Genomic DNA, 50936 nt, shown 5'->3' on the forward strand with positions numbered 1-50936 from the left:
ACGAATCTCATCGACCATCAACGGCCACCCTCTCGTCAACCAGAGGATTGACCAACTGCACATATGTGGGGGTATCGCTGTCGCCCAACAGGATTGCCCGGCCGGCCGGCAACCGATCGAATCGCTGACCGCGGATCTTGCCCCCGTCAGCCGGATTACCCGACAGCATCAGTGTGGTCGCCTGCAGATCGTTGAGCCGGCGCATCAGCGGGCTAGTCATCAATGCGTGCGCCGACCCGGTGGCCCGGGCAGTGACGATCACTCGCAGACCCAGATCGCCGGCTTGGGCCAGCAGTCCGATCAGGTTGGTCCAGGGCCGCTGCCCGATGTAGGGCCCGGTCATCGCCGGGGTGTCCGGGATCTGGTCGACGTCGTCGATGATCAGGTAGTGGGTGTGCCCCTGATATGACCAACCGCTCAGTTCGGCTGCCGACATGCCCGCCGGCGGCCGGCGCTGCTCGATCAGCGCCGACAAGCCGAGCATCGCCGGGATGACGCGGTCGATGTTGGCGGTGTACTCGTTGTCCGGGAACAGCGGCTCGTCGACCAGGTGCAGTCGTCGGTCCAGCACGGTGAACGCAACCCGGTCGGGCGTGCTGTGCTCGCGGATCGTGCGGATGATGTGACGCAGCAGCGTGGTCTTGCCCGTCTTCGTGTCACCGAGGACCAACAGCAACGGGTTGTCGGCGAAGTCGAGTTCGACTGCGGCCAAGTCCTCTTCACGCTGGCCGATGACCACCCGATCCGGACCTCGAGAGGTGGCGCCGATCGCGGCCGGCGCGAGGTTGGTGGGCAGCAACCGCACCGGTGGCGCCGACGTACCGGGATGACGCGCGTTGATCTCGCCCACCTGGACCAGATTCGGGGCCGCGAACAGGAAATGCTCGGCAGCCATCGTCAGACCACGGCCGGGTTGGTCGGGCGGTACCGCCTCGGCCGGACGGCGCAGCGCGCCGATCACGCGGACGTTGCTGTCGCGTGGGTCGTGCAGCTTGAGCTCCAACCGCAACCCGAGCCCGTCCCGCATCGCCAGCGGCACCTCCAGCCAGCTCGGGGTGGTGATGATCACGTGGATGCCGTAGGCCAGGCCCACGTTGACCAGCTCGGTAACCTTGGTCAGCAACGGGTTTCGGGTGTTGAACTGATCGGTGTTGTCCCGGCTGAAGGCATAGAGGTTGTCGATCACCAAAAACACCTCGCCGAACCCGTCATCGGGGGCGGACTCGTGCCGGTTGCGGAACACCTCTCGCTGTTGCCGTAGCCGCAGCAACTGCTCGAGCTCACCGAAGGTACGACGGATGCGCTCTGGTTCCAGTGGCGAGGCCACACTGCCGACATGCGCGAGGTCCTCGAGGGCCCGCAGCTGCCCACCGCCGTAGTCCAGGCAGTAGAAACTCACCTCGGCGGGTGAGTGCAGGTTCGCGGCCGACAGGATAAACGTCTGCAGCGCGGTCGATTTGCCCGACTTCGCGCCGCCGTGAATCACCATGTTGCCCGCGGCCGAACGGGCGTCGAACACCAGCGGGTCCCGGCGCATCTCGAACGGCTTGTCGATTTCACCCAGCGGCCAGCGCCACTGCCGTTGCGGCACACCTGCGCGTGCCAGCACGGTGCCCAGTGGGATCGGGTCGTCGAGCGGCGGCAACCACAACTCTGGCGCGCGCGGCCCGTAGCGCGCCAACTGGTCGCCGATGGTGGCGATCAGCTTGCGCGGCGGCCCGGTCTGCTCCTCGTCGTCACTACTGGCGATCACCGTGTTCTGATCCGGCTCCACCCGGCCCGCCGGGAACAGCTTAGGCTCGGGAACAGCATGCACCACAAGGGTTTTCGCAGCTCGCGGCGGATCGTAGATGCCGTCGACGTAGGTGCTGCGGAACTTGATCGGTGCGGCCCCCGGCGCAGGCACCAAAAAGCCGACGCCTTTGTGCTCCTTGCCGGATTCGATGTGATACGCGTCCTCCACACCGATGATCTGGCGGGACACGGCTGGGCTGGCCACCTTCAGCCCGATCCGGTAGGAGGTGTTCTTGTCGATGTCCTTGATCTTGCCGATGTCCAGGGTCTGCGAGGCGAACAGGATGTGGATTCGGAAGGAGCGACCTTTACGGGCCACGTAGTCGAACAGTTCGGCGTACTCGGGATGGTCGGCCAGCATCAAGGTGAACTCGTCGGCGACCACGAACAGTGTCGGGATCGGAGCCAGGTCGTGTCCGGCCGCAATCGCGTTCTCGTATTCGGTCACCGAGTTGAAGGCGCTGCCCTGGACCGCTCGCCCCGCCTCGCGCAGCAGCATTTCCCGACGGGCGACTTCGCCGCGCAGCGTGTCGGCGAATCGGTCGGCCAGCGCCTTTTTCTCGGCCATGTTGGAGATGACCGCGACCACCTGCGGGAAGTGCCGGAAGATGTCAGCGCCGGCCTCACCCTTGAAGTCGGCGTAGATCACGATCAGCCGATCGGCTGAGTGAGTCGTCAACAGCGACAACAAGATCGACATCAAGGTCTGGGATTTCCCGGCGCCTGTCATGCCGATCATCAGGCCGTGCGGGCCCATCCCGCCTTCGGCTTCGTCCTTGAGGTCGAAGATCAGCGGTTCACCGGTAGCGGTGACCCCGACCGGGACCCGCAACTCGTCGTCGCGGCGACGGGGCGCCCACAACGTCGGCACGTCGAGCCGTGACGCATCCGGAATTCCCAGCAGCGTCGTGAACGCCGCACCGCGGGTGGCGGCCGACTGCAGGCCGCTGTGGGTCGGGTTGGAATCCCACCGGGACAGCCGCCGAGCCAGATGGCCGGCGTCGTCGGCACCGAAGCCGTCGGCGGTGTCGATGTAGTGCTGCCAACCACCGGTCTGCCAACGCTCGACGACACCGTTGGCGATCCGCAGGATCGGCCGTTCGGGATCGGAATACTGCTCGCGGTGCGGTGCCTTGCTCGATCGGTGCACCACCGTGACGCCGACGCGGCCGAAGGCCAACGGCGAGGCGTTCAGGTCGTAATCGGGATCGTCGACGACAATCAGCAAGTGCCGCAACGTGTCAGCTGGTGTGCCGGTGAACGCCGGACGATCCGCCAGTGCTGGAGCCAGTAGTGCGATCAGTTCCTCCGGCCGCGCCGACAGGTAGCGGGCGGGACCGACGCCGTCGAGCTCGCCGGGAACGTCGGCGTGCGGCAGCCACTTCAGCCACGACCAGTGCGGCGCCTCCAGTTCGGGTGTAGCCACCGCGATCCCGAGCACTGTCGGGTCATGCCAGGTCACCGCCTGAGCAATCCACGCGCGCAGCGCGGCGTGCACCTCCTCCTCGTCCCCGAGCACGGTGATCCGCGCGACCTTGGTCAGGTCGATACCGGCTGGAATGTCGGAGACGGTCCGCTGGGTGTCCAGCAGGCTGCGTAACGCGCTGTGCGACACCGGTTCCAGATCGATTTCGTCGGCGGTGTCGTTGACGCGCAGTGCCGTGTCCAGCGGTGCCGAGTGCAGTCCGGCCCGCACCACCAGGAAGTCGGCGTCGTGGGGGTCGCGTTCCCACTGGCGTCGCGAGCCGGGGATCGCGGCCAGTTCGGCAGGGTCGGGGTGCGACCACTCGGCAGCCGCCCGCTGCTCAGCGGCCTGCGCCCGGATGTTGTCGCGGACCACCGAAAGGTAGCGCAGGTAGTCAGCCCGCTCGGCGTCGACTTCCTCGGTGCGCATCTTGTTGTCGGTGCCGCGGTATAGCGCGGTTGCGGCCAGCAACAGTACAAACGGAAAGAACAGGGTCTGCGGGGAGATCACCCGCATCCCGGTGGCGACCATCGCGACGATCATTCCCACGATCAGGATCACGATGACCACCGGCAACGCCCGCCGCAGCATCGACGGCGGAATGGCACGCTGCAGTTCGGGCGGCGCCTCGATGTTGATGGCGCCCTTACGGGTTGCCGGCGGTGGCAGCCGACGGCGGGCCTCGAAGATCAGTCGGCTCATCGTGTCTCCAGCTCGGCTTTGGTGGTCCGACCTGGCTTGGCGTCGGGCGCCAAGCCGTCGTGGGCCAGCAGCGCATCGGCCCGCGACAGTGTCGGGCCGGGCGCAAACAATGACAGCACCGACCACGGGATGGGGGTTGGCGGCGGGTTCAAACCAAGTGCTTCAACGGTTTTCGCGCGTCCTGTGGCATCGGTGGCTTCGTTGTCGATGCCGTAGCGCACACCGGTGTCGGCGATCCAAAACAGTGATCCGGCAGCCGGTGACGCCGCATCTTGGCCGACGGTCTGGGTGAAATAGCCGCTGCCGGGCGCCAACGCGACGCGGGTGGCGATGCCGTTCGTCCCGGCGCCGACCAGATCCCCGGTGTGCATCGCCTCGGGTATCGGAAGTGCCGAACCCGACAACAACGTCAGCGAATTGGTGGCGGCCCCGGCGGCCTTGCTCCAATTCACGCAGGACACCGGGTCACGGGCGGCGTCGACCAGACTGATCCGCTGGTTGGGGTAGCGGTCGGTGTCGAGCATCCGCGACACCGGCAGCCTGGCGACCTCGTCGGCGCCCAGTCGCGGCGGCTGGTCCAGGCCGTAGGAGTTCGCGTTGCGCAGCACCGCAGCCAGTACCGGCGAAATCGGCTGCAGCCCATCGGGCAATACCGCGTAGTACAACACGGAGTTGTCCGCCGCGTAGGCGACGACGACGGCACCGATCGGCGCTGGGGCGGACAGCCCGAACGCCGGTGGGTTGCCTGCCTCCGGGATCGCCGGAGCAGTCAGCGCCGGCGCTTCGGGAATCGCATTGAACAGGCCCGCGGCGATCGGCCGTGGTTTGGGCACCTCCGCGCCGAAGCCCAGCGCGCCGGTGACGGCCCGGTCGGCCAGATCGATTCGGCTGCGTCGGCCCTCCCAAAGCAGCCAGGTGCCGGTCGGATTGGCAGCCAGGATCGCCCGCCCCGCCGGCAGCAGTCCGGCGCGTGCGCCGCTGGTTTCCAGGGTTCCTGCGATCACTGTGACGCCGGTGGCCGGACCGCCGACGGCGTCGCACACCGTCCAGTCGGCGTCCTTGGCGGTGTTTTGCACCATCCGCTCGGGGGCGCCCGGGATGCCGATCAGGTTGCCACGCGGAAACTGGTCCAGCTCAGTGCTTTTCACCGTGGTGGGGTTGACAGGCCGACCGGCGATGAGTCGGGCCGAAGTCAAGTTGAGCACTGGGTGCAACCGGTCACCGACCCGTACATAAAGCGCGGCGGTGGACCGGTCGGCCAGTACGGCGTTGTTGGCCGCCGACCCGTTGGGCCGGATCAGCGAGAACACGAAACAGCCCACCAGCAGGGTGACCACGATCAGCACGCCCATCATCACCGCACGGGTCTGGGTGCGCAGTGGGTCGACGAGCATCCGGGTGTCGTGCAGGGCAACACCGGAGGCGATCCGGCGCATCACGAACCGCCAGCCGGTCACCTGGTGGCGGGTGACAAAGCCGCGCCGGTAATCCACCTTGTCGGGGTTGTCGTTGACCGGGGTGCGCGACGCGAACGAGCGCCGCTCGTCGTCTGATGGGGTCGTCATGCCGACTCCCACAGGTTCAGGCCACGCAGCAGCGGCTCCACCGAGTTCCTGACGTCAGGGGCAGTAATGGTCATCAATTCCTCGTCGGTGAACTCACCGCTTTCGGCTTTCTCTGAATGGTCCAATCGGAATTCGCGTTCCTCTTCCGATCTTTCGACGGTGTTACGAACGAAGCGGCCGTTACCGGCGATGTCGAGGCTGCGCCGTTGGACGCCCGCAGCGTCGGGTCTCGTCGAGTTGGCCAACCGGTCGAACAGTGCCTCGAGATCGTCGAGGGCGGGTTGTTCGAAGACACTGTCGCGCTTGCCCGCCATGTGGTTGGCGATTTCGACCAGTTCCGACGCCGAGTAGGACGGGAAGTCGATATTGCGGGTAAACCGTGATCGCAGACCTTCGTTGGTGTCGAGGAACCGATCCAGGTCGGCCCGGTAACCGGCGACGATGACGACCAGGCGATCGCGGTCGTTTTCCATCCTGGCCAGCAGCGTGTCGATCGCGACCAGACCGAAATCGTTCTTGGCGCCGGTGGCCACCAGCGCGTAGGCCTCGTCGAGGAACAGCACCCCGTCCAAAGCGCTGTCGATGATCGCGTTGGTCTTGGCTTCGGTCTCACCGATGTGCTGGCCGATCAAGTCGGCGCGGTGCACCTCTTTGATGTTCTCTTTCTTCAAAAGCCCCAGGCCGCAATAGATTTTGGCCACCACGCGAGCGATGGTGGTCTTGCCGGTTCCGGGCGGCCCGGTGAAGACCAGGTGGTAGGTGCGTTGTGCCACCTCCAGCCCGCGTTGCTCGCGCAGCAGCCCCATGGACACCGAGCTCTTGAGTCGCTGCACCTGGTTTTTGACCTGGTCCAGACCGATGAACTCGCTGAGCTCGTGTTCGGCTTCCGCCAGCAGTGCGGCCTTGCGCTCGTGGGCTTCGGGGTCGATGAAATCTTCGGCACCGGGTTCGGTGTGGGGATCCCACGGGTCGGTGCGGGCGTCGATGCGGGCCCCGGTGGTGGTAACGATGCCGAACGTGGGATCGGACAGGGCGTGCTCGACCTGGTCGTTCTCCGGGTTGGCCGCGTAGAGATCCTGCAGCACCTCTCGGGCGGTGTCCTCATCCTCGTCGGCGCGCAGCGTCAGCGCTTTGGCCAGCGCACCATCGACCGAGGCGACCGGGACCGGGCCATCGGGCTCTTCGAGGTACGACAATGCCGGGGCGAACATGCCCAGCCGGGCCAACGCGATCCCCAGGGTGATCTTGGCGGCGTGCGCGTAGGTCTCGTCCAAGCCGACGTCGTTGACGATCGGGGTCAGTAACTTGACGACATCCGACCACCGCTCGGCGCGGTATTGGATGGCGACGGCAACCCACCGGGCATCAAGCCAGCTCGGCCGGCGTTCGGTGACTTCGGTGACCACCTGGTGCGCCTCGGCGTATTTCCCGTCGGCTGCCAGCGCCGCGGCGTAGGCAAGGTGGAAACCGTCGGGCTCGGTGGCGCGGAACTGTAAATACAGTCCGGTGTCGTAGCGGAAGCCCAGGGCGCCCGGCGTCAGCTCGACCTGCCGCTGCAGGACGCCAGCAGTGGCCGCGGTCCGTGAAACCGCTTCCAGCACATGGGCTGACACGTCCCCGGCGGCGGCCAGCCCGGTCCAGGCGTCGCACTGGTCGTACGCGACGCGGGTCAGCGCGGTGAACCCGGATTTGGCGGCAGTCAAGTCGGCGGGGCGACGCCGGTCGTACACGGTGAGGCCCAGCGCCCGACAGCAGGTGGCGAACCGGCTGATGACGTCATCGTCGACGCGGACCGCTGTGGGCCGGGTCGCGAGCGTGCCGGTGTCAGCGCTTTCCACGACCCCGTCGCCTCCCCTCGGTAATAGCATTGCCTAAGCTAACTTCGCTGAAGTTAGCATTGGATAAGCTAAGTGTCGAGATGGCCCCTTGGGGCCAGGGCGTGGCCTCGGTCACCCGCAGGCGGGGACGTTCCTGCCGCACATCAGCAGACATGGCAGCCTCCTTTCGAGGTGCGTCGGGGTTGCAGGTCGACGCTCGTCCGGGAAGGTCCCGACCCTCGTTCGGGACGGCACGTTACTCCGCCACGAGCGTTAATGAAAATGAGTGTCATTAGCGACGAGGCGCGCGGCAAAGCGGGCACAGTGGTCGGCGTCCTCAGAGTCGGTGGGGCATCGGGAATCACCCGGAGGTTAGGGGCAGTCATCGGCCGGTTCCAAGCCGTCGCGGACCGGCCGAACAGGTAGTCGGCTGCGGGGACCCCTCGGTTCCATCGCGTTCCTATTCCTTCTCCGGCTTCGCACTGGCCGGCGCAGTGGTCGGCGACCTGAGGGTAGGCACCGCCGCCGGGGAAACCCCGGATCGGTATCGCGGCGAGAATCTGAGCGGCAAGAGCGGCCAGAATCGCCATTTAGAACTGCAACTAGCGGATCATATACCGCTTGCACGCCGCATCTACGGAGATGGGCCCGATCCGCAGCAACCGCCAAGGGATCGACGGCTTATGCCTTGACGGCGCTGACCAGCGTGTTGCGAGCGATCATGGGTCCAGCCTCGGAATCGGGCTCGGGCACCCGACGGCCCACCTCACGCAGGTAATCGGCCAACGGGGTCGGCGTCGCGGTCCAACCGCGCTCGCCGAACCACTGCTCAGCGGGTGCGCACTGCTCGTTGTAGACAAGCTGGAAGAACAGACGCTGGTCACCTTCGGCCCTCGCGGCCTTCTCTTCTTCGACGGCGGCGGCGAAATCATCGGCCGGCAGCGGAGCACCGTCCTCGACGGCGAGGTGCGAACCTGGCGCGGCCAATGCGTCGATCCCGCTGAACAACTGGTGCTGCGCGGCGGCCGGAAGGTAGATCAGCAGACCCTCAGCAATCCAGGCGGACGGCTTGCCCGGATCAAACCCGCTGTCCTGCAATGCGTGCGGCCAGTCTTCACGCAGGTCGACGGCGACCTCGCGGCGCTCGGCACGCGGACTGGCGCCGTGCTCGTCGAGCACGTCACGCTTGAATTCGAGAACCTCGGGACGGTCCAGCTCGAAGATCGTCGTTCCGTCGGGCCAGGGCAGTCGGTAGGCGCGGGAATCCAGTCCGGCCGCCAGGATGACCCCCTGGCGGACACCGGCATCGGCCGCGTGCCGGAAATAGTCGTCGAAGTACCTCGTTCGCGCGCCCTGGAAGTTGACGAAATGCTCACCGAACTCGGGCGTTTTCAGTTGATGGTCGGGGACATGACCGTCGAGCACACCGGCCCAGTCACCACCCGCCGCGCGGCAGAAGACCTCCGCGAACGGGTCGACGACCAGGGGATCGGGCTTTTGCGCCTCCAAAGCTCGAGCGGTGGCCACGAATAAAGCGGTCGAACCGACACTCGTTGTGATGTCCCAGCTGTCGCCTTCAGTACGCACTCAACCGACCCTACGCTCGTGCGCGAGGCGTCAGTCCCGCTGGGACTCAAGCGCAATCGTCAGACCAGTGGGCGGCCGGACTTGATCCGCCGGTCCAAGTCCCAGAGCAACACGTTGAACGGGAACCGCCGGATGAAGCCAGGCAGCAGTTTGTTGACAGTGCGCAGCACGGCCATCAAGCGGTCGAACCGCCGCTGCTTGGCGGCGTCCCACGGTAGCTGCATCTCGTCGCGGAAGCGTTGTGGCAAGAAGCCGGTGGTGATCAGCAGTGCGGGCTTCTCGGCCCATCGTTGCAGCGGACCGGGCAACGTCATCCCGCGCATCCTGGATGCGGCGATCGGGTACAGGTAGTCGCGCACGGTGTCGTCGATGTGCACCTTGTCCACCGACTCCTGCCAGTACTTGTCGAACGCGGCGCGGTCGGCCGGCCACATCTCCGGCGGCACTTGCAGCGTGGTACCGAGCACCATGCCTTCGCGGTAGTGCTGTTCAGCATCGTCTTCGTCGATCTCGCCGATGAAGGTGCGATAGAAATCGACACCACCCTTGTAGAGGCAGGCCGCCACCCACATCTGCAGCTCCGGGTCGAAGGCGTTGTATTTGACCGGACTCTCGGCGGTCGAGTAGACCTCGGCGTGGGCACGGTTCACCGCGCGACGAAACGCCGCTTTCTGGTCGTCACTGCCAGCCATCGCCACTGCGAGGTACGTGAACGTGGTGCGGGCCCGCTTGATCGGGTGCAAGTCGACCCGGCCGCTTTCCACCCGGCTTTCCACGACGCCGTAGCCGACGCCGGGCCGGGCCAATTGCATGATCACGTTGGCCGGGCCGAGCAGCAGTGCCATGCCCATCAACTGGTCGTCAATACGGGCGGCGCGCTTGGGTCGGCGGCGCGCCAATGCTGGTATCGGCGGATCGCTGACCGCTCGTTCAACGTGATCGGTTGTCATTGCCTTACCTGCTCCGCTAATTCTGATAACACTTGTTTCCTGATATTGCCGCGCAGCTCCCTGCGATGTCAAGATGGGACGTATGGCTGCGACGGAGACGACGAGCGTGCGCCCTTACCGCGGGGTCGAGCCAGCCGACCGGCTGGCCGAGCGGCGGGGCCGGCTGCTTGCGGCCGGCTTGGACTTGCTCGGGGCCAGCGAGCGGGATTGGTCCGAGTTGACGGTGCGCGCTATCTGCGGGCGGGCCGGGGTGACCGCCCGCTACTTCTACGAGAGCTTCGCCGACAAGGATGCGTTCGTCTGTGCGGTCTTCGACTGGGTGGTGGCCGATCTCGCGGCGGCGACGCAGGCTTCCGTCGACGCGGTGCCACCCGACCAGCAATCGCGTGCCGGGATGGCCAATATCGTGCAGACCATCTCCGGCGATCCGCGCGTCGGGCGCCTGCTGTTCAGCGCGCACTTGACCGACCCGGTGCTGATGCGCAAACGCGTGGAGTCCACTGCGCTGTTCGCCACCCTGCTGGGCAGGCACGCCGGTCAGCTCTCGCGGATCCCGGAGAACGACCGCATTGCCGCCGCCGCGCACTTCGTGGTCGGCGGCGTCGGGCAAACCATCAGCGCCTGGTTGGCCGGTGCGGTGTCGCTGACCCCCGACGAACTGGTCGAGCAACTCACCACGACCCTCGACCGGCTGGCCGATCCGGCGTTGTATCGCGACTAAGCCGCGGCAGCGCCGGCTAGTTGCCCACCGGCACCCGTCGGTCAGCGGCCGTCTTGGGTTCTGCCCGCGCATCGCTCTCAGTGAATTCTTTCGTCCAACAAGCGAACTCGAGCGTGATGCCGTCGGGATCCTGAAAGTAGAACGAGCGCACGTACACACCCGGGTGCACGGTGGCCGAGACCTGCATCTCGCTCTCGTCGTGGTTGAGCACCGGCCCGACCCGCACGCCCTTCTCCTTGAGTCGCTTCCGGTAGTCGTCGAACTTCTCGGCCGGCACGTGGAAGGCCAGATGGTTCATCGTGCTGACCGCGCTGGTGATCTCGCCGATCCCCGGGATCGCGGCCGGCGACGAGACGCCGGGCACCCGGTCGGCGGCTTCGGCGAACCAGAAGAAGGCGACGCAATCGCCGTTGCCGGCGTCGAAGAAGAAGTGCTGGCCCTGGCCACCCGGTAGATCCAGCGATTTGATCAACGGCATGCCCAGCACATTGCTGTAGAAGTCCACCGTGCGCGCCATGTCCGAACACACCAACGCGACGTGATTGATGCCGCCGAGTTCGAATTCGGTGTTGGTGTTGTGCGGCTTGATCATCTTCCGACTCCCGTTCGTCGGCGGGTGGATTGCCGATCCGTGGCGAATACCCGAAACTGAATCTAACATCAGATTCAGTTCTCTTCCAGGGGTCGCAGGGTCGCAGGGAAAGGAGCCGTCCGGTGTCAGCCGTGTCCGAGCAACCCGGCCAACGCGTCGAATTGCCGACACATCGCGGCCGGCGGACCCAGGCGGCCATTGACGCCGCGGCCCGGGCCGTCATCGCCCGCAAGGGAATCCTGGCTGCGACCATCGCCGACATCGCTACCGAAGCGGGCCGATCGACGGCGTCGTTCTACAACTACTACGACTCCAAAGAGGCAATGGTCCGCCAGTGGGCGTTGCGTTTCCGCGACGAAGCCAATGACCGCGCGAAAACCATCACCCGGCATGGTCTTTCGAACCGCGAACGCGCCCAGCAGGCCGCGGCCGCGCACTGGCACACCTACCGCCATCGGCTCGCGGAGATGATCGGGGTGTCACAGCTGGCGATCATCAACGACGACTTCGCGCAGTACTGGGCCGAAATCTGCGCGGGCCCCATCGCCTTCATCGCCCAAACCGTGCGACGTGCACAGAGCGAAGGCTACTGCCCCGACGATGACCCCCAGCTGGTCGCGGTGGCGATCGTGGCGATGTTCAACCAGTTCTGCTACTTGCAGCTGAGCGGCGCTCGTTCGGATGAGGTCGGTGAACCCGACGACGAGGCCTGCATCAACACGCTGGCCAACATCTTCTATCGAGCCATCTACTCCAAGGAGGTCGACTGACGTGACTCGCAATACCGGAGCAGCGGGCGTTCTCCGCGAATTCGTCGGACTACCGTCACCGACCGCCCGGCGCGCCGGCGCCGGCGGGCACCCCTGCCAAGGCCTGTATCACCGCGGTGTGGGCCGCAAGCCCAAAGTGGCGATGATCGCCACCCACTACCAGATCGACTTCTCCGAGCACTATCTCGCCGACTACATGGCCACCCGCGGCATCGGATTTCTGGGCTGGAACACCCGGTTCCGCGGTTTTGAGAGCAGCTTTCTCCTCGACCATGCTCTCGTCGACATCGGCGTCGGCGTCCGCTGGCTTCGTGAAGTGCAGGCTGTGGAAACCGTTGTGTTGCTGGGTAACTCCGGGGGCGGCTCGTTGATGGCCGCCTACCAGTCCCAAGCGGTCGACCCGAATGTGACTCCGCTGCCGGGTATGCGGCCCGCGGCCGGGCTGACCGAGTTGCTGCCCGCCGACGGATACATCGCCAGCGCTGCCCATCCCGGCCGCCCCGACGTATTGACCGCATGGATGGACGGCGCCGTCGTCGACGAGAACGACCCTGTCGCCACCGATCCAGACCTCGACCTGTTCAACGAAAACAACGGCCCACCTTATTCACCGGAGTTCCTCACCCGCTACCGCTCCGCGCAGGTCGCACGCAACCGCGCGATCACCGATTGGGCCGAGAAGGAGCTGAAACGTGTTCAGGCCGCGGGTTTTTCCGACATCCCTTTCACCGTTATGCGAACCTGGGCCGACCCCCGGATGGTCGATCCGAGCATCGAGCCCACCAAACGGCAGCCCAACATGTGCTATGCCGGCATCCCGGCCAAGGCGAATCGTTCCGCGCACGGCATCGCCGCGGCATGCACGCTGCGCAACTGGCTGGGCATGTGGAGCTTGCGAACCGCGCAGACCCGGGCCGAGCCGCATCTGAGGCGCATCACCTGCCCCGGGCTGGTCATCAACGCCGAAGCCGACACGGGCGTCTTCCCGTCGGACGCTCAACGCATCTGCGACGCGCTGGCCGGCACCGACAAGATGCTGTGCACCATCGATACCGATCACTACTTCACCACTCCCGGGGCGCGCAGCGAGCAGGCCGACGTGATCGCCAAGTGGATTGCCAAGCGGTGGCGCTGAGAGTCCTCGCCCACTTCGTGCCCGGTGACGAGGTGTTGGATTTCGTTGCGCCGGAGGCGGACTGGCTCGATATCCGATGGTGTGCCGAGGACGACGACGACACCTTCTACCGTGAGCTGCCCGAAGCCGAGGTCCTTTGGCATGTGCTGCGGCCTCTCTCTGGGCCCGATCTGCGGCGCGGACCGCGGCTGCGCCTGGTGCACAAGCTGGGGGCCGGAGTCAACACCATCGACGTCGAGGCCGCTACCGAGAGCGGCATCGCGGTGGCCAACATGCCGGGCGCCAACGCGCCCTCGGTGGCCGAAGGAGCGGTGCTGCTGATGCTGGCCGCCCTGCGTCGGCTGCCGGTGCTGGATTGCGCCACCCGCGACGGTCGCGGCTGGCCGGCCGATCCGCGGCTGGGCGAAGCCGTGCGCGATATCGGCGGCTGCACCGTCGGCCTCATCGGATACGGCAACATCGCCAAACGGGTCGAGAAGGTCGTGGCCGCGATGGGCGCGCGTGTGCTGCACACCAGTACCCGCGACGACGGACGGCCGGGCTGGCGGCCGCTGGACGAGCTGTTGGCCGTCAGCGAGATCGTCTCGCTGCACCTGCCGTTGACGGCCGACACCCGTGGTCTGCTCGACCGCGACCGGCTGGCCCGGCTGAAGCCGGAAGCGGTGCTGGTCAACACCTCCCGCGGCGAGATCGTCGACGAAGATGCCCTGGTCGAGGCGTTGCGCGGCGGCGGGCTGGCCGCCGCGGGCCTGGACGTCTTCGCCGTCGAACCGCTCCCACCCGACAGCCCATTGTTGAGCCTGGCCAACGTCGTACTGACACCGCACGTCAGCTGGTACACCGCCGACACCATGCGTCGCTATCTGGTCGAGGCGGTCGCCAATTGCCGGCGGCTGCGGGACGGGCAACAACCCGCGCATGTAGTCAATCAACCAACCGGTTATTAAATTGAGGGGACGAAGGTCCCGAAGGAAGGCGAGCAATGCCGATCGCGATAACTCCTGAGCATCAAGACCTGGCCGACTCGGTGCGGTCCCTGGTAGCGCGGGTAGCGCCGTCGGAGGTGCTGCATGCCGCGCTGGAAACACCGATCGACAACCCGCCGCCCTACTGGCAGTCCGCCGCCGACCAAGGCTTGCAGGGCGTGCACTTGGCCGAGGCTGTCGGCGGTCAGGGTTTCGGCATCCTCGAGCTTGCCGTCGTGCTCGCTGAGTTCGGCTACGGCGCGGTGCCCGGCCCGTTTGTGCCGTCGGCGATTGCCAGTGCGCTGATCTCGGCACACGATCCCGACGCCAAAGTGCTGGGCGAGCTGACAACGGGCGCCGCCGTCGCCGCCTACGCGCTGGATTCCGGGCTGACCGCCACCCGCCACGGCGACGGATTGGTGATCCGCGGGGAAGTGCGGGCGGTGCCGGCCGCGGCTCAGGCGTCGGTCCTGGTGCTACCGGTGGCGATCGACAGCGGCGAGGAATGGGTGGTGCTGCGCGCCGATCAACTCGAGATCGAACCGGTGCAGAGCGTGGACCCGCTGCGCCCGATCGCCCACGTCCGCGCCAATGCCGTCGAGGTGGGTGACGACGCCGTGCTGAGCAACCTCAGCATGACGCTCGCGCACGCGCTGATGTCGACTTTGTTGTCGGCCGAGGCCGTCGGGGTCGCGCGGTGGGCCACCGACACGGCGTCGGAGTACGCCAAGATCCGCGAACAGTTCGGCAGGCCGATCGGTCAATTCCAGGCCATCAAACACAAGTGTGCCGAGATGATCGCCGACACCGAGCGGGCCACCGCCGCCGTCTGGGACGCCGCCCGCGCGATCGACGAAGCACGCCAAAACAATTGGGATGTGCAAGCATCCGCGGTCGAGTTCGCCGCCGCGGTGGCGGCGACGCTGGCGCCTGCCGCCGCCCAGCACTGTACGCAGGATTGCATTCAGGTGCATGGCGGCATCGGCTTCACCTGGGAACACGACACCAACGTCTACTACCGGCGCGCGTTGATGCTGGCCGCATCCTTCGGCCGCACCTCCGACTACCCGCAGCGGGTGGTCGACACCGCCACCGGCACCGGTATGCGCAAAGTCGACATCGACCTGGATCCCGACACCGAGAAACTGCGAGCTGAAATCCGGGACGAGGTGGCTGCGCTCAAGGCGATCCCGCGCGAGGAACGCAACGCCGCGATCGCCGAAGGCGGATGGGTGCTGCCGTATCTGCCGACGCCGTGGGGCCGCGCGTCCAGCCCGGTCGAGCAGATCATCGTGGCCCAGGAGTTCAGCACCGGCCGGGTCAAGCGGCCACAGATCGGTATCGCGTCGTGGATCGTCCCGTCGATCGTCGCGTTCGGCACCGAGGAGCAGAAGCTCCGGTTCCTGCCGCCGACCTTCCGCGGCGAAATGATCTGGTGTCAGCTATTTTCCGAGCCCGGTGCCGGTTCTGACCTGGCCGGGCTGACCACCAAGGCAACTCGGGCCGACGGCGGCTGGCGCATCACCGGCCAGAAGATCTGGACCACCGCTGCGCAGTTCTCGCAGTGGGGGGCGTTGCTGGCCAGGACCGACCCCGACGTTCCGAAACACAATGGGATCACCTACTTCCTGCTGGACATGAACAGTGAAGGCGTGGAGGTCAAACCGCTTCGCGAGCTCACCGGCGGCGCGATGTTCAACACGGTGTTCATCGACGATGTGTTTGTGCCGGACGAGTTGGTGCTCGGCGAGGTCGACCGCGGCTGGGAGGTGAGTCGCAATACTCTGACCGCAGAACGGGTTTCGATCGGCGGCAGCGAGGCGCCGTTCTTGGCCAACCTCGACCAGTTGGTCGATTTCGTTCGCGACGGTCAGTTCGACCAGGTCGCGCAGAACCGGGCGGGCCAGTTGATCGCCGAGGGGCACGCCGCCAAGCTGCTCAACATGCGCTCGACGCTGCTGACGCTGGCCGGGGGCGACGCGATGCCCTCGGCGGCCATCTCCAAGCTGCTGTCGATGCGCACCGGCCAGGGCTATGCCGAGTTCGCGGTGTCCACCTTCGGCGCCGACGCCGCGATCGGCGACCCGGAGCAGCTGCCCGGCAAGTGGGCCGAATACCTGCTGGCCAGCCGAGCCACCACGATCTACGGCGGCACGTCGGAGGTGCAGCTCAATATCATCGCCGAGCGCCTGCTGGGGCTCCCCCGCGACCCGTAAGGCTTACTTCTCGGCGCGAGCGTGCGTGTCCCCTTGCTGCGCCCCTCCCCTCTGGGCCGAGCGTGCGTGTCCCCGGTTGACACGCCGAGGTTTTCACCGTTTCTGCGCACGCTCGCGCGGAGCCGAAATCCCGTCGCGCGCCAGCGTCCTGATCCCTGCTAAGTTCGCCGGCATGACCGAAGAGCCGCCCACTCGCCGCGACCGCGCGGATGGCGGCGAGCGCGAAACCCTGGAGTCGTTCCTTGACGACTACCGAGACATCGTGGTGCGCAAGGCTTCCGGCCTGTCTGACACCGACGCCCGTCGCCGCCTGGTTTCCTCGCCGACGACGGTGGGCGGGCTGGTCAAGCACCTGCGCTGGGCGGAATACGGCTGGTTCGATCAGCTGCTTGAGGAGCGAATCAGCGACAACCGCCGCACACATGACCGTGCTTGGGAATTCGAGTTTCTTCCTCAGGAATCATTGGCCACGTTGATCGCGGAATACCGAACGCAATGCGACGAGTCACGACGGATAGCGGCGCGCTATCCGCTGGATCACGCGGTGCCGCATGTCCGGCTCGGGCAGGTGTCACTGCGCTGGATCTACGTGCACATGATCGAAGAGACGGCACGTCACACTGGGCAACTGGATATTGTGCGCGAACAACTTGACGGCGCAACGGGTTTCGACGGCTAGGCTCCTATCACGAGCGTGCGCAGAAACGGGATTTCACCCGGCGTGTCGACCGGGGGCACGCACGCTCGCGCCAAAGGTGACCCGGCTAGACGTCCATCTCGCGCAGCTCGCGCTTGAGGATCTTGCCGGTTGGGTTACGGGGCAGCTCGTCGAGGAAGACCACTTCGCGCGGCACCTTGTAGCGGGCCAGCTGGTCTTTCACGTACTTCTTGATGGTGTCCTCGTCGACGTCGGCGCCCTCCTTCTTCACGACGAAGGCGCGCAGCCGGTGGCCCCACTCCTTGTCCTCGACGCCGATCGCGGTGGCCTCCGTGACGTCGGGATGGCCGGTGATGCAATCCTCGACTTCGGCGGGGAAGACGTTTTCGCCGCCGGAGACGATCATCTCGTCGTCGCGACCGCTGATGAAGAGCAGGTTGTGCTCGTCGAAATAACCGACGTCCCCGGATGACAGCAGCCCATCGATGATCTGCTTGTTGCCGCCGCCGGTATAGCCCTCGAACGGGAAGGCGTTGCCCACGAAGATCCGCCCGACCTCGCCCTGCGGCAACTCCTTGCCATTGTCGTCGTAAATCTTGACCTTGACGCCTTTGACAACCGGCCCCACCGTCGACGAATTGAATTCCAGATGGTCCGGTCCCGCGATGGTGGCGAACGCGATCTCAGTCGAGCCGTACATGTTGTAGACGACGGGCCCGAGGTCCTTGAGCGCACGCTCGGCCAAGTCGGCGCCCAGCGCCGAGCCGGAGATGAACACGATCCGCAAGCTGGACAGATCGGGCTTCTTGTCCATCTTCTCCACGGCCTCGAGCATCCGCGACAACATCACCGGGACGACGACGATCGCCGATACGTTGTGCTTCTCGACGTCTTCCAGCACCACCGCCGGCTTGAACTTGCGGTGCAGCACCAGCGTCGATCCCAGGAATGTCCCGATCGTGGCGTGCAGGAAGCCCAGCGCGTGGAACATCGGCGCCGGCAGCGATGTCACCTCGCCGGCCTTGAACGGCACGTGCGACAAGATGCCGCCGATCGGCGCGAGCGTCGGCGGGGTGCTGCGGTTCGCGCCCTTCGGGGTGCCGGTGGTGCCGCTGGTCAGAATGATGATCGAGGAGTGCTTGCCGGCCTTGGGCGCGGGCTCGCCGCTGCTGCCTTCGATCAGGTCGGCAAGCGTCTCGTCCTCGCTGCCCGACGGCTCGTCCGAGTCGGGGTTGGTGCCCAGAGCGCGCAGCTTGCCCAGCGGCGGCTCGGCCTTGCTGACGTCCTTGGCGTATTCGTCGTCGTAGATGATCAGTTTGGCGTCTTCGCGCTCGGACACTTCCTTGATCTGCGGGCCGGAAAACGAGCTGTTGAGCAGGATGATGCGGGCTCCGACCCGCGCGCAACCGAACTCCGCGATGGCAAACCAGCGGCTGTTGCGTGCCAGGATGGCGACGCCGTCGCCGCCCTTGACACCTTTGTCCAGCAGCCCGTGGGCCACGGCGTTGGCGGCGTCGTCGAGTTCCTTCCAGGTGAACTCGCCCTCGTCGTCGATGATCGCCACCTTGTCCGGGGTGCGGCGCGCGTGCAGCGCGGGCAGCATGCCGATCTCGCCCCACTTGCGGATGTCGTTCGCCATCGCCGCCACGTTCTGTGGCCGCTCGATCGGGAACCCGCCTGCTTCGAAGATTTTGCGCACATAGTGCAGTTCGGCCAGGCCGCGCTCGGCGTATTGCTGGACTTTGGCCGTGGCCCCGAACGGGTCAGGAAGGTTAGGCATAGCCCCACCATATGTGAGCCAGGTCGCACCGCGACGGGCAAATTACGATGAAGTGCATGGTCCGTCCGCTGTCATTGGAAGTGGGCGGCCGCCACGTTGAGATCACCCACCCCGACAAGGTGGTATTCCCAGAACACGGCTACACCAAGCTCGACCTGATCCGCTACTACCTCGCCGTCGCCGAGGGCGCGCTGCGGGGCGTGGCCGGACGTCCGATGATCCTCAAACGCTTCGTCAAGGGCATCGAGCAGGAAGCCATCTTCCAGAAGCGGGCGCCCACGAAACGGCCGGACTGGATCGGGGTGGCCGAACTGCGCTATGCGTCGGGAACTTCGGCCAAGGAGGCCGTCATCGATGACGCCGCCGGCCTGGTGTGGGCGATCAATCTGGGCTGCGTCGACCTCAACCCGCACCCGGTGCTCGCTGGCGATCTCGACCATCCCGACGAGCTGCGCGTCGACCTGGACCCGATGCCCGGCGTGGGATGGCCGCAGATCGTGGATGTCGCCGCCGTCGCACGAGAAGTGCTCGAGGACTACGGCCTGACCCCGTGGCCGAAGACATCAGGGTCGCGCGGCATCCACATCTATGCGCGCATCGCGCCGGACTGGCCGTTCCGGCAGGTCCGGCTGGCCGCCCAGACGGTGGCACGCGAGGTCGAGCGCCGCGCGCCTGACCTGGCGACCAGCCGGTGGTGGAAGGAAGAACGTCAGGGCGTGTTCGTCGACTTCAATCAGAACGCCAAAGACCGCACGGTCGCCTCGGCGTATTCGGTGCGGGCCACGCCGGATGCCCGGGTGTCCACGCCGCTGCGCTGGGATGAGGCCGCGGACTGCGACCCGGCGGCGTTCACGATGGCGACCGTGCCGGATCGGTTCGCCGACATCGGCGACCCGTGGGCGGGGATGGACGACGCCACCGGAACGCTGGACCGGCTGCTCGCGCTGGCCGAGGAGCTCGGCCCCGCCGAGAAGGCACCGAAAGGGGCGCACAAGACCCGGGACGGCCGGCGGGCCTCGACGATGCCGCTGATCGAGATCGCCCGCACCAAGACCAAGGACGAGGCGATGGCTGCGCTGGACACCTGGCGTGACCGCTATCCCGACGTGGCCCAGCGACTCCAGCCGGTCGATGTGCTCGTCGACGGCATGCGCGGACCGAGTTCGATCTGGTACCGAATCCGGATCAACCTGCAGCACGTGCCGGCCGATCAACGGCCGCCGCAGGAGGAGCTGATCGCCGACTACAGCCCTTGGCCCAGCCGTTAACGGCCCACCACCGCGGTACATACGCGACAATCGCTGGATGCAGGCGGCGGAGGACTGACGCGATGGACCGACGATGGAACCGGCGCGCATTCCTGGGTCTTGCCGGCGGGGCCGGACTGCTCGCCACGGCCGCCTGCTCGTCGCACAAGACCACCGCCGGCGCCCCGGGCGGCGGCGCGGTAACGATTCCACACGCGTTCGGCGAGACGACAATCCCCGCGCCACCCACGCGGGTGGTCAGCGCCGGCTTCACCGGGCAAGACGATCTGCTCGCGGTGGGGATCGTGCCGATCGCGGTGACCAACTGGTTCGGCGATCAGCCGTTCGCGGTGTGGCCGTGGGCGCAGCCGAAACTCGGCGACGCCAAACCCGTTGTCTTGAACCTGGACAACGGAATTCAGGTCGACCAGATCGCCGGCCTGAAACCCGATTTGATCGTGGCCACCAACGCCGGAGTAGACGCCGACACCTACCAGAAGCTGGCCGCGATCGCCCCGACCCTCCCGCAGTCCGGCGGCGACGCGTTCTTCGAGCCGTGGAAGGACCAGGCGACCGCGATCGGCCAAGCGGTTTTCCAGTCCGATCAGATGAAGTCGCTGGTCGACGGCGTCGACCAGAAGTTCACCACGATCGGTGAGCAGCATCCGCAATTCAAGGACAAGAAGGCGCTGCTGCTGCAGGGCACGTTCTACCAGGACAATGTGGTGGCGACGATGGCGGGCTGGCGCACCGAGTTTCTGACCCGGATGGGTCTGGTGGTCGCCGAGGGCATCAGCCAGTTCGCCGTCGATCAGCAGCGGGCGTTCATTCCCCGCGACAAGGTCAAGTCAGCGCTCGACGCCACCGACGTGCTGATCTGGACAACGGACAGCGAAGACGACCAGCGGGTGCTGCTGGCCGATCCGGGCGTGGCGGACCTTCGGCCGCGCAGTGTCTTCACCACCAAGGACCTAGCCGGGGCGCTTACCTTCGCCTCACCCCTGAGCTACCCGGTGGTGGCCGACCAGCTGCCGTCGCTGATCACCAAAATCCTGGGCTGAGCTCGCCGAAAACAGCGGCCCTCTGAGCGTTCGCTAAGGCACCTCTGGCAGAGCACCACAATTACTGGCAGCCGCCGGAAGCCGAGGTTACCGTCGAGTAATGAGCGTGGCAATGGACCTGAAGGTAACCGACACCGTTCTGGATTACGGTGATCAGGCACTGCTTTTGCAATTCGACAGCAGCGCCGAGGTCTTGGCGTGGACAGCTGCCCTGCGCGAGGCGGCGCTGCCCGGTGTGCTCGACATCGTCGCCGCGTCCCGCACGATTTTGGTCAAACTCGACGGGCCGCGCTATCAGGGCGTCACCCGGCACCGGTTACGCCGCCTGCAGGTGACATCCGAGGCGGCGCAGACTGCCCCGCCCGACGGACACGTCGACGTGGTGATCGACGTCGTCTACGACGGTGCCGATCTTGCCGAGGTTGCCGACCGCACCGGGCTGAGCACCGCACAGGTCATCAACGCCCACACCTCCACGCCCTGGCAGGTCGGATTCGGCGGATTCTCTCCGGGATTCGCCTACCTCGTCGGCGGCGACCCGCGGCTGGCGGTGCCGCGGCGCTCGGAGCCGCGGCAATCGGTGCCGGCCGGTGCGGTGGGCCTGGCCGGAGAGTTCAGCGGAATCTATCCGCGGCGCTCCCCCGGCGGTTGGCAGCTGATCGGCCACACCACTGCGGTCCTGTGGGATATCGACCGGCCCGACCCGGCGCTGCTCACGCCGGGCAAGTGGGTTCAATTTCGAGCCGGCTAGGAGAGCACCGATGACCACGCTGGAAATCCTGCGCACCGGGCCGCTGGCACTCGTCCAGGACCTCGGACGGGTCGGTCTGGCTCACCTCGGAGTCACCCGGTCGGGAGCGGCGGATCGCGGTTCGCACACGCTGGCCAACCGGCTGGTGGCCAACCCCGACGACCGCGCCACCATCGAAGTGACCTTCGGCGGCCTCTCGGCTCGAGTCCGCGGCGGTGACGTCGACGTCGTCGTGACCGGTGCCGACACGGACCCAGCCGTCAATGGAATCGTGTTCGGCACCAACAGTGTTCAGCATGTCCGCGACGGGGACGTGATTTCGCTGGGTGCCCCGTTGGCGGGCTTGCGCAGTTATCTGGGAGTGCGCGGCGGTATCGACGTGACACCGGTGCTCGGCTCGCGGAGTTACGACGTGATGTCGGGAATCGGCCCGCTGCCGCTGCAGCCTGGCGACGTGCTGCCGATCGGCGAGCGCACCGATGACTATCCCGAACTCGATCAGGCCCCGGTAGCGGCGATCGACGAGCACCTGGTGGAACTGCTGGTGGTGCCGGGCCCGCGCGACGAGTGGCTCGCCGATCCCGATGCGCTCGTGCGCACCATCTGGATGGTCTCCGACCGCAGCGACAGGGTGGGGATGCGGCTGGAGGGCCGTCCGATGCAGTACCGCTGGCCGGACCGACAGTTGCCCAGCGAAGGAGCGGCTCGCGGCGCAATTCAGGTGCCGCCCAACGGTTTGCCGGTCATCTTGGGGCCGGATCATCCGATCACCGGCGGCTACCCGGTGATCGGCGTGCTCGCCGAGGACGACATCGACAAGGTTGCCCAGGTGCGGCCCGGCCAGTATGTGCGGTTGCACTGGTCGCGGCCGCGGACGCCGCTGACTGCTGCTGCCGCGAGCCAGTCAGCCTGGTAAACCGGTAGGTGTGTACACCCAGGTCCACACCGCTCGCCTGGTCCACACCGCCGATCTCGATTGCGAGACCCGGCACAGCGCTCGCCAGATGGTCATCGACGCGTTCGGCGGCGGTTTCACCGACTGCGACTGGGACCACGCGCTAGGCGGGATGCATGCCCTGATCTGGCATCGTGGCGTGATCATCGCCCATGCTGCAGTGGTCCAGCGGCGGCTCATTCACCGCGGCAGCGCGCTGCGCTGCGGCTACATCGAAGCTGTGGCGGTGGCCGAGGAGTGGCGCGGCCAAGGACTGGCGATCGCGGTGCTCGACGCTTGCGAGCAGGTCATCCGCGGCGGCTACCACATTGGTGCGCTGAGCGCTTCCGAGCGCGGACGGCGACTCTTCGTCGTGCGCGGCTGGCTGCCGTGGTGCGGGCAGACGTCGGTGCTGGCTCCCGCCGGGACGCTGCGCACCCCGGACGACGACGGCTCGGTGTTCGTGCTTCCGGTCGCGGCCACGGTGGACACCTCCGCGGAGTTGACCTGCGATTGGCGCGACGGCGACGTTTGGTGACCGGCCGCGGCCGCTGTGATCGACCGCACATTTCCTGCGTCGCAAGGCGGTTTTGACTGTTATAGACGAAGCCTATTGTGGCGCAACCTAACTGCGAAACAATGATTTAACAATCTTTGCAGCGTCCTTTCAGCTAACCGGAACACAATCTTAAGCCGGAATGCCCGGATCTGACTTGACCCGGTTCGAATCCTCATGTGTGATTGCCGAATACAGCGTTGTATGCCTCGATAGCGGCACCTGTACCCGCACAGCTACCGCACAGCAAGCGAAATAACTTGCGGCTCGGGATAACTCGGGGCCGTAGGGCGCCGACCACTCTGCCAGTGCAACGGTGTTGGCGCACCTGAAAGCCGAAAGGTTATGTCTGCATGGCCCGCTCGCATCGCATCTCCGACTGGAATCCCGAGGACACCGTCGCCTGGGAGGCCGGCAACAAAGCCATCGCTCGACGTAACCTGATTTGCACGGTGGCCGGCGACCACGTCGCGTTTTCGATCTGGTCATTGTGGTCGGTGATGGTGCTGTTCATGCCGGAATCGGTCTACGGCTTTTCGCCGAGCGACAAACTGCTGCTCGGCGCAATCGCAACGTTGGTCGGAGGGTGCGTACGCATCCCCTACACATTGGGTATCGCGAAATTCGGTGGCCGCAACTGGACGACGTTCTCGGCGCTGGTGCTGCTGGTGCCCACCGTGGGAACGATCGTGCTGCTGGCCAATCCCGGACTGCCGTTGTGGCCGTACGTGTTGTGTGCCGCGGCCACCGGTTTGGGCGGCGGCAATTATTCCGCCTCGCTGGCCAACGTCAATGCTTTTTATCCCCAGCGGCTCAAGGGCTGGGCGTTGGCGGTCAACGCCGGCGGCGGCAACCTGGGGGTGGCGGTCGTTCAGCTGGTGGGACTGCTGGTACTGGCCACCGCGGGCAGCCGGCAGCCCTACTGGGTGTGCGCGTTTTATCTTGTGCTGCTGGCGATTGTCGGCATCGCGGCGGCGGTGTTCATGGACAATTTGGACCACAGCATCGAGGTCGGCAATTTGCGGTCGATCCTGTTCGTGCGGCACACCTGGGTGATCTCACTGCTCTACATCGGTACGTTCGGGTCGTTCATCGGATTCTCGTTCGCGTTCGGCCGGGTGCTCTACATCAACTTCATGACCAGCGGACAGACTGCCGCGCAAGCATCGCTGCACGTCGCCCAAATCGCCTTCCTGGGGCCACTATTGGGATCACTCTCGCGAATCTACGGCGGCCGGTTGGCCGACCGCATCGGAGGAAGTCGTATCACGCTGGCGGTGTTCGGCGGGATGATCCTGGCTACCGGGCTATTGGTCGGCGTCAGCAGCTACGACGAATACAGTCACGGCTCTGCACCGGGCGCAACGCTGGTCGGATACGTCATCGGGTTCATTGCGCTGTTCATCCTGTCGGGGGTCGGCAACGGGTCGGTATTCAAGATGATCCCGTCGATCTTCGAGGCGCGCAGTCGTGCGCTGGACGTCAATGAAGCCGAGCGCCGGCACTGGTCCCGCGCGATGTCGGGGGCGTTGATCGGGTTCGCGGGAGCCGTCGGAGCACTCGGTGGTGTGGCGATCAACCTGGCGTTACGGCAGTCCTACGAGAGCACCGGCACCGAGACCTCGGCGTTCTGGATTTTCCTGATCTTCTACCTTGTCGCTTCGTTGCTGACCTGGGCCATGTACGTGCGCCCTCCTGTTTCGGCCACCGCCGTGCCCGACGCGGAAAGCGAGCCGGCGCGCGCCCGCGTGTGACCGATTACCCCGCCGGTGTGACGACGGGGCAACTCGGCGGAAATTGCCAGGTAATGCGGCGGCAATCTATCAGGCATACACACTTCATATGGACCAGCCAGACTCGCCGCCGCTGGTCGGCTACCGGGTCGCGGTGACGTCCGCGCACCGTGCCGACGAGCTGTGTGCGCTGCTGCGCCGCTCCGGTGCCACGGTCTACAGCGCCCCGGCCATCACCAAAGTCGGCCTGTTCGACGACGACGAGCTGCGCCGTCACACCGAAGCTCTGATCGCCCGTCCGCCAGACATCCTGGTCGCTACCACCGGCATCGGCCTGCGCGGCTGGCTGGCCGCCGCCGACGGTTGGCGGCTGGCGACCAAGTTGACCGCAGTGCTGAGAGACGCCCGGATCGTGTCGCGCGGACCGAAAGCGACCGGCGCGTTGCGCGGAGCCGGCCTGTATGAGGAGTGGAGCCCTGGATCTGAGTCGTCGCGCGAGGTGCTGCAGTACCTGCTCGGCGGCGGTGTACACGGACAGCGGGTCGCGTTGCAGCTGCACGGCGCCAGCGACCACTGGGATCCGTTCCCGGAGTTCGTTGATGAGCTGCGCGCTGCGGGCGCCGAGGTGGTGCCGGTGCGGGTGTATCGCTGGCTGCCGGCACCGGCAGGGGGGTTCGACCAGCTGGTGACCCTGATCGCCCAACGCCAGGTTGACGCCGTCAGCTTCACCTCGGCGCCGGCCGCGGCGGCGACACTACTGCGGGCTCGCCAGCTGGGCATCGGCGACCAGTTGCTCGCCGCGTTGGGCGCCGACGTGCACGCGATGTGCGTCGGCCCGGTGACGTCCCAACCGCTACTGGCGGCCGGTATTCCGACCTCGGCGCCGAAACGAATGCGGCTGGCGGCGCTGGCCCGCCATATCGCCGACGAGTTGCCGTCACGACGATCCCGCATCGTGCGCGCCGCCGGTCATCTGATCGAGATCCGCGGCTCCTGTGTGGTGGTCGACGGGACCATCAAATCACTCTCCCCGGCGGGAATGGCCACCTTGCGGGTGTTGGCTCAACGGCCCGGAGACGTCGTCGCCCGCGCCGCACTGTTGCGGGCTCTTCCCGGCAACGGCTCCGACACCCATGCCGTCGATACGGCGGTCCTTCGGTTGCGAACGGCGCTGGGCGACAAGAGCATCGTGGCAACGGTGGTCAAACGTGGGTACCGGCTCGCCATCGACGAACAGTCGGGAGTGGCATGAGCCTGATCTTGGTGGCGCATGGCACCCGCAGATCGGCAGGGATCGCCATCGTCGGCGGCCTTGCCGAGCAGGTGAGCGCGGTCGTGGGCCAAACCGTGCAGGTGGGATTCGTCGACGTGCTGGGACCCTCGCCGAGCGCATTGCTGTCCGACGCGGCGGCGGCCACCGACCCCGCGATCGTGGTGCCTGCGTTCTTGTCTCGCGGATATCACGTTCGCACCGATCTGCCCGCGCATGTCGCGGCCAGCGGACACCCCGACGTCACCGTCACGCCGGCGCTGGGACCGAGCCCTGACGTGGCAGCGATCGTTGCCCGCCAATTGGTTCGCATCGGTTGGCGTTCAGGCGATTCGGTGATCCTGGCGGCGGCCGGCACATCGGATCCCGCGGCCCATAGCGATCTGCGTACCACCGCGGCGATGGTGTCCGCGCTGATCGACTCACCCGTGGAACCGGCGTTGGCTGCCACCGAGCGCAGCATCACCGGTGCCGTGGCCAGGGCGCGTGCCCGGTCCTCGCGTCGGGTTGTGGTGGCGTCCTATCTGTTGGCCGATGGCCTTTTCCAGGGACGGTTGCGACGCAGCGGCGCCGATCTGGTCACCGAGCCGCTGGGTACCCACCCGGCGTTGGTGCGGCTGATCGCCGGCCGATTTCAGGCGGCCGCGATGTGCGTGGCTGCTTGACCGGCAGACTTACCGCGGCCCACCTGCACGACACCGTCCACCACTCGCGTCGGGTAGACGGGCACCGCGACAGCGGGATCGTCAAGGCAGCGGCCGTGATCAAAAGCAAAGGCCTGCTTGGCAATCGGTGATTGCACAACCGGCTGCCCGTCCCGATCCCCGGCGATACCGCGAGACAGCACCGCGGCGCCCGAGAACGGGTCGATGTTGCCGATGGCATGCAGCGAGCCGTCGTCGAGCCGGAACAGCGCCACTTGCGATCCATCGTCGAGCAGCACGCCGACACCGCGGCCGGGAATGAGGTAGTCGTAGGCGCAGGCCGCCGTCCAGGTCTGGTCATCGAAGTTCGACAGGGGGGTGATGTCGTCCAGTAATGTCATGAGAACTCCTTGGTGCCTTGGTTATTCACGCCCGCGGCATCGAGGGCATACCGATGGAAACTGAGCTGTCGTTGCGGACCGGTACCGGTACCTTGCGGCCGGCGTGTTCGGTGAATGTCACGGTGGCGTCGACGGCGCCGGGAGCGTTGACGAAGGACACGAACCGCGACAGCTTGTCGGGATCCTCCAGCACGCCCTTCCACTCACACTGGTAGGTGGCCACGTGCCGCTCCATCGCGGCCTCCAACTCGTCGGCCAGGCCCAGCGAGTCGTCGCACACCACGCTGCGCACGTGATCCAGTCCGCCTTCGATCGACTCGATCCACGGCGCCGTACGCTGTAACCGGTCGGCGGTGCGGATGTAGAACATCAGGAACCGGTCGATGTAGCGGACCAGCGTCTTTTCGTCGAGGTCGCTGGCCAACAGCTGGGCATGTTTGGGTGTCATACCGCCGTTGCCGCCGACGTAGAGGTTCCAGCCCTTTTCGGTCGCGATCACGCCGACGTCCTTGCCGCGCGCCTCGGCGCACTCCCGCGCGCAGCCCGAGACGCCCAACTTGATCTTGTGCGGTGCCCGCAGTCCGCGGTAGCGCATCTCCAAGTCGATGGCCAGTTGGACCGAATCCTGTTGGCCATAGCGGCACCAGTCGCTGCCGACGCAGCTTTTCACCGTGCGCACCGCCTTGCCGTAGGCGTGCCCCGATTCCATTCCTGCATCGACCAGCCGCTTCCAGATCGCCGGCAGTTGATCGACGCGGGCGCCGAACATATCGATGCGCTGACCGCCGGTGATCTTGGTGTACAGACCGAAGTCCTGGGCGATCTGGCCGATAAGAATCAGGTGTTCGGGTTTGATGTCGCCGCCGGGAACCCGCGGCACCACCGAGTAGCTGCCGTTGCGCTGAATGTTGGCCAGGAAATGGTCGTTGGAGTCCTGCAGGGACGCCTGCTCGCCGTCGAGGATGTGCTCCGAGCCGGTTGACGCCAGGATCGATGCGACAACGGGTTTGCAGATGTCGCAGCCCTTTCCGGTGCCGAAGCGGTCCAGCAACGCCGAGAAGGTGCGGATCGAGGTGGCGCTGACGATCTCGAACAGCTCGGCACGTGACTGGCTGAAGTGCTCGCACAACGCCTTGGACTGCTCGACACCCTCGGCTTCCAAGAGCTGCTTGAGTAGCGGCACGCAGGAGCCGCACGAGGTGCCGGCGCCGGTGCATGATTTCAGACCCGCCACGTCGGTGCAGCCGGCGGCGATCGCGTCGGTCAGTTGGGCCTTGCTGACGTTGTTGCACGAGCAGATCTGGGCCGAGCCGGGCAGCGCGCCGACCCCCAACACCGCTGCCCCATCACCGGATTGCGGTGAAATCAACGCCAGCGGATCACCGGGCAGCTCCGAACCGACCATCGGCCGCAGCACGCCATACGAGGAGGCATCGCCGACCAGGATGCCGCCCAACAGCGTTTTGGCGTCGTCGGACAGCACCACCTTGGCGTAGGTCTGCTTGACCGCGTCGTTGACCACGACCTGAAGGCAGTTCTCGGTGGTGCCCATCGCGTCGCCGAAGCTGGCAACGTCGACGCCGAGCAGTTTCAGCTTGGTCGACATGTCGGCCTCACCGAACTCGGCCGCGCCGTCCAGCAACCGGTCGGCGACGACTTCGGCGCTGGCGTAACCCGGGCCGACCAACCCATAACAGCGGCCTTCGATGGCGGCCACCTCGCCTACCGCGTACACGTCGGGGTCGGTTGTCCGACAAGACAAGTCGGTGAGCACACCGCCCCGGCCCGCGATCGCCAGGCCCGCCGCAGCAGCCAACTCGTCGCGCGGTCGGATACCCGCGGCGAAAATCACCAATCCGGCGTCGATGACGCCACCGTCCGACAGGTGCACTCGCACCGACGGCGGGCCCTGCGAATGCTCAACGGTTTCAATCGAATCCGTGGACATGTCGACGTGCACCGCCAGGCCCAGCTCGGTGATCATCCTTGCCAGCAGCGCGCCACCGGCCTCGTCGATCTGCTGTGCCATCAACCGCGGCGCCATCTCGACGACATGCGTCTGCAGGCCGAACTGACGCAGGGCATTGGCGGCTTCGAGCCCCAGTAGCCCGCCACCGATCACCACACCGGCGCTGACGTTGCCCGCGTCCAGCGTGCGCTGGACATCGGCGCGGATGCCGTCGAGGTCGTCGAGCGTGCGATAAACGTGGCAACCGGGCAGGTCATGACCCGGAACTGGCGGGACGAACGGGTAGGAGCCCGTCGCCAACACCAGGGTGTCGTAGCCATACCGCTGGCCATCCGCGGTCAGCACCGATTTGGCGGTCCGGTCGATCTCGGTGACCCGAGTGTTCAGCAGCAGTCGGACCCGCTCGTCGCCGGCGTAGTCGTTACCCGGGAGCGCCAGGAGGTCCCGGTCCCATCGCTCGGTGTAGGCAGTCAGCCCCACCCGGTCGTAAGCCGCATCGGGCTCCTCGGCCAGCACGGTGATTTCACAGGCCCCGTTGGCATCCCGGGCACACAGTGCCTCGACAAACCGGTGCCCCACCATGCCGTGGCCGACGACCACGATCTGGCGCGGGGTCTCGAGTGGAGCCATGCCACGAGGCTAGGAACGCGATATTGCCAACATGTTTCGTCCGATGTGCCATCTCCGTGACGCTGATCTCACAGGCCGCTGTGAGGCTGGTGAGAAGAATTCGCTCAGGGCGAACGCCCAGGTGGAACTTAAGCGTGGGTGACTCATGTTTACCGGATAGCAGGCCGATACGGTGTCGGCCGCATCACGACGAGGAGACAACAATGAGCAACGTCACACTGTGGTCGCGTCCGGCCCGGAACACCGACCGTTGGCTGCGTGAATTCTTCGGTCCCGCAGCGGCTTCCGACTGGTTCAAGCCGGTAGTCACCGACGGCGGCTTCAGTCCCGCCGCGGAGATCGTCAAAGAGGGCGACGACGCGGTGGTCCGCCTGGAGCTGGCCGGTGTAGACGTCGAGAAGGACGTCAACGTCGAACTGGACGCAGGTCGGTTGGTCATCCACGGCGAGCGCCGCGACGAGCACGCCGAGGAGAAGGACGGCCGCACCTTGCGGGAGGTTCGCTACGGATCGTTCCGCCGGTCGTTCCAACTGCCCGCCCACATCACCAGCGAGGCGATTTCGGCCTCGTACGACGCCGGCGTACTGACCGTCCGGGTCGCCGGTGCTTACGCGGGAACCGGCACGCAGCGCATCGCGATCACCAAATAACGGCGCGAGCAGACGCAGAATCGCACGTTCGAGCATCGAATAATGCGATTCTGTGTCTGTTCGCCGCGCTAACCCCAGCGGGCCAGGATCTCCTTGGCCCGGGCCCCCAGCGCGGCCTGGAAGAACGGCCCGAAGCTGATCCGCCCCACACCCAGCGGACCGAACGATGCCGGATCGTCCTGGTCGGGCAGTGCGATCGCATTGACCGGAAGCGGCAGCTCAGCAGTCAAGCGCCGCAGCGTCGCCGGATCATGGCGGCCGACCGGGTAGAGCACATCGGCACCGGCCGCCGCGGCCTCTTTCAGCCGCGCCACCGCCCGCTCGACGCGATCCGATTCGTCACCGTCTTGCCGCAGGAACAGATCGGTGCGGGCGTTGATCACCACATGCACCCCGGCCGCATCGGCAGCCGCGCGCAGTGCACCGACCAGCTCGGCGTGTTCACCGGCGGACCGCAGCCGCTTGCCCTCGCTGTGTACGGAGTCCTCGATGTTCAGGCCCACCCCACCCGCACTGAGCAGCCCTTCGATGAGCCGCGATGACGACAGCCCGTAACCCGACTCGATATCCACCGAAACCGGGACGTCCACCGCAGCGGTGATCTGCGCGACCCGGCCGAGCAGGTCGTCGAACGACATGCCTTCGTTGTCCGATTTGCCGACCGAATCGGCGACGGGATGGCTGCCGATGGTCAGCGCAGCGAATCCTGCTTCGGTGGCCAGCCGCGCCGACCAGGCATCCCACACCGTCGGCAGAATCACTGGGTTGCCGGGCTGGTGCAGTGCCAGTAACGCGTTCGCCCGATCGACTGGTGTGCTGTCTGCTGGCATCTGTGCTGAGCCTCTCCTCGAGGACGTGACCTGTCTCACGCCGGCTGTGTGCGGTGGATAGTATCGAGGCACGTACTGTGATCCATGACACCTCGGCCCAGGGAGATCCGTTGTCGACCACTACTGAACTCGCCGAATTGCACGACCTGATCGGTGGCCTGCGCCGGTGTGTGACGTCGTTGCGGTCGCGATACGCCGACACCCCGGCGATGCGGCGCATTGTCAACGACGCCGAGCGAATCCTCAACGATGTCGAGTTGCTCGACATCGACGCCGGCGAACTGGAACTGGCCGGTCCGCTGCCGCATCCGGGCGAGAAGATCTCCATCCCCGACACCCAATACGACGCCGAGTTCTGGCGTGACGTGGACGACGAGGGTGTCGGCGGCCATAGTCGGTCCTGACCACCCCGCGGTCCGGGTGCAGCTGTGTGACTTAGTACTCTCCAACGAGCCCCACGCGAAGAGGATCACATCAGATGAGCGCACCCACGGCGAACCGTCCTGCCACCGGCGTCTTCTCAGCCACCCGCGCCAACGTGCCGCAGTCGAACCTGCGCACCGACAAGTGGTGGTTCCCGCCACTGATGACCGACATCGGTTTGGCCGCGTTCATCATCTACGCGACCATCCGGGCGTTCTGGGGTAGCGCCTACTGGGTGGACAAATACCACTACCTGACGCCGTTCTACTCGCCGTGCATCAGTAAGTCATGTGTCCCGCACTCCAGCCATCTGGGCGTCTGGCTGCCGGAATTCCCCCGCTGGATTCCGCTGGGAATGCTGGTATTACCGTTCCTGCTCGCGTTCCGCATCACCTGCTACTACTACCGCAAGGCCTACTACCGCTCGGTGTGGTTGTCGCCGGCGGGCTGCGCGGTGCCCGAGCCGCGCGCCGGATACACCGGTGAGACACGGCTGCCGCTGATCTTTCAGAACAGCCACCGTTACTTCTTCTACGCCGCGTCGCTGCTGGCGCTGCTCAACACCTACGACGCCATCGTCGCCTTCCATTCCCCGTCCGGGTTCGGATTCGGTTTGGGCAACATCATTTTGGTGGTCAACGTGATCTTGCTGTGGGCCTACACCGGCGGATGCCACTCCTGCCGGCACGTCACCGGCGGACGGCTCAAGCACTTCTCCAAGCACCCGGTGCGGTACTGGATCTGGACCCAGGTCACGAGGCTGAACACCAGGCACATGCAGTTCGCGTGGATCACGCTGGCCAGCCTGGCGCTCACCGACTTCTACGTCATGCTGGTGGCCAGCGGCACTATTACCGACCTGAGATTCATCGGCAACTGACAAGCAGAATCAGTCGGGACAATCAGCAAGAGTTGAGTGAGGTTTCATGGTTGAGGTCGAACGGCACGCGTACGACGTCGTCGTAATCGGTGCCGGCGGCGCGGGGCTGCGCGCGGTCATCGAGGCACGCGAGCGTGGCCTGAAAGTTGCGGTGGTATCTAAATCCCTGTTCGGCAAGGCCCACACGGTGATGGCCGAAGGTGGCTGCGCAGCGTCGATGGGCAACGCCAATCCGAAAGACAACTGGCAGGTCCACTACCGCGACACCATGCGCGGCGGGAAGTTCCTGAACAACTGGCGCATGGCTGAACTGCACGCCAAAGAGGCGCCCGACCGGGTCTGGGAATTGGAGACCTACGGCGCACTGTTCGACCGCACCAAAGACGGCAAGATCAGCCAGCGCAACTTCGGTGGCCACACCTACGCGCGGCTGGCGCACGTCGGTGACCGCACCGGCCTCGAATTGATCCGCACCATGCAGCAGAAGATCGTCTCGCTGCAGCAGGAGGATTACGCCGAATCCGGCGACTACGAAGCGCGGATCAAGGTGTTTGCCGAGTGCACGATCACCGAGCTGCTCAAGGACGGCGACGCGATCGCCGGCGCGTTCGGGTACTGGCGGGAGAGCGGCCGGTTCGTGCTGTTCGAGGCCCCCGCGGTGGTGATGGCCACCGGCGGCATCGGCAAGTCGTTCAAGGTGACCTCCAACTCGTGGGAGTACACCGGCGACGGCCATGCGCTGGCGCTGCGGGCTGGGGCGACGCTGATCAACATGGAGTTCGTCCAGTTCCACCCGACGGGCATGGTGTGGCCGCCCAGCGTGAAGGGGATCCTGGTCACCGAGGGTGTCCGCGGGGACGGCGGTGTGTTAAAGAATTCGGAAGACTCTCGTTTCATGTTCGACTACATCCCACCGGTGTTCAAAGGGCAGTACGCCGAGACCGCGCAAGAAGCCGACCAGTGGCTCAAAGACAACGACTCGGCCCGTCGCACCCCTGACCTGCTGCCCCGCGACGAGGTGGCTCGCGCGATCAACTCGGAGGTCAAGGCCGGCCGCGGCACTCCGCACGGCGGGGTCTACCTGGATATCGCGTCGCGGCTGACGCCTGCGGAGATCAAGCGGCGGCTGCCGTCGATGTATCACCAGTTCATGGAGCTGGCCGGAGTCGACATCACCAAGGAGCCAATGGAAGTCGGGCCGACCTGTCACTACGTGATGGGCGGTATCGAGGTCGACCCGGACACCGGTGCGGCAACGGTACCGGGACTCTTCGCCGCCGGCGAGTGCTCCGGCGGAATGCACGGTTCCAACCGGCTGGGCGGCAACTCGCTGTCGGATCTGCTGGTGTTCGGCAGGCGCGCCGGTCTCGGCGCTGCGGATTACGTGCGGGCCCTCCCCAGCCGTCCGGCGGTTTCCCAGGAGGCCGTCGACGCCGCGGCGAAGCTGGCGCTGGCGCCGTTCGACGGGCCCGAAGACGGTTCGGCAGCGGAGAATCCGTACAAACTGCAGATCGACTTGCAGGACGCGATGAACGAGCTGGTCGGGATCATCCGCAAGTCCGACGAGATCTCCGAGGCGCTGTCGCGCTTGGAGGACCTTCGGGCCCGGTTCACCAAGGTGCAAGTCGAAGGACACCGCCAGTACAACCCGGGGTGGAACCTCGCCATCGACCTGCGCAACATGCTGATGGTCAGCGAATGCGTGGCCCGGGCGGCGTTGGAGCGCACCGAGAGCCGCGGCGGCCATACCCGCGACGACCATCCCGCCATGGAAGCCGATTGGCGGAATACGTTGTTGGTGTGCCGGGCCGACAGTGGGGCCGGGCACGTCAACGTTCCGCACATCAGTGTCAGCCGCCAGGAGCAGGTCCCGATGCGAGCCGACTTGCTGGAGCTCTTCGAGATCTCCGAGCTGGAGAAGTACTACACCGACGGAGAGCTGGCCGACCACCCAGGACGGAGAAGCTAGATGACGTACAACGGCACCATGCGGGTGTGGCGCGGCGACACCGACGGCGGCGGCCTGGAAGACTTCACCGTCGAGGTCAATGAGGGTGAGGTGGTCCTCGACGTCATCCACCGAATGCAGCAGACCCAGACGCCCGACCTCGCGGTGCGGTGGAACTGCAAGGCCGGCAAGTGCGGATCGTGTTCGGCGGAGATCAACGGCCGGCCCCGGCTGATGTGCATGACCCGGATGTCGACCTTCGCCGAGGACGAGGTCGTCACCGTGACACCACTGCGGACGTTCCCGGTGATCCGCGACCTGGTCACCGACGTGTCGTTCAACTACGAAAAAGCGCGTGAAATCCCGTCGTTCACTCCACCCAAGGATCTGCAGCCCGGCGAATACCGGATGGCGCAGGTCGACGTTGCGCGCTCACAGGAATTCCGCAAGTGCATCGAATGCTTTTTGTGCCAAAACGTCTGCCACGTGATTCGCGACCACGAAGAAAACAAGGAGGCGTTCGCCGGTCCGCGCTTTTTCATCCGCCTCGCCGAGCTGGAAATGCATCCACTCGACACCGCTGACCGGCGCGACCTCGCCCAAGAGGAGGCCGGCCTCGGGCTGTGCAACATCACCAAGTGCTGCACCGAAGTCTGTCCCGAAGGCATCAAGATCACCGACAACGCCATCATCCCGATGAAGGAGCGTGTCGCCGGTCGTAAATACGACCCGGTGGTCTGGCTGGGCAACAAGCTGTTCCGGCGGTAAATCAGCCGGGAGCTTTTTAGCTCACGTCCGGCGCGGGTACTCCCTGCAGAGCCCGACCGGAAAGGCGGTAGCGATGGCAATCCGAGAACCTGCCAGCCCCAACGACATTCGAACCGCGATCCGCGAGTTGTCCACGCGTGCCGACATCGCCCACAAGGAGGGCAGGCACGACGAGGCCACCGAGATTGAGCAACGTATCCAGAAGTACCGCGACGAGCTCGGCGAACGTCCGTAAGCCGGAGGGTTAATCAGACGCCGAGGCGACGGAAAACGCTGCGGTGAAACACGATCGGGGCCACTGCGGGATCCACCTGGACGTCGATCACGCGCAGCACGACGATGGTGTGGTCCCCCGCCGCGACCAGTTGCTCGACGGCGCTTTCCAACCAGACGCTGGTGCCCTTGATGAAGACGGCTCCGCTGCCGTTGGATACCGTTTCGAGGCCGGCGAACCTATCGCCAGTCTTGGCGGCCAGGGTACGAACTGCCTCGTCGTGAGCCTCTCCCAGCACGCTGATGCCCAGCGATGGCACATCCTTGAGTTTCGGCCAGGTCGCCGACGTGTTCTGCACGCAGAACGAGACCAACGGCGGATCCAGCGACACCGGGACAAAGGTGCTGGCCGCCAGCCCCTCCCGGACACCGCCGACTTCAGCGGCAATGGCGATGACGCCGGACGGGAAATGCCCGAAGGCTTCGCGCAGAGACGACGGCGTCAGCTTGTCGGGAGAGTTCACCGGGCTTCATTCGGATCGACGGATTTTCGCAACTCTGACCCTACTCGGCGGACAGGCTGACCTCGGCGGTGCCTAAATATCCGTGCTGTGTGCCCGCCAAAGAACCGGCTTCGCCGGCGTGCAGATGCTCGCGGAGGGCGACCAGCGAAGCTCGGTGACGCTTGCCACACGACGTACGTATCCGCCATCGCCGCAGGTCACAGCGCTGAGAACGTGTGGCCCAACCGGTTGGTTGCTTAGGTTATGAAATTTAGCTCACAGTCGCTTGCGTTGCAGTTACCGAACCGTTAAGTTTGGCGCTGTTACTGGTGGGTAACTTAGCCCTAGTACCCAACCACGAGTGGCATTCTCATCGAGGAGGAGCACGTGAGCCACTACAAGAGCAATGTCCGCGACCAGGTATTCAACCTTTTCGAGGTCTTAGGCGTGGACAAGGCGTTCGGGGAAGGCGACTTCAGCGATCTGGACGCCGACACCGCCCGTGAGATGTTGGAAGAGATCAGCAGGTTGGCCGCGGGGCCTGTCGCTGACTCGTTCGTCGAAGGTGACCGCAATCCGCCCACCTTCGACCCGGAAACGCATACGGTGACGCTGCCTGAGTCGTTCAAGAAGTCGGTGCGCGCGGTTACCGAGGCCGGTTGGGACCGGGTTGGACTCGACGAGGCACTGGGCGGTATGCCAATGCCCAAGGCGATGATGTGGGCGCTGCACGAGCACCTGCTGGGCGCCAACCCGGCGGTGTGGATGTACGCAGGCGGCGCAGGTTTCGCCAACATCCTCTACCACCTGGGCACCGAGGAGCAGAAGAAGTGGGCCGTGCTGGCCGCCGAGCGCGGCTGGGGCTCGACCATGGTGTTGACCGAGCCGGACGCCGGCTCAGATGTGGGTGCTGCCCGCACCAAGGCCGTGCAGCAGGACGACGGCTCCTGGCACATCGACGGGGTCAAGCGGTTCATCACCTCCGCCGACTCCGGTGACCTGTTCGAGAACATCTTCCACCTGGTGCTGGCCCGCCCCGAGGGCGCCGGCCCCGGCACCAAGGGCCTGTCGCTGTTCTTCGTGCCGAAGTTCCACTTCGACCCGGAGACGGGTGAACCGGGCGAGCGCAACGGCGTGTTCGTGACCAACGTCGAGCACAAGATGGGCCTGAAGGTCTCGGCGACCTGTGAGCTGTCCTTCGGTCAGCACGACGTGCCGGCCAAGGGCTGGCTGGTCGGCGAGGTGCACAACGGCATTGCGCAGATGTTCGACGTCATCGAGCAGGCGCGGATGATGGTCGGCACCAAGGCCATTGCGACGCTGTCGACTGGTTACCTGAACGCGCTGGCGTACGCCAAGGAGCGGGTGCAGGGCGCCGATCTGACCCAGATGACTGACAAGACCGCACCGCGGGTGTCGATCACTCACCACCCCGATGTGCGTCGTTCCCTGATGACCCAGAAGGCCTACGCCGAGGGTCTGCGTGCGCTGTACCTCTACACCGCGACCTACCAGGACGCCGGGGTGGCCAAGGCGGTGCACGATGTGGACGCCGATCTGGCAGTCAAGGTCAACGACCTGATGCTGCCGGTGGTCAAAGGAGTGGGCTCTGAGCAGGCCTACGCCAAGCTCACCGAGAGCCTGCAGACCCTCGGTGGGTCCGGCTTCCTGCAGGACTACCCGATCGAGCAATACATCCGCGACGCCAAGATCGATTCGCTGTACGAAGGCACCACCGCCATCCAGGCGCAGGACTTCTTCTTCCGCAAGATCGTCCGGGACAAGGGTGTGGCGCTGGCCCACGTGGCAGGGCAGATCGAGCAATTCGTCAAGAACGAGTCCGGCAACGGCAGGCTGAAGGCCGAGCGCGCGCTGCTGGCCACCGCGTTGACCGACGTGCAGGCCATGGCAGCCGCGCTGACCGGCTACCTGATGGCCGCGCAGGAGGACATCTCCAGCATCTACCGGGTGGGCCTGGGTTCGGTGCGCTTCCTGATGAGCGTCGGCGACTTGGTGATCGGCTGGTTGTTGCTGCGTCAGGCCGCGGTGGCCGTCGAGGCGCTCGACGCCGGGGCCAGCGACAGCGATCGGGCCTTCTACGAGGGCAAGATCGCGGTGGCGTCGTTCTTCGCGAAGAATCTCCTGCCGCTGCTGACCAGCACTCGCCAGGTGGTCGAAACGATCGACAACGACATCATGGAGCTTGACGAAGCCGCCTTCTGATGATCAGGCGTTAAGACGCAACAGTCCCCCGTTTCGCTGCTACGAAACGGGGGACTTTGCGACTGCGAGCCACCCCGAACTGAAATGACCGCCGCTAAGTCCCCTCATCCCAACGGCGTGCCAGTTAATTCAGGGAAGCTCCGCATTGCCATCGGGTCGGGGGGTCGGACGACAACGCGGAGCTATCCGGCACGTCGCATACCCGCGGCCCGGTGTTACAAAACAATCTGAGGCGGAAATTCTCCGCCGGTCCGATCAAGCCTCCAGAATGGCGGCGACGCCTTGGCCGCCGGCCGCGCAGATCGAGATCAGGGCGCGCAGTGGCTTGCCGTCACTCCCCTTCTGCTCGGCCTTCTTTTCCGCCAGCTGCTTGGCGGTCTGTGCGAGGATCCGTCCGCCGGTGGCGGCGAAGGGATGACCGGCAGCCAGCGACGAGCCATTGACATTGAGCTTGGACCGGTCGATCGGTCCCAGCGCGGCATCCAGGCCAAGCCGTTCCTTGCAGTACTCCTCGGACTCCAAGGCCTGCAGATGGGCGAGCACCACCGACGCGAAGGCCTCGTGGATCTCGTAGAAGTCGAAGTCCTGCAGGCTCAACCCGTTGCGGGCCAACAGCCGCGGTATCGCATACGTCGGCGCCATCAGCAGGCCGTCGGCACCGTTGACGTAGTCCACGGCGGCGGTCTCGGCGTCGACGAAGTAGGCCAACGGTGTCAGCGAATGTTCGGAAGCCCATTCTTCACTGGACAGCAGCGCGACCGAGGCGCCGTCGGTCAGGGGCGTCGAATTGCCCGCCGTCATCGTGGCGTCGCCGGCTTTGACGCCGAACACCGGCTTGAGCTTGGCCAGCTTCTCCACCGACGCGTCCGGCCGCAGGTTGTCGTCACGGTACAGCCCCAGAAATGGCGTGACCAGGTCGTCGAAGAAGCCCCGGTCGTAGGCGGCCGCCATGTTGCGGTGGCTGGCCACGGCCAACTCGTCCTGGTCGACCCGCTTGATGCCCATCTGTTTGGCAGTGATGGCCTGGTGTTCGCCCATCGACAGTCCGGTGCGCGGTTCGCTGTTCACCGGGATCTCCACGCCGAGGCTGGCGGGCAGTTTGCCCACCAGCTTCAGCCGCTGCACATTGGACTTCGACCGGCGCAGCCCGAGCAACGTGCGGCGCAAATTGTCGCCCAGGCCGATCGGCGCATCGGACGTGGTGTCCACCCCGCCGGCGGCGGCAACCGCGTAGCGGCCCGCGGCGATGCCGTCGGCTGCCGCGATCGCCGCCTGCAGCCCGGTGCCACAGGCTTGCTGCATGTCGAAGGCCGGCGTGTAGGACGACAGCGCCGACCCCAGCACGCATTCACGCATCAGGTTGAAGTCGCGGCTGTGCTTGAGCACGGCACCGCCGATCACCGCGCCCAGCCGCTCACCGGACAGGCCGAACCGGTCGACCAAGCCGGCCAGGGCTGCGGTGAACATGTCCTGGTTGGACGCCTCGGCGTACGCGCGGTCGGAACGCCCGAACGGGATACGGTTGCCGCCCAACACAGCGACACGCCGCCGGGACTGCGTCGCCGCCTTCGAGGGCTGGTCACCGATCTTGGAACTTGCAGAGGAATTGGCAGGGGCCACGTTTGTCTCCGTCAGTAGGGGTTATCCGCGGTTAAGGTCATAGTACCCACGGTTCTTACTCTGGAGTAAGTTCGGTCTCGTTACGGTTGTCGATAGATGGCACGCTCGATATGGAAGGCAACTTCAGTGGCCCCCACGGATCTATTCTCTCAGGTCGTCAACTCCGGCCCCGGGTCGTTTCTGGCCAAACAACTCGGCATCCCCCAACCCGAGCCGCTGCGCCGCTACCGCGCCAGCGATCCGCCGCTGGCCGGGTCGCTCTTGATCGGCGGCGAGGGCCGGGTGGTCGAACCGCTACGTGCAGCATTGGACAAGGACTACGACGTGGTCGGGGCCAACCTCGGCGGTCGATGGGTCGACTCGTTCGGCGGATTGGTCTTCGACGCCACCGCAATCACCGGCCCGGCCGGCCTGACGGCACTGCATGAATTCTTCACTCCACTGCTACGCAACGTCGGTCCCTCCGGCCGCATCGTCGTGGTGGGAACTACTCCCGAGGCAGCCGGCAGCACCGACGAGCGGATTGCCCAGCGCGCGCTGGAGGGCTTCACCCGCTCACTGGGCAAGGAGTTGCGCCGGGGAGCCACCGTCGCGCTGGTCTACCTGGCCCCCGACGCCAAACCCGCGGCCACCGGACTGGAGTCGACGATGCGATTCATCCTGTCGGCCAAATCCGCCTATGTCGATGGCCAGGTGTTTCATGTCGGCGCCGAGGATTCCACCCCGCCCGCCGATTGGGACCGGCCGCTGGACGGCAAGGTCGCGATCGTGACCGGCGCCGCGCGGGGTATCGGCGCGACCATCGCCGAGGTATTCGCCCGTGACGGGGCCCGGGTGGTGGCGATCGACGTCGAAGGCGCCCGCGAAGCACTCGAAAAGACTGCCACCAAGGTCGGCGGCACCGCGCTCACCCTCGATGTCACCGCCGACGACGCCGTCGACAAGATCACCGAGCACCTGCGTGAGCACTACAACGGGCGGGCCGACGTGCTGGTCAACAACGCGGGCATCACTCGCGACAAGCTGCTGGCCAACATGGACGACGACCGTTGGAACGCCGTCCTCGCTGTCAATCTGCTTGCGCCGAAACGTCTTACCGAAGGGCTGGTGGGTAACGGCAGCATCGGCGAAGGCGGCCGGGTGATTGGCCTCTCCTCGATGGCCGGTATCGCCGGCAACCGCGGGCAGACTAATTACGCCGCGACCAAAGCGGGCATGATCGGGCTGACCCAGGCGCTGGCGCCGGAACTGGCCGAGAAGGGCGTCACGATCAACGCGGTCGCGCCGGGATTCATCGAAACCCAGATGACGGCCGCGATTCCGCTGGCCACCCGCGAGGTGGGCCGGCGGCTGAACTCGCTGTATCAAGGCGGCCAGCCGGTCGATGTGGCCGAGACCATCGCCTACTTCGCCAGCCCCGCGTCGAACGCCGTGACGGGCAACGTGATTCGCGTCTGCGGCCAAGCAATGTTAGGGGCGTAACCGGTGACCCAGCCCAGTGGCCTGAAGAACCTGGTCCGCGCCGCAGCCGGGGCGTTGCCGTTCGTACCGCGCAGCGATCATCTGTCCAACCGGACGGTGACGGTGCAGGACGTGCCCATCGACCGTACGAACGTCGCCGCTTACGCCGGGGTCACCGGACTGATCTACGGCGACAACGTGCCGCTGACCTACCCGTTCGCGCTGACCTTCCCGACCATGATGTCGTTGGTGACCGCCTTCGACTTTCCTTTTCCCGCAATGGGTTCGGTTCACATCGAAAACCACATCACGCAGTACCGGCCGATCAAGGTGACTGATACCGTGGACATCGCGGTGCACGCAGAAAACATCCGCGAACACCGTAAGGGTCTGCTGGTAGACCTGGTGACCGATGTCAGCGTCGGCAACGACACCGCGTGGCATCAAGTGACGACCTTCCTGCATCAGCAGCGCACCAGTCTGTCGGACGAGCCCAAGCCACCGCCGCAGAAGCAGCCCAAGCTGCCTCCCCCGAATGCTGTCTTGCCGATCAACGCCGGGCAGATTCGCCGCTACGCCGCCATCGGCGGCGACCACAACCCGATTCACACCAATCCCATCGGCGCCAAGTTGTTCGGGTTCCCGACCGTCATTGCACATGGGATGTTCAGCGCGGCAGCGGTATTGGTCAACCTCGAGGGCCGCCTGCCCGACGCGGTGAAGTATTCGGTGCGGTTCGGCAAGCCACTGGTACTGCCCGCCAAGGCCGGGCTCTACGTCGATCAGGTCAATGACGGCTGGGATCTGAGTCTGCGCAATATCGCCAAGGGCTACCCGTACCTCACCGGCACGCTACGGGCGCTGTAGGACGTTCGACTGTGCATCGTTGGATTTCAGTGTGAATCCTGGGCGGGAAAGTCGCCGGAATCCCGCCCGGTGTTCACACTCGAAGCCATGGAGTCACGCTCGAAAGTCGTGACAGTGGGGGCCGCGTCGCTGGGCGCGCCTTTCAGACCGCGCCAGAACAGGTTGATCATCAGCCCGGCGGCTTCGTCGACGTCGGTGTCGCCGGTGCTCAGTCGAGTGGCCACCGCCTCGCCCGCACCCACCAGGGCCACGGCCATCATGTCGAAGTCGGTGCCGGGGTCGGGATTTCGGGTCCCCGACCGAAGCAGGCGCGCCACCAGTTCGATGATTCGCTCGCGGCCCTCACGCACAGTATGAGCAAACGCCTGCGAGCTGGTCGCCTGGGTGTACATCACGATCCACGACGACCGGTTCGTATCGATGTAGCGCAGGAAGGAGACGATGGTGTTGCGCAGCAAGTCCTTCGGGCTCTGCTGAAGCTCGATGTCTTCACGTACGCCGTCGATGAAACGGGACAGCTCACGGTTCAGGCACGCGCCGAAGAGTTCTTCCTTCGAGCCGTAGTACAGGTACAGCATCGGTTTGGAGATCTCTGCTTTGGCTGCGATCGCATCCATCGAGGTTTCGTGGTAGCCGTTGATCGAGAACATCTCGACGGCGGCGTCGAGCATCTGCTGTTCGCGGACGGCACGCGGTAGCCGCTTGGTACCACCTGCCATCGTCTGCCCTTCGTCTGCAGCCGGATATCTGACTCCAGAGTAAGCAATGTGCGATTAGCGCACACCCGCTATCGGCCGCACCCCGCTGGCCGGCCCTTCACCGCTGCCATCCGCAGCACCGAAGCATCCACCGCCGGCTGCGCCAACTCCCCTGCGGCCAGCGCCTTCTCCAGCCGGTCGAGCACCGCGGGCACCTCGTCGGTGGTGACCCACAGCGCGATGTCGCTGCCCGCCTGCAGCGCGCGTAGCACCGCCTCAGGCACCCCGTAGCGCTCGTTGATCGCGGCCATGCTGGACAGGTCGTCGCTGAACACCGGGCCGTCGAACGGCGGCCCGCCGTAGCCGTCGCCGGTGCGCAGCAAGTGCACAGCCGCCGGGCTCAGGCTGGCCGGCTGGTCGTTCGTCAGGCCGGGAACCTGCAAATGACCGATCATCACCCCGACCGGCGTCGCACTCACCAGCGTCCGGTAGGGCACTAAGTCATCGTGCTGCAACTGGTCCAGCGGTGGCGTGGCCACACCGCCGGTGTGTGAGTCGCCCGAACCGTGTCCGTGGCCGGGGAAATGCTTGAGCACCGGCAGCAGCCCGGCATCACGCAGGCCGCGGGCATAGGCTCCGGCGTATTCGGTGACCACCTTGGGATCCGCGCCGAACGAGCGGTCGCCGATGACCGTGTCGTCGGCGGCGTCGGTGACATCGACGACCGGTGCAAAGTCGACGGTGATACCCAGCCCGCGCATCTTGTGGCCACGGTCCAGCGCAGTCGCGTAAACGTCGTCGACACTGAGGGTCTGCGCCAGCATCCGCGCCGACGGCGCCGATCCGATCAGCGACGAAAGCCGCGATACCCGGCCGCCCTCCTCATCGACGCTGACTGCCAGCGGCAGCGGTCCCGCGCTACCGGCGATGCCGCGCAGTGAACCATCGGTCAACATCGATAGCTCGGTCCAGCTGCCGATGAAGATGCCACCGACGTGGTGGTCGGCCACGACCGCTCGCGCGTCGTCGGCATTGCGCACTCCCACCATCAGCAACTGAGCCAGCTTGTCGCGGCCCGACATTGCCGTCAGCATGGCCGTCCCTTCACCGCAGGCCGGCTGACGGGGTGCGGGCGACGATGCGCTCGGAGACTCCGGCGGCTTTGCAGTGGTGCCACATGACGCGATCAGCGCTGACACCGCAGCAAGGGTGGCCAAGACGCGTAAGAGAGCCATCGGCCCATGCTGTCACGGGACGCATCGGCGACGGCGCCGCCCCGCCCGGCCATAGTGCTAGGTTGGGCGACTAGGTCCGGCGATCACCAGTCCGCACTCTCAAGGAGCCCCCGATGAACCGGTTCGTTGCGCCAGCTGCAGCCAGCATCGTGGTCGGTCTGCTGCTGGGTGCCGCCGCCATCTTCGGGATCACCTTGATGGTGCAGCAGGACACCAAGCCGCCGCTGCCCGGCGGCGACCCGCAGTCCTCGGTACTCAACCGGGTTGAGTACGGCAACCGCACCTGAGCTGAGTACCTCGACTCGGACCGCCTCGCAGGAGGCGGCGTCTTTGACGGTGGTGGGCCTGTCGCGGCGGTGGTTGTGGTTGGTCGCGGCGGCGGCGCTGGCGTTGACCTTCGCCCAGTCGCCCGGGCAGATCTCCCCCGACACCAAGCTCGACCTCACCGCCAACCCCCTGCGCTTCCTGGCGCGCGCCACCGATCTGTGGAATAGCGAGCTGCCGTTCGGACAGGCGCAGAACCAGGCCTACGGCTACCTCTTTCCGCACGGCACGTTTTTCCTGGCCGGCCACCTGCTGGGGCTGCCCGGTTGGGTGACTCAGCGGCTGTGGTGGGCGCTGCTGCTCACCGTCGGCTTCTGGGGACTGCTGCGGGTGGCCGAGGCGCTGGGCATCGGAAGCCCGGCGTCCCGGGTGATCGCCGCGGCGGCGTTCGCGCTGTCGCCGCGGGTGCTGACCACGCTCGGGTCGATATCCTCGGAAACGCTGCCGATCATGTTGGCGCCGTGGGTGCTGTTGCCCACCATCCTGGCGCTGCGCGGCGGCGCCAGCCGATCAGTGCGCCGACTGGCGGGGCAGGCCGGGCTGGCGGTGGCGTTGATGGGGGCGGTCAACGCCATCGCGACGCTGGCCGGCTGCCTGCCGGCGGTGATCTGGTGGGCATGTCATCGGCCCAACCGGCTGTGGTGGCGCTACACCGCGTGGTGGCTGCTGGCGCTGATCCTGGCGATGTCGTGGTGGATGGTGGCATTGGTCCTGATGGCCCGGATCAGCCCGCCGTTCTTGGATTTCATCGAATCCTCCGGTGTCACCACGCGATGGTCGTCGCTGGTGGAGGTACTGCGCGGCACCGACAGCTGGACGCCGTTCGTGGCGCCCGACGCCACCGCGGGTGCTCCGCTGGTCACCGGGTCGGTGATGATCCTGGCCACCTGCCTGGTTGCCGCGGCGGGTCTGGCCGGCCTCGCCATGCGCGGCATGCCGGCCCGCGGGCGGCTGGTGACGATGCTGCTGGTCGGGGTGACGCTGATCGCCGTCGGCTACTCCGGCGGGCTCGGCTCGCCGGTGGCGCACCAGGTGCAGGCCTTCTTGGATGCCGGAGGGGCGCCGTTGCGCAACGTGCACAAGCTGGAGTCGCTGATCCGGATCCCGCTGGTGCTGGGTTTGGCCCAGCTGCTGGGTCGGGTGCCACTCCCGGGCAGCACACCGGCGCCGGCGTGGATTCGCGCGCTAGCCCACCCCGAACGCGACAAACGCATGGCAACCGGGATCGTGGTGTTGACCGCGCTGATGGTCGCCACCTCGCTGGCCTGGACCGGTCGGATGACTCCACCCGGCGCATTCCGCGCGATACCTCAGTATTGGCACGACGCCGCCGACTGGCTGACCGAGCACAACACCGGTACGCCGACGCCGGGCCGCGTGTTGGTGGTCCCAGGTGCCCCGTTCGCCACTCAGGTGTGGGGCACCAGCCACGACGAGCCGCTGCAGGTGCTCGGCGACAGCCCGTGGGGGGTGCGGGACTCGATTCCGCTGACCCCGCCGCAAACCATCCGCGCGCTGGACTCGGTACAACGGCTGATCGCGGCCGGCCGCCCCTCGGCCGGCCTCGCCGATACCCTGGCCCGCCAAGGTATTTCCTATGTGGTGCTGCGCAACGACCTGGATCCGGACACGTCACGTTCGGCCCGCCCGATCCTGGTGCACCGGGCTATCGCGGGGTCGGCGCGACTCCAGAAGGTGGCCCAGTTCGGCGCGCCGGTCGGCCCCGGACCGGTGTCGGGGTTCATCAGCGACAGCGGCCTGCGGCCGCGGTACCCGGCCGTGGAGATCTACCGGGTCGCGTCCGGCGGCGGCGACCCGGCCGCTCCCTACTTCGCCGACACCGACCAGTTGACCCGGGTCGACGGCGGCCCCGAGGTGCTGTTGCGCCTCGACGAACGCCGTCGCCTGCTCGGGAGGCCGGCACTGGGACCGGTACTGATGACCGCCGACGCCCAGCGTGCCGGCCTGCCGACGCCCGTCGTCACCGTCACCGACACTCCGGTTGCCCGGGAGACCGACTACGGCCGCGTCGATGATCACTCGTCGGCGATCCGGGCCGTTGGCGACGCCCGGCACACCCACAACCGGGTGCCGGACTATCCCACGCCGGGCGCGGAAACTGTCTACGGCGGCTGGACAGCCGGTCGGCTCACCGCATCGAGCTCCTCGTCGGATGCCACCGCCTTGCCCGACGTCGCGCCGGCGACCTCTCCGGCCGCCGCAGTCGACGGCGACCCGGGGACGGCATGGGTGTCCAACGGACTGCAGTCAGCGGTGGGCCAATGGCTGCAGGTGGACTTCGACCATCCGGTGACCAACAGCGTGATCACCTTGACGCCCAGCCCGACCGCGGTCGGCGCCCAGGTCCGCCGGATCCAGATCGAGACCGTCAACGGCACGACCACGTTGCGGTTCGACGAAGCCGGTAAGCCGCTCACCGCGGCGCTGCCCTACGGCGAAACCCCGTGGGTGCGCGTCACCGCGATCGGCACCGACGACGGGTCCGGCGGTGTGCAGTTCGGCATCACCGATCTGTCCATCACCCAGTACGACGCCAACGGCTTCGCCCACCCCATCGACCTACGGCATACCGTCCGAGTGCCCGGCCCGCCGCCGGGCTCAGCGGTGGCCCGTTGGGATCTGGGCTCCGAGCTGCTGGGCCGGCCCGGCTGCGCCGAAGGTCCGCAGGACATGCGCTGCGCGGCGTCGATGGCGTTGGCCCCGGAAGTGCCAACCACCCTGAGCCGCACGTTGAGCGTGCCGCAGCAGGTGTCGGTCACTCCCGCGGTGTGGGTGCGGGCCCGGCAGGGCCCCAAACTGGCCGATCTGATCGCCGAACCGAACACCACCCGCGCCCGCGGCGACTCCGATCTCCTCGATGTCTCCGGCTCGGCATATGCGGTCACCGACGGTGATCCGGCCACCGCGTGGACGGCGCCGCAACGGGTTGTGCAGCACAAGACGCCGCCGACGCTGACATTGACGCTGCCCCGACCAGCCGAGGTGACCGGACTGCGGCTCACCGCCGCCCGGTCGGCCGTGCCCTCGCATCCGACCCTGGTCGCGGTGGATCTCGGCGACGGCCCACAGATCCGGGAACTGAACGCGGACACCGACGGCGAGGCTCAGATCGTGGCGCTGAAACCGCGGCTGACCGACAGCGTCATCATCAGCCTGCTCGCCTGGGACGACGTCATCGACCGTACTGCGCTGGGGTTTGATCAATTGAAACCACCGGGGCTGGCCGAGATTACGGTGATCGACGCCGACGGCAATCCGGTGGCGGCCGCTGACGCCGCCCGCAACCGCTCGCGCGAGGTCATCGTCGACTGCAGCCACGGCCCGGTCGTCGCGATCGCCGGCCGCTTTGTGCACACCATGATCACCACCACAGTGGGCGCGCTGCTGGACGGCGAGCCGGTGGCCGCCCAGCCGTGCGAGCGCCAGCCGATCGCGCTACCGGCCGGTCAGCAGGAGCTGCTGATTAGTCCCGGTGAGCAGTTCAGCGTCGACGGTGTTCAGCTATCGGATCCCCTCGCTGACCAATTAACCAGCGCGACAACGATTCCCGCAGCCACTGGAATGTGGGGCGCGGCGCACCGCGAAGTACGGGTACCCGATGCGACCGTCTCGCGGGTGCTGGTTGTGCCGGAAAGCATCAATCGCGGTTGGCGGGCGCGCACCGGCAATGGGACCCTGCTGGACCCCGTGGCCGTCAACGGGTGGCAGCAGGGCTGGATAGTGCCGGCGGGGACGTCGGGCACCATCACGCTGACCTTTGCGCCGAACTCGGCGTATCGCGCCGGGCTGGGTGGCGGATTGGTGCTGCTGCCGCTGCTGGTTTTGCTGGTTGGGTGGCCGGTCCGCCGCAACCCGGGCCGCAGCGACCCGCCTGCCCGTCCGTGGGCTCCCGGGCCGTGGGCGGCGGTGGCGCTGGTGGGGGCCGGCGGGATGGTCGCGGGTCCGGTGGGGATCGCGGTGTTCGCCGCCGCGCTGGGACTGCAATGGACGTTGCGCGATCGACAGCGATGGCGGGATGCGGTCACCATCGGCGCGAGTGCCGGCGGTTTGATTCTGGCCGGTGCCATGCTGTCCCGGCATCCGTGGCGCTCGGTCGACGGTTATGCCGGGCATTCCGCGGGTGTGCAGCTGCTGGCGCTGGTTTCGCTGGCAGTGTTGGCGTCCTCGGCGGTGCGGCTGCGACGCGAGCCGTTTCGCCGCTGACTGGCGGGGTACGCGGGACAATAGGCATCTACCGTCCGAGAGGCAGCGGGGATGGGATGGTTCAGCGCACCTGAATATTGGTTGGGCCGGCTGGTGCTGGAGCGCGGTATTGCCGTTGTCTACCTGCTCGCGTTCGTCGCGGCCGCACAACAGTTCCGGGCGCTGATCGGGGAGCACGGAATGCTGCCGGTGCCCCGGTATCTGGCTGCTGTGTCGTTTCGCCGGGTGCCAAGCATTTTCCACGTTCACTATTCCGACCGGTTCTTTGCCGCGGTTGCCTGGTTCGGCGCCGCACTGTCGGCTGCAATCGCCGCCGGACTAGCCGGCCTGGTGCCGCTCTGGGCGGCCATGCTGATGTGGCTGCTGCTGTGGGTTCTCTACCTGTCGATCGTCAACGTCGGGCAAACCTGGTACTCGTTCGGCTGGGAGTCGTTGCTGCTCGAAACCGGCTTTCTGGCGATCTTTCTCGGCAACGACGATGTTGCGCCGCCGGTGCTGACGATGTGGCTGGCACGCCTGCTGCTGTTCCGGCTCGAGTTCGGGGCGGGGCTGATCAAACTGCGCGGCGACCGGTGCTGGCGCGACCTGACCTGCCTGTACTACCACCACGAGACGCAGCCGATGCCCGGGCCACTGAGCTGGTTCTTTCACCACCTGCCCAAGCCGTTGCACCGAATTGAGGTGGCCGGCAACCATTTCGCCCAACTCGTCGTGCCGTTCGGATTGTTCGCGCCGCAGCCGATAGCCAGTGTGGCAGCGGCGATTATCGTTATCACCCAGCTGTGGCTGGTGGCCTCCGGAAACTTCGCCTGGCTCAACTGGTTGACGATCCTGTTGGGCTGCAGCGCGATCGACACGACATCGGCGGCAGCGGTGCTGCCGATTCCGCAGCCGCCCGCCTTGGCCGAACCACCGATCTGGTTCGCGGCGCTGGTGATCATGTTCGCCGGAGCCACGCTGCTCCTGAGCTACTGGCCGATGCGCAACATGATCTCGCGGGGTCAACGGATGAACATGTCGTTCAACGCTTTTCACTTGGTCAACACCTACGGTGCGTTCGGCAGCGTCGGACGAACCCGCCGCGAAGTGGTGATCGAAGGCACCAACGACTCCACGATCACCGATGAAACGGTATGGGAAGAGTACGAATTCAAAGGCAAGCCGGGCGCAGTTCGCAGCCTGCCGCGGCAATGGGCGCCATACCATTTGCGGTTGGATTGGTTGATGTGGTTCGCTGCCATATCCCCGAACTACGCATATCCGTGGCTGCGAGAATTTCTGCTGCGGCTGCTGCAAAACGATCGACCGACGCTGCGGCTGCTGCGGCACAATCCCTTCCCCGAGCGCCCACCCAAGTATGTGCGCGTCCAGCTCTACCGATACCGCTTCACCACATGGCAGGAACTGCGCCACGAGCGGGCCTGGTGGCATCGCACGCTGGAAGGACGGTATGTCCCGCCGATCGCGTTGGAGGAGATGACATTCCCTTCGCGCAAAGCCACCCGGAGCGAGGAGTAGCGACTAGCGCTCAGCGGCGCGGAGGGTCCAGCTGGCACAGGACCAGCGCGGTGACGAGGCCGTAACCGAGGTGCGGAACGACATCGGCAATCCAGCCGACGGCACCCCAGGTAAGCGGGTTGGTCACGCCGAGGGCGATCATCGGTCCGTTGGTGCCGATCAGAGCGCCGGCGGTGGCGACGACTGTGGTGAGCACTCTGCCGGGACGCCAACCGAGCGCGCGCAGTAGTCCGAGAAGCGCGCCTATGCCGATACCAGCGGCGATACCCATAAGAGCGCCGACGCCGGCTATACGGTTCGGTTGGGTATCGAGGCCGCCGGGGATCGTCCAGTGCAGCAGGCGCACCAAAGCCTTGACGGTTTCTTCAGGCGTTGTGCTTGCCGGCCGACCCCGCAACGCCATATCGAGGTAAGTGAGGACATTCAGCGCAGTGGTGCCCGCCGCGCCGGCGGCGGCGCCGGTCCACAGTCCCCACCCGATCCGCAGCGCACTGGCTCTGCTCCGCATTTGGCAATGCTCCTTGGTACTCGCGCGCGGCTTACGCCCCATGGAGTCGGCTATTGATTGACAGCTCGATGGCCGGCCGAGGGCGGCATCCATCACCCAACCATGAGCGGCAGGACTCCGAATAGTTAAT

The 50936-nt window shown here is 66.2% G+C and carries 41 protein-coding genes; 26 read left to right on the forward strand and 15 right to left on the reverse strand.

Features of this window, described 5'->3' with window-relative positions; translation table 11 throughout:
• Window positions 1–7: 7 nt before the first annotated feature.
• The 5 genes from eccCa to AC5Y5W_RS23845 form a co-directional block, all read right to left on the reverse strand.
• Entirely contained in the window at window positions 8–3961 is a 3954-nt protein-coding gene (eccCa, locus tag AC5Y5W_RS23825; protein WP_500013632.1) for a type VII secretion protein EccCa, read from the reverse strand.
• Window positions 3958–5526 carry a type VII secretion protein EccB gene (eccB, locus tag AC5Y5W_RS23830; protein WP_500013630.1) on the reverse strand — a complete coding sequence of 523 codons (1569 nt, stop codon included), beginning with the start codon at window positions 5524–5526 and terminating at the stop codon, window positions 3958–3960. Before eccB ends, eccCa begins: the two co-directional genes overlap by 4 nt.
• Window positions 5523–7364, reverse strand: coding sequence for a type VII secretion AAA-ATPase EccA (gene eccA / locus AC5Y5W_RS23835; protein WP_500013628.1), 1842 nt, complete (start codon window positions 7362–7364; stop codon window positions 5523–5525). The genes eccB and eccA overlap by 4 nt, the downstream gene beginning before the upstream one ends.
• Window positions 7365–8024: 660 nt before the next feature.
• On the reverse strand, window positions 8025–8930 hold the full coding sequence (locus AC5Y5W_RS23840; protein ID WP_500013626.1) for a class I SAM-dependent methyltransferase: 906 nt from the start codon (window positions 8928–8930) through the stop codon (window positions 8025–8027).
• A gap of 59 nt (window positions 8931–8989) precedes the next feature.
• Complete coding sequence (locus AC5Y5W_RS23845) at window positions 8990–9880, reverse strand: oxygenase MpaB family protein (protein WP_500013624.1); 891 nt, start codon at window positions 9878–9880, stop codon at window positions 8990–8992.
• A gap of 73 nt (window positions 9881–9953) precedes the next feature.
• On the opposite strand from AC5Y5W_RS23845, the gene AC5Y5W_RS23850 reads away from it, so the two are divergent.
• Window positions 9954–10601, forward strand: a complete 648-nt coding sequence (locus tag AC5Y5W_RS23850) for a TetR/AcrR family transcriptional regulator (protein ID WP_500013622.1) — start codon at window positions 9954–9956, stop codon at window positions 10599–10601.
• A 16-nt stretch (window positions 10602–10617) separates the two neighbouring features.
• Here AC5Y5W_RS23850 and AC5Y5W_RS23855 read toward each other — a convergent pair whose 3' ends face one another.
• Window positions 10618–11193 (reverse strand): VOC family protein, encoded by a 576-nt coding sequence (locus AC5Y5W_RS23855; protein ID WP_500013620.1) that lies wholly within the window; start codon window positions 11191–11193, stop codon window positions 10618–10620.
• Between the two features lie 131 nt (window positions 11194–11324).
• Here AC5Y5W_RS23855 and AC5Y5W_RS23860 point away from each other — a divergent pair, with 131 nt between their 5' ends.
• The 5 genes from AC5Y5W_RS23860 (at window position 11325) to AC5Y5W_RS23880 (ending at window position 16958) form a co-directional block, all read left to right on the forward strand.
• Window positions 11325–11963 carry a TetR/AcrR family transcriptional regulator gene (locus AC5Y5W_RS23860; RefSeq protein WP_500013642.1) on the forward strand — a complete coding sequence of 213 codons (639 nt, stop codon included), beginning with the start codon at window positions 11325–11327 and terminating at the stop codon, window positions 11961–11963.
• 1 nt (window position 11964) lies between these two features.
• Complete coding sequence (locus AC5Y5W_RS23865) at window positions 11965–13098, forward strand: alpha/beta hydrolase family protein (RefSeq protein ID WP_500013618.1); 1134 nt, start codon at window positions 11965–11967, stop codon at window positions 13096–13098.
• Entirely contained in the window at window positions 13095–14045 is a 951-nt protein-coding gene (locus AC5Y5W_RS23870; RefSeq protein WP_500013640.1) for a 2-hydroxyacid dehydrogenase, read from the forward strand. Before AC5Y5W_RS23865 ends, AC5Y5W_RS23870 begins: the two co-directional genes overlap by 4 nt.
• Before the next feature lie 35 nt (window positions 14046–14080).
• A complete protein-coding gene (locus tag AC5Y5W_RS23875) occupies window positions 14081–16279 on the forward strand; it encodes an acyl-CoA dehydrogenase family protein (protein WP_500013615.1) in 2199 nt (732 codons plus the stop codon).
• A 172-nt stretch (window positions 16280–16451) separates the two neighbouring features.
• Entirely contained in the window at window positions 16452–16958 is a 507-nt protein-coding gene (locus tag AC5Y5W_RS23880; RefSeq protein WP_500013613.1) for a DinB family protein, read from the forward strand.
• A gap of 85 nt (window positions 16959–17043) precedes the next feature.
• On the opposite strand, the gene fadD2 is transcribed toward AC5Y5W_RS23880, so the two are convergent.
• The gene (fadD2, locus tag AC5Y5W_RS23885; RefSeq protein WP_500013611.1) at window positions 17044–18717 is read right to left on the reverse strand and encodes a long-chain-fatty-acid--CoA ligase FadD2; all 1674 of its coding nucleotides are present in this window, start codon (window positions 18715–18717) and stop codon (window positions 17044–17046) included.
• Window positions 18718–18764: 47 nt separating this feature from the next.
• Here fadD2 and AC5Y5W_RS23890 point away from each other — a divergent pair, with 47 nt between their 5' ends.
• The 8 genes from AC5Y5W_RS23890 to AC5Y5W_RS23925 all read left to right on the forward strand — a co-directional run bounded on the left by AC5Y5W_RS23890 (window position 18765) and on the right by AC5Y5W_RS23925 (window position 26934).
• Window positions 18765–19985, forward strand: a complete 1221-nt coding sequence (locus AC5Y5W_RS23890) for a DNA polymerase domain-containing protein (RefSeq protein ID WP_500013609.1) — start codon at window positions 18765–18767, stop codon at window positions 19983–19985.
• Window positions 19986–20047: 62 nt separating this feature from the next.
• Window positions 20048–21025, forward strand: a complete 978-nt coding sequence (locus AC5Y5W_RS23895) for an ABC transporter substrate-binding protein (protein WP_500013607.1) — start codon at window positions 20048–20050, stop codon at window positions 21023–21025.
• Window positions 21026–21125: 100 nt separating this feature from the next.
• Window positions 21126–21776 (forward strand): 5-oxoprolinase subunit B family protein, encoded by a 651-nt coding sequence (locus tag AC5Y5W_RS23900; RefSeq protein ID WP_500013605.1) that lies wholly within the window; start codon window positions 21126–21128, stop codon window positions 21774–21776.
• 10 nt (window positions 21777–21786) lie between these two features.
• Window positions 21787–22692, forward strand: coding sequence for a 5-oxoprolinase/urea amidolyase family protein (locus AC5Y5W_RS23905; RefSeq protein WP_500013603.1), 906 nt, complete (start codon window positions 21787–21789; stop codon window positions 22690–22692).
• A gap of 10 nt (window positions 22693–22702) precedes the next feature.
• Window positions 22703–23248, forward strand: coding sequence for a GNAT family N-acetyltransferase (locus AC5Y5W_RS23910; RefSeq protein WP_500013601.1), 546 nt, complete (start codon window positions 22703–22705; stop codon window positions 23246–23248).
• Between the two features lie 371 nt (window positions 23249–23619).
• Window positions 23620–25020, forward strand: coding sequence for a nitrate/nitrite transporter (locus AC5Y5W_RS23915; protein WP_500013599.1), 1401 nt, complete (start codon window positions 23620–23622; stop codon window positions 25018–25020).
• Window positions 25021–25108: 88 nt separating this feature from the next.
• Complete coding sequence (locus AC5Y5W_RS23920) at window positions 25109–26251, forward strand: uroporphyrinogen-III synthase (protein WP_500013597.1); 1143 nt, start codon at window positions 25109–25111, stop codon at window positions 26249–26251.
• Window positions 26248–26934, forward strand: coding sequence for a sirohydrochlorin chelatase (locus tag AC5Y5W_RS23925; protein ID WP_500013595.1), 687 nt, complete (start codon window positions 26248–26250; stop codon window positions 26932–26934). The genes AC5Y5W_RS23920 and AC5Y5W_RS23925 overlap by 4 nt, the downstream gene beginning before the upstream one ends.
• On the opposite strand, the gene nirD is transcribed toward AC5Y5W_RS23925, so the two are convergent.
• Both nirD and nirB read right to left on the reverse strand, forming a co-directional pair.
• Complete coding sequence (gene nirD / locus AC5Y5W_RS23930) at window positions 26904–27314, reverse strand: nitrite reductase small subunit NirD (protein ID WP_500013593.1); 411 nt, start codon at window positions 27312–27314, stop codon at window positions 26904–26906. The genes AC5Y5W_RS23925 and nirD overlap by 31 nt on opposite strands.
• A 25-nt stretch (window positions 27315–27339) precedes the next feature.
• Entirely contained in the window at window positions 27340–29913 is a 2574-nt protein-coding gene (gene nirB / locus AC5Y5W_RS23935) for a nitrite reductase large subunit NirB (protein WP_500013591.1), read from the reverse strand.
• Window positions 29914–30116: 203 nt separating this feature from the next.
• Here nirB and AC5Y5W_RS23940 point away from each other — a divergent pair, with 203 nt between their 5' ends.
• Window positions 30117–30563 carry an Hsp20/alpha crystallin family protein gene (locus tag AC5Y5W_RS23940; protein ID WP_500013589.1) on the forward strand — a complete coding sequence of 149 codons (447 nt, stop codon included), beginning with the start codon at window positions 30117–30119 and terminating at the stop codon, window positions 30561–30563.
• Between the two features lie 68 nt (window positions 30564–30631).
• Here AC5Y5W_RS23940 and AC5Y5W_RS23945 read toward each other — a convergent pair whose 3' ends face one another.
• Entirely contained in the window at window positions 30632–31393 is a 762-nt protein-coding gene (locus AC5Y5W_RS23945) for an isocitrate lyase/PEP mutase family protein (RefSeq protein ID WP_500013587.1), read from the reverse strand.
• Between the two features lie 110 nt (window positions 31394–31503).
• Between AC5Y5W_RS23945 and AC5Y5W_RS23950 the strand changes: the two genes are divergently transcribed.
• The 5 genes from AC5Y5W_RS23950 (at window position 31504) to AC5Y5W_RS23970 (ending at window position 35647) form a co-directional block, all read left to right on the forward strand.
• Window positions 31504–31797: an Rv0250c family protein gene (locus AC5Y5W_RS23950; RefSeq protein ID WP_499887789.1), complete on the forward strand. Its 294-nt coding sequence runs from the start codon at window positions 31504–31506 to the stop codon at window positions 31795–31797.
• Between the two features lie 74 nt (window positions 31798–31871).
• On the forward strand, window positions 31872–32696 hold the full coding sequence (sdhC, locus tag AC5Y5W_RS23955) for a succinate dehydrogenase subunit SdhC (protein WP_500013585.1): 825 nt from the start codon (window positions 31872–31874) through the stop codon (window positions 32694–32696).
• A gap of 46 nt (window positions 32697–32742) precedes the next feature.
• On the forward strand, window positions 32743–34665 hold the full coding sequence (locus AC5Y5W_RS23960) for a fumarate reductase/succinate dehydrogenase flavoprotein subunit (RefSeq protein ID WP_500013583.1): 1923 nt from the start codon (window positions 32743–32745) through the stop codon (window positions 34663–34665).
• Window positions 34666–35412 (forward strand): succinate dehydrogenase/fumarate reductase iron-sulfur subunit, encoded by a 747-nt coding sequence (locus AC5Y5W_RS23965; RefSeq protein WP_500013581.1) that lies wholly within the window; start codon window positions 34666–34668, stop codon window positions 35410–35412.
• 73 nt (window positions 35413–35485) lie between these two features.
• Window positions 35486–35647, forward strand: coding sequence for a hypothetical protein (locus AC5Y5W_RS23970; RefSeq protein WP_500013579.1), 162 nt, complete (start codon window positions 35486–35488; stop codon window positions 35645–35647).
• Between the two features lie 13 nt (window positions 35648–35660).
• Here the strand turns inward: AC5Y5W_RS23970 and AC5Y5W_RS23975 are convergent, their stop codons facing one another.
• Complete coding sequence (locus tag AC5Y5W_RS23975) at window positions 35661–36149, reverse strand: flavin reductase family protein (RefSeq protein WP_500013577.1); 489 nt, start codon at window positions 36147–36149, stop codon at window positions 35661–35663.
• A gap of 366 nt (window positions 36150–36515) precedes the next feature.
• Here AC5Y5W_RS23975 and AC5Y5W_RS23980 point away from each other — a divergent pair, with 366 nt between their 5' ends.
• Window positions 36516–38351 carry an acyl-CoA dehydrogenase gene (locus AC5Y5W_RS23980; RefSeq protein ID WP_500013576.1) on the forward strand — a complete coding sequence of 612 codons (1836 nt, stop codon included), beginning with the start codon at window positions 36516–36518 and terminating at the stop codon, window positions 38349–38351.
• A gap of 255 nt (window positions 38352–38606) precedes the next feature.
• Here the strand turns inward: AC5Y5W_RS23980 and AC5Y5W_RS23985 are convergent, their stop codons facing one another.
• Window positions 38607–39938, reverse strand: a complete 1332-nt coding sequence (locus AC5Y5W_RS23985) for an acetyl-CoA C-acetyltransferase (protein ID WP_500013638.1) — start codon at window positions 39936–39938, stop codon at window positions 38607–38609.
• 159 nt (window positions 39939–40097) lie between these two features.
• Here AC5Y5W_RS23985 and AC5Y5W_RS23990 point away from each other — a divergent pair, with 159 nt between their 5' ends.
• Complete coding sequence (locus AC5Y5W_RS23990; protein WP_500013574.1) at window positions 40098–41453, forward strand: 3-oxoacyl-ACP reductase; 1356 nt, start codon at window positions 40098–40100, stop codon at window positions 41451–41453.
• Between the two features lie 3 nt (window positions 41454–41456).
• Entirely contained in the window at window positions 41457–42299 is an 843-nt protein-coding gene (locus AC5Y5W_RS23995) for a MaoC/PaaZ C-terminal domain-containing protein (protein ID WP_500013572.1), read from the forward strand.
• Between the two features lie 26 nt (window positions 42300–42325).
• Here AC5Y5W_RS23995 and AC5Y5W_RS24000 read toward each other — a convergent pair whose 3' ends face one another.
• Window positions 42326–43018, reverse strand: a complete 693-nt coding sequence (locus tag AC5Y5W_RS24000; RefSeq protein WP_500013571.1) for a TetR/AcrR family transcriptional regulator — start codon at window positions 43016–43018, stop codon at window positions 42326–42328.
• 68 nt (window positions 43019–43086) lie between these two features.
• The gene (locus AC5Y5W_RS24005) at window positions 43087–44232 is read right to left on the reverse strand and encodes a glycoside hydrolase family 3 N-terminal domain-containing protein (RefSeq protein ID WP_500013569.1); all 1146 of its coding nucleotides are present in this window, start codon (window positions 44230–44232) and stop codon (window positions 43087–43089) included.
• A 113-nt stretch (window positions 44233–44345) separates the two neighbouring features.
• On the opposite strand from AC5Y5W_RS24005, the gene AC5Y5W_RS24010 reads away from it, so the two are divergent.
• From AC5Y5W_RS24010 to AC5Y5W_RS24020, 3 genes are read left to right on the forward strand one after another with little or no spacing between them, the layout of a single operon-like run.
• Window positions 44346–44519, forward strand: coding sequence for a DUF2613 domain-containing protein (locus AC5Y5W_RS24010; RefSeq protein WP_065013670.1), 174 nt, complete (start codon window positions 44346–44348; stop codon window positions 44517–44519).
• A gap of 49 nt (window positions 44520–44568) precedes the next feature.
• Window positions 44569–48780, forward strand: coding sequence for an alpha-(1->3)-arabinofuranosyltransferase (locus AC5Y5W_RS24015; protein WP_500013637.1), 4212 nt, complete (start codon window positions 44569–44571; stop codon window positions 48778–48780).
• 51 nt (window positions 48781–48831) lie between these two features.
• A complete protein-coding gene (locus AC5Y5W_RS24020; RefSeq protein ID WP_500013567.1) occupies window positions 48832–50298 on the forward strand; it encodes a lipase maturation factor family protein in 1467 nt (488 codons plus the stop codon).
• A 10-nt stretch (window positions 50299–50308) separates the two neighbouring features.
• On the opposite strand, the gene AC5Y5W_RS24025 is transcribed toward AC5Y5W_RS24020, so the two are convergent.
• Window positions 50309–50806 carry a hypothetical protein gene (locus AC5Y5W_RS24025; RefSeq protein ID WP_500013565.1) on the reverse strand — a complete coding sequence of 166 codons (498 nt, stop codon included), beginning with the start codon at window positions 50804–50806 and terminating at the stop codon, window positions 50309–50311.
• Window positions 50807–50936 lie beyond the last annotated feature (130 nt).

The organism is Mycobacterium sp. NGS51 (assembly GCF_059812525.1).

Bases quoted from the DNA above. Each gene is read 5' to 3' on its own strand.
- eccCa (WP_500013632.1), bottom strand. From the start codon at position 3,961: ATGAGCCGACTGATCTTCGAGGCCCGCCGTCGGCTGCCACCGCCGGCA.
- eccB (WP_500013630.1), bottom strand. From the start codon at position 5,526: ATGACGACCCCATCAGACGACGAGCGGCGCTCGTTCGCGTCGCGCACC.
- AC5Y5W_RS23845 (WP_500013624.1), bottom strand. From the start codon at position 9,880: ATGACAACCGATCACGTTGAACGAGCGGTCAGCGATCCGCCGATACCA.
- AC5Y5W_RS23850 (WP_500013622.1), top strand. From the start codon at position 9,954: ATGGGACGTATGGCTGCGACGGAGACGACGAGCGTGCGCCCTTACCGC.
- AC5Y5W_RS23855 (WP_500013620.1), bottom strand. From the start codon at position 11,193: ATGATCAAGCCGCACAACACCAACACCGAATTCGAACTCGGCGGCATC.
- AC5Y5W_RS23875 (WP_500013615.1), top strand. From the start codon at position 14,081: ATGCCGATCGCGATAACTCCTGAGCATCAAGACCTGGCCGACTCGGTG.
- AC5Y5W_RS23880 (WP_500013613.1), top strand. From the start codon at position 16,452: ATGACCGAAGAGCCGCCCACTCGCCGCGACCGCGCGGATGGCGGCGAG.
- fadD2 (WP_500013611.1), bottom strand. From the start codon at position 18,717: ATGCCTAACCTTCCTGACCCGTTCGGGGCCACGGCCAAAGTCCAGCAA.
- AC5Y5W_RS23890 (WP_500013609.1), top strand. From the start codon at position 18,765: ATGAAGTGCATGGTCCGTCCGCTGTCATTGGAAGTGGGCGGCCGCCAC.
- AC5Y5W_RS23895 (WP_500013607.1), top strand. From the start codon at position 20,048: ATGGACCGACGATGGAACCGGCGCGCATTCCTGGGTCTTGCCGGCGGG.
- AC5Y5W_RS23900 (WP_500013605.1), top strand. From the start codon at position 21,126: ATGAGCGTGGCAATGGACCTGAAGGTAACCGACACCGTTCTGGATTAC.
- AC5Y5W_RS23905 (WP_500013603.1), top strand. From the start codon at position 21,787: ATGACCACGCTGGAAATCCTGCGCACCGGGCCGCTGGCACTCGTCCAG.
- AC5Y5W_RS23915 (WP_500013599.1), top strand. From the start codon at position 23,620: ATGGCCCGCTCGCATCGCATCTCCGACTGGAATCCCGAGGACACCGTC.
- AC5Y5W_RS23920 (WP_500013597.1), top strand. From the start codon at position 25,109: ATGGACCAGCCAGACTCGCCGCCGCTGGTCGGCTACCGGGTCGCGGTG.
- AC5Y5W_RS23925 (WP_500013595.1), top strand. From the start codon at position 26,248: ATGAGCCTGATCTTGGTGGCGCATGGCACCCGCAGATCGGCAGGGATC.
- nirD (WP_500013593.1), bottom strand. From the start codon at position 27,314: ATGACATTACTGGACGACATCACCCCCCTGTCGAACTTCGATGACCAG.
- nirB (WP_500013591.1), bottom strand. From the start codon at position 29,913: ATGGCTCCACTCGAGACCCCGCGCCAGATCGTGGTCGTCGGCCACGGC.
- AC5Y5W_RS23940 (WP_500013589.1), top strand. From the start codon at position 30,117: ATGAGCAACGTCACACTGTGGTCGCGTCCGGCCCGGAACACCGACCGT.
- AC5Y5W_RS23945 (WP_500013587.1), bottom strand. From the start codon at position 31,393: ATGCCAGCAGACAGCACACCAGTCGATCGGGCGAACGCGTTACTGGCA.
- sdhC (WP_500013585.1), top strand. From the start codon at position 31,872: ATGAGCGCACCCACGGCGAACCGTCCTGCCACCGGCGTCTTCTCAGCC.
- AC5Y5W_RS23960 (WP_500013583.1), top strand. From the start codon at position 32,743: ATGGTTGAGGTCGAACGGCACGCGTACGACGTCGTCGTAATCGGTGCC.
- AC5Y5W_RS23965 (WP_500013581.1), top strand. From the start codon at position 34,666: ATGACGTACAACGGCACCATGCGGGTGTGGCGCGGCGACACCGACGGC.
- AC5Y5W_RS23970 (WP_500013579.1), top strand. From the start codon at position 35,486: ATGGCAATCCGAGAACCTGCCAGCCCCAACGACATTCGAACCGCGATC.
- AC5Y5W_RS24000 (WP_500013571.1), bottom strand. From the start codon at position 43,018: ATGGCAGGTGGTACCAAGCGGCTACCGCGTGCCGTCCGCGAACAGCAG.
- AC5Y5W_RS24005 (WP_500013569.1), bottom strand. From the start codon at position 44,232: ATGGCTCTCTTACGCGTCTTGGCCACCCTTGCTGCGGTGTCAGCGCTG.
- AC5Y5W_RS24010 (WP_065013670.1), top strand. From the start codon at position 44,346: ATGAACCGGTTCGTTGCGCCAGCTGCAGCCAGCATCGTGGTCGGTCTG.
- AC5Y5W_RS24020 (WP_500013567.1), top strand. From the start codon at position 48,832: ATGGGATGGTTCAGCGCACCTGAATATTGGTTGGGCCGGCTGGTGCTG.
- AC5Y5W_RS24025 (WP_500013565.1), bottom strand. From the start codon at position 50,806: ATGCGGAGCAGAGCCAGTGCGCTGCGGATCGGGTGGGGACTGTGGACC.